This is a genomic window from Streptomyces sp. NPDC043680, assembly GCF_056436685.1.
Genome location: NZ_JBWKCE010000007.1, coordinates 1 through 57,671, shown reverse-complemented (window position 1 = coordinate 57,671; position 57,671 = coordinate 1). Strand labels below are relative to the sequence as shown.

Here is a 57,671-nt window from a genome sequence, read left to right as displayed (position 1 = left end):
GGACGAGTGCGGGGCGCAGCCGCTGCGCAACACCATCACCCGGCCCGGGCCGCAACCGGCCCCCGAGGTGCCCGCGCCGGTGACCTCGTACGCCGAACTGGTGGATCGGCTCAGCGATTCGGAGCGGCGCGTCGCCGCGCTCGCGGTGCGCGGGGACACCAACCGGGAGATCGCCGAGAAGCTGTGCGTCACGGTCAGCACCGTGGAGCAGCACCTCACCCGCGCATACCGCAAACTCGGCATCACGCGGCGGCTGGAGCTGCCGGTCGAGCTCCAGCTCATCGGCGCCGAGATGTAGCGGCCCGGGGGACGCCCCCCGCCGCCGGGCCGCCAGGGCTGGCGGGGGCCGCCGCGCACGTATGGCAGGCCCATGGCAAGGGCGGCCGGGTGCGCCGTACCGGACGGCAGGGGTCAGCCGTCCCACGGGTGTCACGGCGCCCCGGTCCCGGGCGGGACGGCCCCCGTCGCCCGCAATCCGGGGTCCGGTCCCGCAGGCTCGGTCAGAGGCGCAACCCACCGAGGGGGCACACCATGACGAACGACCGGCCCGCGCGGCCCACCGCGACCCCCGCGGCGCTGCGCGAACGCGTACTGGAGCGGGCCGAGGCCCGGATCGGCGGCCTGCTGGCCGAGGAACACGGCCACTGGGCCGTCGAGGACCGCCATGCGGCGGCCCTGGTCAGCGATATCGCGGCCGTGGTCCGCACGGCCGCGGACCGGGTCCGCCCGACCCTCTTCCTGACCGGCTACCTGGCGGCGGGCGGCGACCCGGGGTCGGGCCACGCCGTGGATGCGGCCGCGGCACTCGAATTCCTGGACGCGGGCCTGTCGATCCGCACCGACACCAGGGAAGGCACGGCGCTGCGGCGCGGCCTGCCCACCCTGCACGTCAGCCACGCCGCCGAGCACGAACGCAGCGGCTGGCGCGGAGAGTCCCGCCGCTTCGGCGAGGGCACCGCGGTGCTCGCAGGGGACCTCGCGATCTCCTACGCCGACCGGCTCGCCGCCGGGCTGCCCGAAGCCGCCCGGCGGGTTTGGGACCGGCTGCGCGTCGAACGGGTGCTCGGCACCCACGCGGCCGCCGCCGCCGGAGCGGCCTATCAGGACGACCCGTGGCCGGGCCCCTGCCTGGCCGGAGGCTGCCGGCGGGGCTGCGCGGCCGGCTGGTACGCCGTACGGCATCCGCTGCTGCTCGGCGCAGCACTCGCAGGGGCTCCGGAACTGGACGTCTGCTACGGGGAGTTCGCCAACCGGCTGCACGCGGCCTGGAGGCTGCGGGGCTTCCTGGCGGGCGGCCCGGAGTTCGGCGACGAGGCGGCCCTGCTGCGCGACGTGCTCTTCGACGCGCGCAGCCGCACCGGCGCCGAACGCCGGATCGGCGAACTGGCCGCCGACGCCGCCCGCGCCCTGGCCGGCGCGCCGCTCGCGGACCACTGGCGCGCGGAACTCGTCGGCTGCGCGCGCCTGTTGACCGACTGCCCCGCCTGACTCAGGCCCGCCGTGCCATGCGCCTATGGCCCGGCGGAGCCCTCGCGGGGCGGGCCGAGGCGGGGGGTGCCCGGGCGGAGGCGTTCCAGCCAGCCGCGCAGCCCGTCCCGCAGCAGTGCTCCGCGGTCGTCCGTCGGAAGGGAGCCCACCAGCTCCAGCCGGATGGGCAGGAAGCCCTCGCCAATGCCCCGGGCCGTGAGGTGCTCGCGCAGTTCCAGCAGGCCCGGCGGGGCGTCCTCGGCCTCCGGCACCACCACCGCGCAGGGACGTTCGCCGAGTTCCGGATCCGTGTGGCCCAGGACCACCGCCTCCCGGACGCCCGGGTGCGCGCGCAGCTCACGCTCGATCCGGTCCACCGGGACCAGGAACAGGCCTCCGGTACGCGCCGTGGCCCGGGCCGTCACCTGGATCCCGCCGAGGCCGTCGGGCCGGCCCCGGTCGCCGGTGTCCAGCCAGCCCTCGGCGTGCTCCCAGGTGGCGACGGGGGCGGGGGCCCCGTGCGCCCAGGTCGCCAGGCAGACCGAGGGGCCCCGGACGCGCAGCGGGACGGGTGCGGCCGGATCGGCGCCGTGCTCGCGGAGCAGCGGGGACACCTCCAGGCCGGCCAGCGGCACCCCGTCGCTGGCGCCGTCGCGTTCGGCCGGGGTGTCGCCCCGGGTGAGGGTGCCCATCCCCAGTTCGGGCGCACCCCACACCAGGCGCACCGCCGCCCCGCCCAGCGTGTCCGCCAGCGCCGTCGGCAGCGGGGCCGCCGTGCCGGTGCGGCCCCCGGACAGCACCAGGCGGAGGGAGTCCAGTGTGCGCGGGCGCCGGCGCTGGGCCGCCAGCACCTCGGCCCAGTGGGCCGGGGCGGCGTACGCCTGGTGGACCCCCGCCGTCGCCAGCAGGTCCAGGCAGCCGTCGGGGGTCCACAGCTCCTGGTACACCCCGCTTCCGCCGACCGCGAGGGGCCAGCAGACGGCGTACAGGATCGAGGCGAGCGAGGTCAGCGGCAGCGCCGAGTAGAAGGCCTCGCCCGGCCGGCGTCCCGGTCCGGTGCGGTCGTCCTGGCCGCTGATGTTGGCGTACAGCGTGTTCGGCGTGTGCAGGGTCGTGGTGTACCCGTCCTCGCGTACGCCCATCACGGTCACCATCAGGCAGATGCGGTCCGCCGCCCCCGGGGAGGGCGGCGGGCGCCGGCCGTACGGGCCGCGTTCGTGGGCGGTGCGCAGGAAGTGGGCGCGGAAGTCGACGGTGCCGTCGCAGCCGTCGGCCCCGTACGCGTCCGCCGCCCCGCCCGTCCGCTCCTTTCCGGCGGTGGCGGCCACGACCCGGTGGCGCAGCCACGGCAGTTCCGCCGCGAGCTGCGCCAGCGCCTCGGCGTGCGGGTACCCCTCCCAGACGTCCGGGACGATGCACACCCGGGCCTGCGAGGCCGCCAGGATCCGGGCCAGGCCGCGGGACCGTACGGTCGGCAGCACCGGCACCGCGACCGCGCCCAGCCGCATGCAGGCGAGGGCGAGCGCAGCCGTCTCCCAGCGGTCGGGGAGCTGGTAGGCGACGGGATCGCCCTCCCGGACGCCCAGGGCGGCCAGCGCGGCCGCGAACCGCTCGACGTACGCGGCCAGTTGGGCGTAGTCCAGCACGACGTCCCGGTGCCCGGCCGGGCGGTGCAGGCGGCGGGAGACCAGGGCGGTCCGGCGGGGGTGGCGGGCCGCCGTCCGGCGCAGGTCGTCGACGAAGGTGTCCGTGCGCCACCAGCCCTGCGCGCGGAAGGCGGCGGCCACCTCGGGGGGCGGGCTGATCGCGGCCAGCGCCCCGGCCACGTCGGGCGCCTCGACCGGACGGGCGGCCGCCCCCTCCTCCCGGGTCACGACCACTGCCCGATCGCCCAGGCGACCTGGATGCGGGAAGAGCAGCCGAGCCGCCGCATGATCTGCCGCACGTGGTTGACCACGGTCCACTCGGACAGACCGAGCCGCTCGGCGATCTGCCGGTTCGTCAGGCCCTCGGCGACCAGCATCGCGACCTGCACCTGGCGCGGGGTCAGCGGGCGCGGCGCCTCACCGGACGTCCGCGCCGCGCTGCTGTCCGCACGGGCGGCCGGCGCGGGGGAGGACAGCGCCTCCCGTACGGCTTCGGCCGGACCGAGCGCCCGCCCCTCCGCCCACGCCGTGGAGTACGCGGTCCAGCCGAGCCGGGCGAGCATGCCCTCCCGTGCCTGCGTCACCGCGGCCTCGTGCTCCTGCGGGGCCCGGGAGCCGAGGACCTCGCGGAATGCGGCCGATGCCGCCAGCAGCCGTACGACCCGCGGCTGCTGGGCCGGGGTCACCCGCAGGACGTGCAGCGCGAACTCCGCCAGCACCAGCGGGAGTACGGTGCGCTCGCCGGCCTCCCGGCACCGCCGCAGGCTCTCCCGCAGCAGCGCATCGGCCCCGTCCGGGTCGTCCCCGCCGGTGAGCGCGGCGGACAGCCGCAGCGCCTCGGCCAGGCCCCGGTCGTCACCGATCCGGCGCAGCGCACCCACGGCGCCCTCCAGTGCCTGCGCCGCCCGGCGGTCGCGGCCGAGGGCGTGCAGGGCCGCGGCCAGCGCCGTGCCGGCCCGGGCCGCAGAGCCGGCGGCGCCGACGGCCTCCAGCGCGGCCACGGCCGGCTCCAGGGCGGCCAGCGCGCCCTGCGGATCCCCGGCCGCGAGCAGGGCCGCTCCGAGGTGGGCGGTGACCTGCGCGGTGTGCCGGCGGTCGCCGAGGGGTTTGCAGACGGCGAGGGCCGAACGGTGGCGGCGTACCGCGTCGGAGGCATCGCCGAGGGCTGCCGCCAGCACTCCGGACAGGTCGGCCAGACGGGCCGCCACCGGATCGGGCAGGCCGCCGGCGGCCAGCAGCCGGTCGCACCAGCCCAGCCCGGAGCGCAGCCTGCCCTGGGCCAGCCACGGCTCACCGCAGGCCACCGCCATCGCAGCGGCGCCCGCCCGGTCGCCCCGGGACCACAGCCGGTCCAGGGCGGCCTGCACGTTCGGCGCCTCGGCGGAGAGGACCGCCAGCCAGCGGGCCTGGTCCGTGCCGGTGAGCCGGCTCGCGGCCGAGGCCGCCAGGCGGGCGTACCGGTCCGCGTGGTCGTCCGCCGCGGCGCCGGCGCGGCCCGCGTCCTCCTGGACGCCGCGCAGGTGCGAGCGGACCGGTTCCGGTACGGCGTACCGGGCGTCGGCGTGGTCCTCGCCGACCAGCCGCAGCAGGCCGCGGTCGAGCAGTGTGTCGAGGGCCGGGCCGTCGGAGCGGCCGAGTGCCACGGCGCCGAAGCCGGGCTCGTACCCGGCCAGCCGCTCCAGCAGCGCACGCGCCTGCGTGTCCAGGGAGCGACAGCTCCATTCGGCGAGCGCGTCCAGGGAACGGTGCCGGGCGGGCGCGGAGGCCGGGCCGCCGGACAGCGTGCACGGCCGGCCGGCGAGCCGGGCCAGCAGCACGCCGGGCGGATAGAGCCGCATCCGTCCGGCGGCCAGCTCCAAGGCCAGCGGCAGCCCTTCGAGGAGGGTGCACAGGGCGGCGGTGTCCCGGGCGTTGTCGGCCGTGAGGGCGAAGCCGGGGCAGGCCTCGGCGGCCCGCCGGACGAACAGCTCCACCGAGGGGATCCGGGCGAGCGCATGCAGATCCTCGGCGTCGGCGGCCCGCGGCAGCGCCAGCGGCGCGAGCGGTACCAGCTGCTCGCCGTACACCCCGACCGGCTGCACGCCGGTGGCCAGCACGGTGAGCCCGGGGTTGCGGGCCAGCAGCGCGGCCACCTCGTCGGCGCACGGCTGGGTGCCGTCCAGCACGAGCAGCGTGCGCCGCCCGGCGCCGGCCGCGCCGTCGAGTCGCTGCGGGCCGGTCCGAACCTCGTCGAAGACGCCCGCCACGCGCTCGGCCGCGACCGCGGCCAGCCGGCTCTTCCCGACCCCGGCAGGCCCCGTCACGGTGACCAGCCGTGCGCGGGGGTCGGTCAACCGCGCCTCCAGTGCGGCCAGTTCGAGCTCCCGTCCGACCAGCGCGCCCGCCTCGGCGGACGCCGGCGCGAACCCGCGGCCGACCGCCGCCCCGGAGGCCGGCTCGGGCAGGGGCGCGGCCGGCCCGGACACCGGCCAGGCCGTGGGCTCCGGCACAGGCCCGGACGCGGGCCCCGCCAGGGGCCCGGCCACGGGCCCGGGCGCCGGCCCCGACGTGGTGCCGGGAGCCGCGCCCGGGGTCGGTCCGGTTGTCGGGTCGGGCAGGGCCGTCGCCGACCGCTGCGCGTGTGGCGTGGACATCATGTTTCCCCCTCGGTCAGCGCGGTGTCCCGCACCGCAGGCGCCAGATTCCGGGCCGCACTTCGACCGCCCGGCCGGACGCGGCACCGGCCGCCGCCGCGTTCGTGCGGAGGGCGCGGCGGGCATAGGCCTCGCGGCGGCGGTCGCCGAGTGCCCGGGCGAGCGCCACGCAGTCGGCCAGGGCCCCGGCGGCCTCCGCGCCCGCTCCGGTCTCCAGGGCGAGCAGGGCCTCCACCCGCCGCACCTCGAACCGTCCCGCGGCGGGGCGCCCGGAGCCGGAGCCGGTGGCGAGGGCGCGCCGCGCCGAGGTGAGCAGGGCGTCCGCCTCGGCGACGAGCCCGCTGTCCAGGCGGAGTTCCGCGAGCCCGGCCAGGGCCCGGGCCACCTCGGCGGGTGCACCGGCCGCGGTCGCCGCCCGGGCCGCCTGCGCATAGCGCTCGGCGGCCCGTTCGGCCATCCGCTGCTGCCAGGCGAGATCGCCCAGCGAGCGGAGCATCCGGGCCTCGGCGTGCCCGTCGCCGGCCCGCCGGGCGGCGTCCAGGGCGAGCGTGTGGGTGCCCTCCCAGTCGTCCCAGGCGGCCGCACGCTCCAGGGCTCCGGTCACGGCGTCGGCGAGCAGCACGGTCTGCGCCCACAGGCCGGCGCCGTGCGCCGTACGGACCAGCTCCGCGTACAGCCCCGGGCCGTCGCCGCCCGCCGGGCCGCCGCCCGGCTCCCCGGCGGCGGCCGCGTACGCCGCGCACATCCGGGAGGTGGCCGCCCGGACCGTGTCGGCCGGCTCCCGCGCGGCGAGCCGCTCCGCGGCCAGGACCCGCAGCAGCTCCGGCAGGACATAGGTGTCCGGGCCCAGGGCCAGCAGCAGGTGCCGGTCCACCAGGGACTCCACGAGCGGCGCGGCCTCGGCTCCCGCCAGGTCCAGCACGGCGGCGGCGGCGGCCAGCGGGAAGCCGGCCGCGGGCAGCAGGCCGAGCAGCCGGAACGCCCGCCGCTCGGCCGCGGGGAGCTCCTCGTAGGCGGCCGTCAGCCGGGCCCGTACGTCGAACTCGCCGACCCCCAGCGCGTCCAGACGGGACCTCTCGTCGCGCAGCCGCGCGGCGAGGACCTCCCCGGTCCAGTGCGGGCGCGCTTCGAGCTGTACGGCCGCGGCGCGCAGCGCGAGCGGCAGCCGGCCGCAGAGCGCCGCGATCTCCTCCGCGGCGGCCGGGCCCGCCGCGGCGAGCACGGCGGCGGCAGCCTTCCGGCCGAGATGGCCGAGCCGGAGCACGTGCATGCCGGCGGCCCCGGCGGGCAGCAGGCGGCCGGTGACGAGCGCGCTGCTGCCGGGGGTGGTCGGCAGCAGCGGCCGCACCTGCTCCACCGACCGGGCGTCGTCGAGGACGAAGAGCAGCCGCCGCCCCGCGGTGAAGGTGCGCAGGGCCTCCAGCGGGTCCCCCTCCGGCTCCGGAGAGCAGCACGGCTCCCCGGCCACCGCCCGCGCCCGGCGCAGCAGCCGTACGGCGGCCTCCGCCGGAGTGAGGGCGGGGCCGCCGTCCGGGGCGAGGTCCAGGAACAGGACGCCGTCGGGGAAGGCGGTGGCCGCCTCGCGGGCCGCGGCGACGGCGAGGGCGGTCTTGCCGGAGCCGGGCAGTCCCGTGACCGCGGTCCAGGCGCCGGGGCGGGCACCGCGCAAGCGGGCGCCCAGCTCGGCCCGCTCCGCGTCGCGACCGGCCGGCGGGCCCTCGTCCGGCGGCAGCCAGTCCGTGTTGCCGGCCGCCGCCACCGGGGCGGCCGTGAGGGCCACCGGTGCGGCCGGGACGGCGGGGAGCGGGTCGCCGTCCGCACGCAGCAGGTCCTCGTGCAGCCGGCGCAGCCGGGCGCCGGGCTCGACGCCCAGCTCCTCGATCAGGGTGCGGCGCACCGCCGCGTACGCCTGGAGGGCCTCCGCCAGGCGCCCGCTGTGGAAGAGCGCCGTCATCAGGTGGGCGTGCAGCTCCTCGCGCAGCGGGTACGTGGTCACCAAGGCGCGCAGCTCCGCGACGAGTTCACCGGCGCGGCCGAGCCGCAGGTCCGCGTGGATCCGCTGCTCCAGAGCCTCCAGCCGTGCCTCCGCCAGCCGTGCGGCCGCGCTCTCCAGCAGCGGCCCGTACGGCACTCCGGACAGCAGGGGCCCGCGCCACAGGTCCTGTGCCTGCCGCAGCAGCACCGCGGCCCTCTCGTGGTCGTGTTCGGCGAACGCCTTGCGCCCCCGTTCCCGCAGGTCCTCGAAGACGGCGAGGTCCAGCTCGTCAGAGGCGGCCCGCAGGAGATAACCGGGCCGCCGGGTGAGCAGGATCCCCTCGCCGTGCCGGGCGCTCGCCGAGCGCAGCGCCTTGCGGATCTGGGACACGTACACGTGCAGGGTGGTCATGGCGGTGCGCGGCGGGGCGTCGCGCCACAGCTCGTCGACGAGACCGTCCACGGACACCACTTCGTTGGCCCGCACGAGCAGGGTGCCCAGCACCACCCGGAGCTTGGCGGGGCCGGGGGTGTGCAGACCGGCGGAGGCCGGGTCCGGGTCTCCCGCGACCTCCAGCGGACCCAGGATCCGGAACCTCATCTGGGACGACCTCTCAAGAATCAGAAATCCTGGACCACGACGGCACGGGCCTCGGCCACGGGCCTGCGGCACTGGGTGAGCGTCAGCGTCACGGGGACCGACGGGCGCCCCTGCGCGTCCCGCTCCAGTCGGCCGGGCACCGCCGTGCACCGCATCGGCAGCCCGGCTTCGGCGTGCCCGCGGAAGTGCACCCGGGAAGCGGCCAGCGTGCTGCGCGAGGCCGTCAGTCCGTGGCTGCGCCCGGCGGCGAGCAGCGCGGTCTGGCGCAGCGACTCCAGGACGTGCGCCCCCGTCAGCCGGCCGTCCTCGTCGGCGAACAGCGGCCCGGTCCCGTCGGTCAGCACCCAGGCCGACCAGCGGCCGGAGGACAGCGGCTCCGGCTCGCCCACCACGACGTCGGAGGGGTCCTCCCGCCCGACCGCGCCCGCGTCCGCGGGCACCACCGGGCGGTCGGGGGCGTCCTCGGCACCGGCGGAGCCACCGCCGGCACCGGGCGCACCGCCGGCACCGGGCGCACCGGCGGCACCGGGCGCACCGGGCGCACCGGCGGCACCGGGCGCACCGGGCGCACCGGCGGCGCTTGGGCCGCCGACGCCGCCGGCCCCGCGCCGGGTCCGCGCGAGATGGCTGCCGTACACGCCGGGCATCAGGAAGACCAGGCCGGCCGAACCGGCGGCGCAGGGTGTGCTGTCGATGCTCACCTCGACCTCGAAGTCCAGCCCGCGCGGCACCCCGTTGACCACGTGGGCGGGTAGGGCCCGGAGCCGGGTGGTGAGCCGGGAGCCGCCCTGCGGACCGGTGCGCCAGGCCGACAGGTCGGTGAGCCGCAGGTCGAACCGGAAGAACAGGCCGGGCCGCTCCTCGGGCACCCCGAAGTACCGGTGGCCGACGAACTCGCCCACCTCCCGCACCGCTTCGGTGACCGCGCCGGTGTCGTGGAAGTGCGCGCCCGCGCCGTGGAAGAGGGGAGGGGCGCCCGGCAGCCGGTCCGCGATGACGAAGTGCTCCTCGCCCAGGCTCGGTCCGTCCAGGCAGTGGTCCCAGGACACCGGGCAGTGGATCAGGTGGCGGGCCGGGCCGAACCGCCGGGCGTGCTCGCCGCCCGCAGCCGGTGCAGCCGCGCGTGGCCCGTCCACGGTGGTCGCATTCGTCATCCCGTCCCCCTTGTCCCGCATCGCATACGCCCCTGACGGCCAAGCTTGCGAAAGCCCGCGGTCCGCACGCCACTTCGGGCCGGTGGCAGCTAGTTGCACGTCCGTTACTGCGTCCGATCCACCCGGTTTAGCGAAATACAGGGTGCGCGCGCGAGCGTGGGTGCGCGGGCCGGCCCCGGTGCGTCCGTCCCCCGGCCGCCGGGGCCCGGCCCGCAGTCGGCTGAACGGCCCGAAAGGCGGCGACCCACCATGACGACCACTGTTCCCGTGCCGGACACCGGTACCGCGGAGACCGCCGCGGCCGGCCCCGCACGCCCACCGGCCGGCCTCGCACGCCCACCGGCCGGCCTCGCACGCCCACCGGCGGGCCCCGCACCGCGACCGGCCGGCCTCTCCGCGCGGGTCCGCGCGGGCTACGCCTCGGGTGCGCTCGTGTCCGGTACCTTCACGACCCTCCCCGGGCTCCTGTTGCTGCCCTACCTCACCGACACGCTGGGTATCGGCGCCGCCCTCGCGGGAGTCGCCGTCCTGGTCCCCAAGGCCTGGGTGGCGTTCATCAACCCGGTGGTGGGCCGCCTCACCGACCGCACCCGGTCCCGCTGGGGAGCCCGCGGACCCTGGGTGCTGGGCGGCGGACTGGCCATGGCCCTGGCCTTCGCCCTGATGTTCGCGGGCCTCGCCCACGGCACCGCCGGAGCCTGGCTCACGGAGGCCGGATTCCTGCTCACCGCCACCGCCTTCGCCTGCTTCCAGATCCCCTACGCCGCGCTCCCCGCCGAGCTGGCACCGCCCGGACGCGACCAGGTCCGGCTCGTCGGCGGCCGGGTCGTCGCGCTCGGACTGGCGGCCCTGACCGCCGGAGCGGTGGCGCCCGCACTGATCGGCGCGGGCGGCGGGGGAGTGCCGGGCCACCGCTGGGCCGGGCTGTTCGGCGGCGCCGTGATCGCGGTGGGCACGCTCGGGGTGTTCCTCGGCACCCGGTCGGCGCCGGTCGGCCCGACCCTGCCCAGCGAGCCGAGCGTGCGCCTGCAACTGGCCGTGGCCCGCGGGAACCGCCCGTTCATGGCGCTGCTGCGCACGGCCACCGTCCAGACCGTCGCCACGGGCGTGCTGCTGGCCGGGACCCCGTACGCGGCGGCGCAGGTGCTGCCCGGTCCCGGCTGGGCCGGCGCCCTGGTCGCCGTGTTCGTCGCGCCCAACCTGTTCTCCACCCCGCTGTGGTCCCGGCTCGGCGCCCGGCTCGGCCCGCACCGCACGTACACCGTGGCCTGCGCCCTGTTCGGGGCCGGCTGCCTGCTCTTCCTCGCCACACCGCTGCTGCCGCCCGCCGCGGTCCTCGCCACCATGGCCCTCGCCGGAGCCGGACACGCCGGCCAGCTGCTCTTCCTCTACGCGCTGCTGCCCGACTGCATCGTGCGGGAGACGGCTCGTACCGGGACCCGGCAAGGGGGCGTACTGGCCGGGCTGTTCTCCACCGGGGAGGCGGTCGGGCTGGCGCTCGGCCCCTTCCTCTACGCCGTGGTGCTCCAGGCCTTCGGCTACCTCTCCTCCGACAGCGGGCAGGCGGCCGAGCAGAGCTCCCTGGCGCGGCTGGGCGTGCTGACGGGCATGGCCGTGGTCCCCGTCCTGGCCACGGCGGCCGCCGTCGCACTGCTGCGCGCGTACCGGCCGGACCCCGCGGACGACCGGGGCCAGGGCTCTCGGGCTCTAGGGGTCCCCTAACCTGCCTCCGGTTCCTTGCGGGCAGCTCCACGCGGTCCCTACCGTCGCATTGTTGCTTTCGTCGTTGAGCGGCACTGCACTGCCGCGCGAGGAGTTGTGGTGGAAATCAAGGAGCACCCGCGCAGGTGGGCCATTTTGGCTGTGCTCGCCGTGGCAGTCTTCGTCGTCTCGATCGATTCGACCGTCCTCAATGTGGCCCTTCCCACGCTGGGCCGGGAATTGGGCGCCGGTACCGGCGAACTGCAATGGATGGTCGACGCCTATTCCGTGGTCCTCGCGGGTCTCCTGTTGATGGCGGGAAGTCTTTCGGACCGGTTCGGCCGGAAGAAGCTGCTGCTGATCGGCCTGGTGCTGTTCGGTGCGGCCTCCGTGGCCGCCGCCTTCTCCACCGAGTCCTGGCAGTTGATCGCCGCCCGCGCCGCCATGGGCGCGGGTGCCTCCGCCTTCATGCCGGGCACCCTCTCCATCCTCGTCCACGTCTTCTCCGACGAGGAGCGGCCGAAGGCCATCGGCATCTGGGGTGCGGTGACGGCGCTCGGCGCGGTCACCGGCCCGCTGATCGGCGGTGTGCTGCTGGAGCACTTCTGGTGGGGCTCGCTCTACCTGATCAACGTCGTCGTGGTCGGCGCCGCCGTCCTCGGCGCGGCGGTCCTGGTGCCCGAGTCCACCGACCCGGCGGCCCGTCCGCTCGACCTGCCCAGCACGGTGCTCTCGATCGTCGGTGTCACCGCGCTGGTCTACGGGGTGATCGAACAGCCCCGGTTCGGCTGGTCCTCCTCCAAGGTGCTGACCGGGCTGATCGGCGGCGCCGTGGTGATGGTGCTGTTCTTCGTCCGCCAGGCGACCGCACGCCACCCGATGATCGATCTCACGGTGGTGCGCAACCGCCGTTTCCTCGGCTCCAGCGGCACCATGGCGGTGCTGATGTTCGCCCTCACCGGCAGCCTGTTCGTGCTGACCCAGCAGTTCCAGCTGGTGCTCGGCTACTCGCCGCTCCTCTCCGGCGCCGCGATCCTGCCGGTCGCGGTCGCGCTGATGGTCTGCTCCCCGCTGTCGCCGGTGGTGGCCAAGGCGATCGGCGTGCGCAACACCGTGGTGCTGTCCCTGCTGGTGCTCGCCGCCGGGTACGCCGTGTACGCCGTCTTCACCGAGGAGTACGGTTACGGCGCGATGGTGGTCGCGATGGCGCTGGTCGGCACCGGCATGGGCCTGTCCCAGCCGCTGGTCAACGACGTGCTGATGACCGCCGGCCCGCCCGAGCAGTCCGGGCTGCTCTCCTCGATGAACGACACGGTGCAGGAGATGGGGGCCGCCTTCGGCGTGGCGGTGGTGGGCAGCGTGCTGGCCGCCAGGTACGCCGCGACGTACGACCCCGGAGACACGGCCGCACCCGCCACCCGCTCCCTCGACCAGGCGCTGGAAGCCGCCCGGAGCCTGCCGCAGACGGCCGGGAAGGCGACCGTGGAAGCGGCCAAGTCGGCGTTCGCGCAGTCCTTCTCCGCCTCGGCGGCGGTCTGCGCCGGGGTGGTGGTGCTGGGCGCCGTGGCCGCCGCGTTCCTGCTGCCCCAGACCGTACGGGCACCCGGCGCGGCCGAGGCGGACGGGGAGGCGGCCGTGGTGGCCGAGGCCCCCGCCCGCCCCGCCGGGAAGAACACCGTCTGACCTCCCGACCATTTCCCACCCCCCACAGAGCCGCCCGCGCGAACCCCGTCGCGCGGGCGGCTCTGCGCCGTTGCGGGGTGGGGGTGACCGGGCCCGGGACCGGGGTGCCGCAGGGGCCGGTAGGGGCGGGTTAGGGGTGCCCTCCTTTCGAGCCAACACATAGCTTTTTCGACGTAGGAGCCCATGCGAAAGGGAATCAGATGACCCAGGTCCAGGAAGAGCTGGAAAACGTCCTGCGCCGCTACATCGACGAGCTGCTCAACGGCCACGACGACAGCCTCGTCGAGGAATTCATCCACCCGGAATTCCGCCACTTCACCGACGAGAGTGCCCTCGCGCTCGAAAACGACGGGACCGACCTCGAAGGCATCAAGGCCGGCCTGATCGAGGTCCGCGAGAAGCTGGCCCCCCACTACAGCGCCGAAGTGGTCCGCTGGGAGGGCGACATCGCGCACCTGGCCTGGAAGACCACCGTCACGCACCAGGGCTACATCTTCGACCGCGAGCCCACGGGCAAGACCTTCACCCTCACCTACACCGGCAAGACCCGGTTCAAGGACGGGAAGATCTACCAGGCGCAGAACTACTGGGACCCGCAGCAGGCCCTCTCCGTGATCGACGGCGACTGAGGGGCCAGGGGGGCGCACCAGTGACGACATCGACTTGGGCCGCGGGCCGCGCGACGGCGGCGGCCGATCCGGCCGGCGGCCACCACCGGGGCCGCACCGCCTTCGTCTTCTCCGGACAGGGCAACCAGTGGCCGGGCATGGGCCGGGACCTGATGGCCCTGGAACCGTCCGTACGGCAGACGCTGCAGGAGGCCGACACCCTCCTGCGCGAGCCCGGCGGATGGTCGCTGCTCGGCGAACTGGCGGCGCCCCGCGGGGAGTCGCGGCTGTCGGACCCGGCGGTCCTCCAGCCGACCCTGGTCGCCCTGCAGATCGCCGTGGCCCGGCTGCTGGCCGAACGCGGCGTGGTCGCGGACGCGTTCACCGGGCACAGCCTCGGTGAGATCGCGGCCGCGGCCGCCTCCGGGGCCCTCGGCCTCGCGGACGCGCTCCGGCTGGCCCGGCTGCGCGGCGAGCTGATGCGCCGGGCGGTGGGCACCGGACGCACCGCGCTCCTGGGCGTGGACGCCGAGGAGGCGGCCGCGCGCATCGAGCGGCACGGCGGCGCGGCCGACGTGGCGGCGTGGAACGCCCCGGGCTCCACCCTGGTGGCCGGGGACGCCGCGACCGTCCAGGCCGTGGTGGACGAGCTCGCCGCACGCGAGGTCTTCGCCCGGGTGCTGCCCGGCGACATCGCGTTCCACAGCCGATTCCTGGAGCCGTTGCGCGCCGAGTTCGAGCAGGCGGCCCACGGTGTGCTGCCCGGCCCGACCACCGCCCCGCTGGTGTCCACCGTCACCGGCGCCGTGGTCGCCGGCACCGACCTCGGCCCCGCCTACTGGGCGGACAACCTGCGCCGCCCGGTCCGCTTCGTCCAGGCCGTCGACACCCTCGTGGGCCTCGGCTGCCGCACCTTCGTCGAGATCGGCGCGCACCCCACCCTCGCGCCCTCGCTGGCCGACTGCTGCGCGGCCCGGGGCGTCGAACCGGTCGTCCTGCCCACCCTGCGGCGCGGGGAGGACGCGCAGGAGAACATCCTGCGCACCGTGTGGGAGCTGCGCGCGGCCGGCGCCGTGCGGGCCGCGCCGGCCCCGGTCGGCGCCGTGCGCGAGGTGCGCTTCCTCACCGCCGTCACCCGTGACACCCCGCGGCCCGCGCTGCGCGGCCGAGCCGCCCAGTTCGCCGCCTCCGTCGCTGCCACCGCCCTGGAGGCGTTGGAGCGGACCACGGAGGGCACGAAGTCCCGTACGGCCCGCGTGGTCTGGGACGAGAACGCCGAACTCGCGCCCGGCGAGGCCACCGTGGTGGCGGCCCCGGTCGCCCCCGGCGCCTCGGCCGTCGCCGTCTACGGCCGCACCCCCGGGAGCGGCTGGACCCGGCTGGCCACCGCCCGCACGGATCCCGACCCGCTGGCGGCGCCGGCCGACGTGGACGTGCCGACCGCCCCCCGCACCCTGCCCCGTACCGTCGCGGACCCCTCGGTCGAAGCGGCCTGGGACGGCGCGGACGGCACCCTGGTACGGCTGCGCCCGGCCGCAGGCGGCGCCGTCGGCCCGCGCGAGCTGCTGGAGCTGGCCCTGCGCGTCACTGCGGCCGTACTCGGCGCGCACGCTCCCGAGGCCCTGCACGGAATCGAGCAGTCGGCCACGGGCGAGGCCCCGCGCTGGGTGCACGTCGCCCACACCGTGCAGGAGGCCGGAGGAGCCGGGGACGCCGGGGGAACCGCCGGGCCCGCGGTCGCAGTGCTCGCCGCGACCGGCCGGCCCCTGCTGCGGATCGCCGCCTCCGCGTGGCGGCAGGCCCCCGCCGCGGACCAGGCCCCGGCACCGGCGGCCGCCACCCCGGCGGCACCGCCCGCCCAGACCGAGGCGGACGGCGCGGCCGACCTGGCCGCGGTGCTGGCCGCCGACCCCGGCGACCGGGCCGCGCTGCTCACCGAGCGGATCCGCCGGGCCGCCGCGGTCATCCTGCGCACCGGCATCGACCGGGTCCCGGCCGACCGGCCGCTGAACGCCCTCGGCATGGACTCGGTCATGGGCCTGGAGCTGCGCCGCCGCCTGGAGGCGGACTTCGGCGTGGAGATCGGCCTGGTGACCGTCCTGCGCGGCGCCACCTCCGCCGACCTGGCGGCCGAGGTGGCCGCCGACCTGGCCGAGCAGCTCGCCGCGCAGCCGCAGGCGGCGACCCCTGCCCCGCACCTGGCTCCGGCCGCACACCCCGACCCCGCCCAGGCCGCAGCAGGCCTGCCCGATCTCGACGACCCCGCGGACCTTGAACGGCTCCTGGCCGACCTCGACGCGCTCTCCCCGGAGGAGGTGGACTCGCTGCTCGGCCGACTGGCCGGTGACGCGGCGGGCGAGCTATGACCACACACCCTGCCGCACCCCTGACGGGCCCCACCGCGGACAACACCGCGGACAACACCGCGGACTCCACCGCGGTGTCCGCCCCCGCCTCCGCCGCCACCGCCGACGAGCGGCGCGCCCTGCTCCGGGCCGAGCTGCTGCGCCGCGCCGCCGCCCGCCCGGCGGCCGCCGCCGCGCCCGCCGCTCCCGCAGCGCCCGCCGTCCACCCCGTCTCGGAAGGCCAGCGCGCCCTCTGGCTGTTCGAGCAGATGCACCCGGACAGCCCGGCGTACCGCCTGTGCTTCGCCGCCACGGTCACCGGCCCGCTGGACACCGACGCCCTGCGCACCGCCCTGCAGACCCTGCTCGACCACCACCCGGTGCTCCGCACCGCCGTGCTCCAGGAAGACGGCGCACTCGTCCAGCGGATCCGGCCGGATGCCCGGGTGGAGTTCTCCGAGCTCGACCTCACAGGCCGGCCCGACCCGTCCGCCGCCGCCGAAGCCGCCGCCACCGCCTTCGCCGAGCGCCCGTACGACCTGGCGGCCGGCGCCTTCCTGCGCGCGCAGGTGCTGCGCCTGGCCGCCGACCGCGCGGTCCTGCTGCTCGGCACCCACCACATCGCGGCCGACCTGTGGGCCTTCTCGCTGATGCTGCGCGACCTCCAGCTGGCCTACCCGGCCGCCCGGGCGGGCCGCCCCGCCGCACTGGCCGCTCCCGCCGCCGACTACCCGGCGTACGTCCGCCGGCAGCGCGAGCTGGTCGCCGGCGCCCGCGGGCAGGCGAGCGCCGCCTTCTGGCGGGAGCAGCTGTCCGGCGAGGTCCCGCGGCTGGAGCTGCCGTGCGACCGGCGCCGACCGCCCCGGCCCAGCCACCGCACGGCCGTGCACACCTTCAGCCTCGACCCCGAGGTCACCGAAGGGCTGCGCCGCATCGCCCGTGAGACGGGCGGAACCCTCTACACGGCCGCCCTGACCGTCTTCAACCTGCTGATGCACCGGTACACCGGCCAGGACGACATCTGGCTCGGGTCGGTCTCCACCGGCCGGAGCAAGGCCGCCTACGAGGACATCGTCGGCTACTTCGCCAACCTGATGGTGCTGCGCACCCGCATCACCCCCGGCCACACCTTCCGCACCCTGCTGGAGCAGGTCCGCGAGACCGCGCTCGACGCGATGGAGCACCAGGACTACCCCTATCCGCTGGTCGCCGAGCAGGTCACCCAGGGCGGCGCGGGCGGCGGCCTGTTCGACGTCGCGTTCTTCTACGAGTCCGCCTCCTACAGCTCGGAGCAGGGCCTCTCGCTCTTCGCCACCGGAGCCGCCGGCGCCCGCCTCGCCATCGGCGACCTCCACCTGGAGCCGTACCCGCTGTCCGTCCAGGGCAGCGAACAGGACCTGACCGTCTTCGCCGAGGAGGTCGACGGCCGCGTCAGCTGCTCCCTGCGCTACGCCACCGACCTCTTCGACCGCGAGACCGCCGAGGGCCTGGGCCGCCACTTCCGCGCGCTGGCCGCCGCCTGCGCGGCCCGCCCCGACGCCCCGCACGGACAGCTGTCGATGCTCTCGGACGCCGACCGCCGCCAGGTGCTGACCGAGTGGAGCCGGCCCGGCGACCCGGCGGCCCTCGCCCGCCGGGGCGTGCACGAGCTGGTACTGGAACAGGCCGCCCGTACCCCGGACGCGACCGCCGTCTCGGCCGGCGAGGAGAGCCTCAGCTACGCCGAACTCGCCGAGCAGGCCCGCGCGCTGGCGCTGGTGCTGCGCTCCCACGGTGTCGGCCCCGAGGTCAAGGTCGGCCTCAGCGGCGACGGCACCCCCCGGCTCTTCGTGGGGCTGCTCGCCGTCCTGATGGCGGGCGGGGCGTACATCCCGCTCGACCCCACCTACCCGGTCAAGCGGCTGGAGTACATGATCGAGGACTCCTCGGTCGCCCTGCTGCTCGCCCAGCGCAGCGTGGCCGGCCGGCTGCCCGTCCCCGACGGCACCCCGGTGCTGTACCTGGACGACATCCACGAACCGCCCTCGCCCGCACCGGAGCTGCCCGCCTCCGACGGCGGCCGGCTCGCCTACGTCATCTACACCTCCGGCTCCACCGGCCGCCCCAAGGGCGTGATGGTCGAGCACGCCGGCCTCGTCGACTTCGACCTCGCGCACCGCGAGTCCATGCCGGCCGGCCCGGGCCGCCGGGTCCTGCAGAACGCCTCCATCAGCTTCGACGTCAGCACCTGGGAATGGATGATGGCGCTCACCACCGGGGGCACCCTGGTGGTCGCGCCGCGCGAGGAACTGCGCCCCGGGCCGCCGCTCATCGACACCATCCGGCGCGAGCGCATCACCACCCTGAGTGCCACCCCGTCCGTCCTGGCCACCATGGACCCGGCCGACCTGCCCACCGTCACCGAGCTCACCTCGGTCGGCGAGGCCGTCTCCGCCGACCTGGTGCGCGCCTGGGCGCCGGGCCGGCGCATCGTGAACGCGTACGGACCCACCGAGATCACCGTCTTCTGCACCACCGAGGTCTGCGTACCGGACGGCAGCGTGCCGCCCATCGGGCGCGCCCTGCCGGGCACCGAGCTCTACGTCCTGGACGCCGGGCTGCGCCCGGTGCCGGCCGGCGTCGTGGGCGAGTTGTTCCTCGGCGGCACCGGCGTCACCCGCGGCTACCAGAACCGGCCCGACCTCACCGCCGACCGCTACGTGCCGCACCCCTTCACCGACGAGCCGGGCGCCCGGCTCTACCGCACCGGCGACCGCGTCCGCTTCGACCGGCAGGGGACCCTGCACTACCTCGGCCGAGCCGACCACCAGGTCAAGATCCGCGGCGTGCGCATCGAACCCGGCGAGGTGCAGGACGCCCTCGACTCGCACCCCGGTGTGCGCGAGGCCGTGGTCATGGCCCGCCCCGGCCGCGACGGCCGCCTCGTCCTCGCCGGATACGTCCTGCGGGAGCCCGAGGCGGAGGCGCCCACCGTCGCCGCCCTGCGCGCGCACCTGGCGGAGCGGCTCACCTCGGCGATGATCCCCTCGCACCTGTTCGTCATGGACGCCTTCCCGCTCAACCCCAACGGCAAGGTCGACCGCGCGCTGCTGCCCGCCCCCGAGGAACTGCCCGAGGACGGCGGTACGTCGGCCCCGCCCGCCACCCCCGCCGAGCGGGCCGTGGCCGAGGTGTGGAGCGAGCTGCTCGGCATCGAGCGGATCGGCGCCGACGCCCACTTCTTCGAACTGGGCGGCCACTCGCTGCTGGCCATCCAGGCGGCCGCCCGGCTGCGCGAGCACACCGGCGTGGACCTCCCCCTGCGCGACCTCTTCGACGCCCCCGTCCTGCGCGCCGTGGCCGCCCGGATCGACGAGCTGCGGGCCGCCGCGCCCCAGGACCCACAGGCCCGCGCGGAGGCGCCGCTGCCCAGGCTGCCCCGCGGACCGGAGGGCCTGCCGCTCTCCTCCGCCCAGCAGCGGCTCTGGTTCACGGAGCAGCTGCGGCCGGGCGGCCTCGCGTACCGCATCGCGGGCGAGCTGCACCTCGACGGCCCGCTCGACCCGGCCGCGCTGCGCGCGGCCATGGCCGAGGTGGTACGCCGCCACGAGGCGCTGCGCACCGTGTACACCGCCTTCGCGGGTGAGCCGCGGCAGATCGTCACCGAAGCCGCAGCCGACGGGATCCTGCCCGTGGCGGACCTCGGCGGCCTCGGTCCCGAGGAGCGCGAGGCGGCCCGTGCCGCCCGGACCCGGGCCTTCTTCGAGCGGCCCTTCGACCTCACCCGCTCGCCGCTGCACACCCAGCTGCTGAGGCTCGCCGAGGACCGGCACGTCGTGCAGCTCTCGGTGCACCACATCGCCGCCGACGGCTGGTCGGTACGGCTCGTGGTGCGTGAGCTGACCGCGCTGTACACGGCGTACGCGACGGGCGCCCCGGCGTCCCTGCCCGAACCGGCGGTGCAGTACCCGGACTTCGCCCACTGGCAGCGCGAACGCCAGGCCGGCGAGGCGGGCGAAGCCGAACTGGCCCACTGGGCGGCCACCCTGGCGGGCGCCCCCGCCTACCTGGAGCTGCCCACCGACCGGCCGCGCCGCGACGTGGGCGACCGCCCCGCGGCCCGCGAGCGGCGGACCCTCGGCGCGGACCTCGCCGACCGGCTGCGCACCCTCGCCGGCGGGCAGAACGCCTCGCTCTCGATGGCGCTGCTCACCGGCTACTCGGCGCTGCTGTCCCGCTGGTCGGGCCAGGAGGACATCGTCGTGGGCATGCCCGTGGCGGGCCGGAGCCGGCCGGACCTGGAGCAGAGCGTCGGCCTCTACGTGAACACCGTCGCCGTGCGCACCGACACCTCGGGCCGGCCCGGCTTCCGCGAGCTGCTGAGCCGGGTGCGGGAGGCGGCCCTCGACGCCGACGCCCACCAGGACGTGCCCTTCGAGCGGGTCGTGGACCGGCTCGCCCTGGACCGGGACATCACGCGCACCCCGGTCTTCCAGGTGCTGTTCAACATGCTCAACCTGGACGGCTCCCACCCGCCCGTGCCGGGGGTGCGGACGCGGCTGGCCGAGACCGAGGACCTCAGTGCCCGGTACGACCTGACCCTGTACGTCAAGCCGGAGGCGGACGGCTCGCTCGGACTCGACCTCGTCTACGACGCCTCGCTGTTCGACGCCGGGACGGTCGCGGTCTTCCTCGACCAGTTCGAGGCGCTGCTCGCCGAGGCGGCCGCCGAACCCGCCGCCCCCCTGGCCGAGCTGGCCCTTCCGCGGCCGGCCGCCCTGCCGGACCCCGCCCTGCCGCTGCCGGCCGCGCCGTGGACCGCGGCCGTGCACGAGCGGTTCGCGGAGACGGCCGCGGCCCGGCCCGACGCCGTCGCCCTCAGCCACGGCGGCCGGGACCTGACGTACGGCGAACTGGACCGCGCGAGCGCCGCCCTGGCGGCCGAACTGGCCTCTGCCGGCACCGGTCCCGGCGGCGTGGCCGCCGTCCACGCCGAGCGCAGTCCCGCCCTGGTGGTGGCCGTACTGGCCGCGCTGCGCGCCGGAGCAGCCTTCGCCCTGCTCGACCGGGCCCACCCGGCCGAACGGCGTGAGCAGACCGCCCGGGTGCTGGGCGCGGGAGCCTGGCTGGAGACCGGCAGTGCGCTGCCCGAAGTCCTCGGGCTCCCCGTCGCATTCGCGCGGAGCGTCACGGCGGCCGCCCCCGCCGGCGCTGAGCCGGTGTTCCCGCCGGCGGCCGCCGCGCGTCCCACCGACACCGCCTACATCGCGTTCACGTCCGGAACCACCGGCGCGCCCAAGGGAGTCGTCGGCAGCCACGCGCCCCTGGCGCACTTCGTGGACTGGTACACCCGGACCTTCGCGATCGGGGCCGAGGACCGCTTCGCCCTCACCTCGGGCCTGAGCCACGACCCCCTGCTGCGCGACCTGTTCGTACCGCTCGCGGTCGGCGCCCGGCTGCACGTCCCGGAACCCGGACAGCTCGCCGCCCCGGAGGCGTACGCCCGCTGGCTGGCCGCCGAAGGGATCACGGTGCTCCACCTGACCCCGCCGATGGCGCGGTTCATGAGCGGCCTCCCCGACGGCTGCCTGCCGTCCCTGCGCCTGGCCGTCTTCGGCGGTGACACGCTCACCGGCCGGGAGGCCGCCACCCTGCGCAGGCTGGCTCCCGGCGCACACCTGGTGAACTTCTACGGCGCCACCGAGACCCCGCAGGCCCCGGCCTGGCACCCGGTCGGCGAGCACGCGGCCGACGAGCAGGTGCCCCTGGGCACCGGCATCGACGGCGCGCAGCTGCTGGTCCTGCGTGGCGAGCGGCCCGCTTCGGTGGGCGAACTCGGCGAGATCGTCGTCCGCACCCCGCACCTGGCCGAGGGCTACCTCGGGCCGGACGACGCGGGCCGCTTCCGCCCCGACCCCGCGGGCGGCGCCCACGGGGAGCGGCTCTACCGCACGGGAGACCTCGGTCGGTACCGGCCCGACGGCACGGTGGTGTTCGCGGGCCGGGCCGACCGCCAGGTCAAGGTCCGCGGCCACCGGGTGGACCTCTCCGGCATCGAGCACGCCCTGCGCGGCCACCCGGCGGTCACGGCCGCGGTGGTCGCCCCGGTGGCCGACGCCGCCGGCGAGCTCGGTCTCGCCGCCTGGGCCACCACGGACGGCGGCGCCGACGCCGCCGCGCTCCGCGCCCACCTGCTGGCCCGGCTGCCCGCCGCGATGGTGCCCGCGACCCTCGACGTGGTCGAGGCCTTCCCGCTCACCGCGAACGGCAAGGTGGACACCGCCCGGCTCCGGGCCTGGCGCCGCAGCGCCGAGGCGGCCGGGGCCGGCGGGGCGGTCCGTACGCCCGCCACCCGGACCGAGGAGAAGGTGCGCGCCCTGTGGCAGGAGCTGCTCGGCGCCGAGGACATCGGACGGGACGACACGTTCTTCGGGCGCGGCGGCCACTCCCTCCAGCTGGTCCCGCTCCAGCTGCGGCTGCGGGAGGAACTGGGCGTGGACGTACCGGTGCTGGACCTGCTCCGGCACCCCACCGTGGCGGCGCTCGCCCGCCACGTGGACGCACTCGCCGGCGGGACCTCCGCCGGCTCGGGGGAGGGCACGGGCCGACCGGCCGCGGCCCGCGAAGAGGCCGCAGAACGCGCACGACGGGCCGCCGACCGGCGGCGCCGGATGAGAAGGGGACAGGGGGATGTCTGAGGCCGTGGCCGAACACAACCACCGGACGGACGGGCCGGACGGCATGGACGGGCTGGACGAGCCGGAGCGGATCGCCGTCGTCGGACTGGCCTGCCGGGTACCGGGCGCCGAGGGCCCGGACGGGTTCTGGCACAACCTGGTCGAGGGCGTCGAGTCCATCGAGCGCCTGGAGCCGCCCGCCGACGCGCCGGAGGGCTATGTGCCCGCCGTCGCGCGGATCACGGGCGTGGAGGACTTCGACGCGGAGTTCTTCGGCATGACGCCGCGCGAGGCGGAGCTCGCCGACCCGCAGCAGCGGCTGTTCCTGGAGCAGTGCTGGGCGGCGTTGGAGGACGCGGGTTGCGACCCCGAGCGGGCCCGCGGCCGGATCGGCGTCTGGGGCGGCACCTCGTTCAACGCGTACCTGATCCTCAACGTGCTGCCGGGCCGCTCCCGCGACGGGCTGCTCGGCGAGTACCCGGCGGCGCTGCTGCACGGCAACGACAAGGACTACCTGACCAGCCGGGTCGCCCACCGGCTGGGCCTGACGGGGCCCGCCGTCACCGTCCAGACGGCCTGCTCCACCTCACTGGTCGCGGTGGCCGAGGCCGCCCGGGCGCTGCTGGACTACCAGTGCGACATGGCGCTGGCCGGCGGGGCCTCGATCAAGCTCCCGCAGGACTGGGGCTACGTGTACGAGACCGGGGGCATCCAGTCGCCGGACGGCCACTGCCGTGCCTTCGACGCCGAAGCCGCCGGCACGGTCTTCGGCAGCGGCGCGGGCGTGGTCGCCCTCAAGCGGCTCTCCGACGCCCTCGCCGACGGCGACCGGATCCACGCCGTGATCCTCGGCTCGGCCGTCAACAACGACGGCGCCCGCAAGAGCGGTTACACGGCACCGAGCGTGGACGGACAGGCCGACGTCCTCACCGACGCCTACTTCGCGGCCGGCGTGAGCCCCGCCTCGGTCGGCTACGTCGAGGCGCACGGCACCGGCACGGCCGTCGGCGACCCCATCGAACTGGCCGCCCTGGACGAGGTGTTCGAGGCCGACGGCGCCGCCCCCGGCACCATCGCCATCGGCTCGGTCAAGACCAACATCGGCCACCTCAATGCCGCCTCCGGGGTCGTCGGCCTGATCAAGGCCGTGCTGGCGGTCCGCGAGGGCGAGCTGCCGCCGAGCCTCCACTACCGCAGCCGCAACCCGCGGACCAGCGAGAAGTCCCCGTTCGTCGTCAACGACCGGCGCCGGGCCTGGCCGGCCGGGCCGGGGCCGCGCCGGGCCGGGGTCAGCTCCTTCGGCGTGGGCGGCACCAACGTCCACGTGGTGCTGGAGCAGCCGCCCGCCGTCCCCGCCCGGGCCGCCGTGCCCGCCGCTCCCGCGCGGGAGCAGCTGATCACCCTCTCGGCACGCACCCCCGGCGCCCTCGCCGAGGCCGCCGAGCGACTGGCGGGCGTGCTCGACACCTCGCCCGCCGAGGCCCTGCCCGACATCGCGCACACCCTGGCCCAGGGACGCAGGCGCTTCCCCCACCGCACCGCGGTGGCGGCCGCCGACCCGGCGGCCGCAGCGGCCGCACTGCGGCGTGCGACCGGTGTACGGGCGGGCGGTGACGCCCCGGCCGTGTTCCTCTTCCCCGGCCAGGGCACCCAGTACCAGGGCATGACCGCCGGACTCCTGGCCACCGAGCCGGAGTTCGCGCGGCACCTCACCGAGTGCGCCGAACTGTTCGCCCCGCACACGGGGACCGACCTGTTGGCCCTGCTGAGCAGCCCGGCCCCGGCGGGCGCGGACGATGCGCTGACCGCCACCCGGCTGGCCCAGCCCGCGCTGTTCGCCGTCGAGTACGCGCTCGCCCGGTGGTGGACGGCGCGCGGGGTGCGCCCGGCCGCGCTGCTCGGCCACAGCCTGGGCGAGTGGACCGCGGCCGCCGTCGCCGGGGTCCTCACCCTGGAGGACGCCGTCCGCCTGGTCGCCGCCCGCGGCCGGATGATGGGGGAGTGCCCGCGCGGGGCGATGCTCGCGGTGGAGCTCCCCGAGGCCGAGGCCCGCCGGCTGGAGGGCTCCGGGCTGACCGTGGCCGCGCTGAACGCGCCCGCGCGCTGCGTGCTCTCCGGCACCGAGGCGGCCGTGGCCGCCGCCGAGGCCGGACTCGCCGCCCGCGGAGTGGCCGCCAAGCGGCTGGTCACCTCGCACGCCTTCCACTCGCCGCTGCTCGACCCTTTGGTGGAGCCGTTCGCCGAGCTCGTCGCCGGGGTACGGCTGCGCACCCCGCAGATCCCCTTCCTGTCCAACGTCACCGGCACCTGGATCACCGACGCCCAGGCCACCGACCCGCGCTACTGGGCGGGCCAGGCACGGGCCGCCGTACGCTTCGCCGACGGGGTCGCCGAGCTGCTGGCCGCCGAGCCCGACCCGGTGCTGCTGGAGCTGGGCCCCGGCCGGGCCCTGGGCCGGTTCGCCGCCCAGACCGGCGGCCCGCAGCTGCGTACGGTCAGCACCGTACGGGGCGCCCGTCAGGCCGGCCCGGACCGCCGGCTCCTGCTCCAGGCGGCCGGCGACGCCTGGGCGCACGGGGTGGCGATGGAGCTGCCGCCCGCCGGCGACGGCCCGGACCGCCCCCGGACCGTGGCGCTGCCCGGGCATCCGATGGACCGGCGGCGGCACTGGATCGAGGCCCCGGCCACCGCGGCCGCCCCGGTCCCGGCGGCCGGCCCGCCCCAGGCGGCCACCGCCGCTGCCACCGCCGCTGCCGACCCCGCCCCGGCCGGGCCGGTCACCGGCCCGGCGCCCCTGCCCGACGGCCCGCAGGAGCAGATCGCCGCTCTCTGGCGGGAGCTGCTCGGCATCGAGCACATCGGACCCGACGACGACCTCTTCATGCTCGGCGGCGACTCCCTCAACGCCTCCCAGCTCGTCTCCCGCGCGAACAGGCTCTTCCGGGCCGACCTCCCGCTGGAGGAGTTCCTGGACGAGCCGACCGTCCGGCGGATGGCCGAACTCGCCCTCCGCGCACAGACCGACAACCCTGCCGAGGCGGTGGAGCAGTGACCAGCCACATCACCACGACGAACAGCCCGACGGCGCACGCGCCGGGGACGGCGGGCCGGCCCACGGACCGCCCGCTGTCCTTCGCCCAGCAGCGCATGTGGTTCATGGAAGAACTCGTGCCGGGCACCGCCCTGCAGAACATCCCGCTCGCCGTGCGGCTCACCGGCCCGCTCGACATCGAAGCGGTCCGCGGCGCCTTCCGGGCCGTCGTACGCCGCCACGACACCCTGCGCACCGCCTTCGGCGTCCACCAGGGCGCCCCCGGCCACACCGTCCTGGCACCCGAGGACGCCGAACCGGACCTCGTCCTCGTCGACTTCGGCCGCGGCGAGGCCGACGGCGAGGGCCGCACCCTCGCCGGCTGGCTGCACGAGCAGGCCACCGAGCCCTTCGACCTGGGCCGCCCGCCGCTGCTGCGCATCGGCCTGGCGCGGCTGGGCCCCGAGGAGCACGTCCTCTCCCTCACCGTGCACCACCTGGTCTGCGACGGCTGGTCGCTGGACGTGCTGATCCGCGAGTTCAACTCCGCCTACACCGAACTGGCCGGGGGCGCAGCCGAGCCCTCCCTCGGCGAACCCGCCGTCCGGTACGCCGAGTTCGCGGCGCGCCAGCACCAGCGCTTCACCGACGGGTCGATGTCCGCCGACCTGGCGTACTGGCGCGAGAAGCTGGCCGGCGAGCTGACCGCGCTCGAACTGCCCACCGACCGGCCCCGCCCCGAGGAACCCGGCTACCGCGGCGCCCGGATCCGGCGCGAGATCCCGCAGCCGCTGCTCGACGCGGTCGCCGTCCTCGCCCGCGGCCGGGGCGTCACCCCGTACATGGTGCTCCTCGCCGCGTACAGCGCCCTCCTCCAGCGCTGCGCCGGGCAGAGCGAGGTGATCGTCGGCACGCCCATCGCGGGCCGCTCCGACGTCGACACCGAGGAGCTGATCGGCCTCTTCGTCAACACCCTGCCGCTGCGGGTCGACCTGTCCGGCGACCCGTCCTTCGGGGAGCTGGTGCGCCGGGTCCGGACCACCTCGGTCGGCGCCTACGCCCACCAGGGCCTGCCCTTCGAGAAGATCGTCGAGGATCTCCGCCCGGACCGCGGCAGCCACCTCACGCCGCTGTTCCGCACCCTGTTCATCCTCCAGAACGCCACCACCACCGGACTGGAGCTGCCGGGCCTGAGCGCCGAGGCCGTCGAAACCCACAACGGCACCTCGCGCTTCGACCTCCAGCTCATCGTCGGCAAGCGCACCGACGGCTGGGTGGCCACCCTGGAGTACGACACCGACCTGTTCGACCGCAGCACCGCCGAGCGGATGCTCGACCGCTACCTGACCCTGCTCGAAGGCGCCGTCGCCGCACCCGACACCCGGCTCTCCCGGCTCCCGCTGCTCAGCGGCACCGAGCGGCGCCGCGTCCTGGAGATCGGCCGCAAGGCGCAGGACTTCCCGGTCACCGAGTGCCTGCACGAGACCTTCTCCCGGCAAGCGCGCCGGCGCCCCGACGCCGTCGCCGTCAGCTGCGAGGGCCGGAGCCTGACGTACGCCGAACTCGACCGCCGGGCCGAGGCCCTGGCGCTGCGGCTGCGGGCCGCGGGCGTCGGCCGCGAGAGCCTGGTCGGCCTCTTCCTCGACCGCGGCCTGGACACGGCGGTGGCCATCCTCGGCGTGTTCAAGGCGGGCGGCGGCTACGTGCCGATGGACCCGCTGTACCCGGCCGCCCGGCTCGCCCGGATCCTCGGCGACGCCACCCCGCACGTCCTGATCACCCACGACGCGCTGCGCGGCGCCCTGCCGGACTACGACGGCCACCTGCTCGTCATCGACCGTCCCGAGGAGCCCTTCCCGAACCCGGCGCGGCCCGTGCCCGTACGCGACGGCGCAGCGCTCGCACCCGACAACACCGCCTACGTCATCTACACCTCCGGCTCCACCGGCACCCCCAAGGGCGTCCAGGTCAGCCACGCCACCGTGGCCCGGATGTTCGCCGCCATGACCACGACGAGCAGCTTCGCCTTCGGCGAGGACGACGCCTGGCCGATGCTGCACAGCTACGCCTTCGACGTGTCCGTGGTCGAGATGTGGGGCGCCTGGCTGCACGGCGGCCGCCTGGTCGTCGTGCCCGCGGAGACCGCCCGCGACCCCGAGGCGTACTACGGGCTGGTCCGCGAGGAGGGCATCACCGTCCTCAACCAGACTCCGTCCGCCTTCGTGCACTTCGCCGCCGTCGACGCCCGGCACGACCCGGCGCAGCTGCCCCTGCGCACCATCATCTTCGGCGGTGAGGCGCTGGAGTCCGGCACCCTCGCCTCCTGGTTCCAGCGCCACGGCGACCAGGGCCCGCGGCTGGTCAACATGTACGGCATCACCGAGACCATCCACGTCACCATCCGCGAGATGACGGCGGAGGACGTACGGCAGAACCGGCGCAGCCCCATCGGCCGGCCCATGCCGGACATGGAGCTGTACGCCCTCGACGACCTGCTGCAGCCCGTCCCGATCGGCGTCACCGGCGAGCTGTACGTCGGCGGCCCGGGCCTGGCCCGCTGCTACTTCCGCGACCCGCGCAAGACCGCCGACCGGTTCGTCCCGCACCCCTTCTCCCCGGTCCCGGGCGCCCGTCTCTACAAGAGCGGCGACCTGGCCCGGCTCACCGCCCGGGGGGAGTTCGAGTACGTCGGCCGCGCCGACCACCAGGTGAAGATCCGCGGCTACCGCATCGAGACCGGCGAGGTGGAGGCCGTACTCCTCGACCACCCGGACGTGCACGCCGCCGTGGTCGTGCCCCAGCGGGCGGCCGACGGCGAGATGCGGCTGTACGGGTACGCCACCCTGGAGCCCGGCGCCCGGGAGGGCGAGCGCCCCGAGGCCACCGCCGCCCTGCTGCGCGACCACCTCGCCGAGCGGCTGCCCGCCTACATGGTGCCCACCGCCGTGGTGGTCCTGGCCGCGCTGCCGCTCACCGTCAACGGCAAGGTCGACCGCAAGGCGCTGCCCGTCCCCGAGCCGGTCCGGGCCGAGAGCGCCACCGCGTACGTCGCCCCCCGCACCCGCACCGAGCAGCGTGTCGCCCAGGCCTGGCGCGAGCTCCTCGGCCTCGAGCAGGTCGGCGTGCACGACAGCTTCTTCGACCTCGGCGGATACTCGCTCCTGGCGACCCGGCTGGTCTTCCGGCTCCGTGAGGAGTTCGCCACCGACCTGCCGCTGCGCACCCTGTTCTCCGACCCGACCGTGGCCGGGATCGCCGCCGTCCTCGACGCGGCCGCTGGCGCGGACCAGGCCCCGGGAGGGGCGCTCGCGCCGGTCACCGCGATGCGGGCCGACAGCGTGCTCGGTGAGGGCATCGCCGGGTTCCCGGCCCCCGCCCGGCCGGGCGGTGAGCACGACATCCTGCTCACCGGCGCCACCGGCTTCCTCGGCGCCTTCCTCCTCGACGCCCTCCTGGACGACACGGAGGCCACCGTGCACTGCCTGGTGCGCGCCGAGGACGAGGCCGGTGCACAGCGCCGGCTGGAGAAGGCGCTCTCCGGCTTCGGCCTGTGGGACGCGACCCGGTCCCACCGGATCCGCGCGGTCGCCGGCGACCTCGCGGCGCCCCGCCTCGGCCTCGGCCCGGCCGCGTACGACGAGCTGGCCGCCCGCGTCGACGCGATCTACCACTCGGGCGCGGCCGTCAACCTCGTCCTGCCGTACGAGGAGCTCCGACCCGCCACCGTGGACGGCACGCGCGAGATCCTCCGGCTGGCCACCGCCACCGGCCGGGCGGCCGTCCACCACGTCTCCACCGTCGGCGTCTTCGCCGGACCGCCCGCCGACGGCGGGGCGCTCGCCGAGGACTCGGTCACCGGCCCGCCCGAACTGCTGCGCCAGGGCTACACCCAGAGCAAATGGGTGGCCGAGCAGGTCATCGCACTGGCCCGCGCCGAGGGCGTACCGGTCACCCTGCACCGCCCCGCCCGGATCTCCGGGCACACGGTCACCGGCGCCTGCCAGAACGACGACTTCCTGTGGCGCGTCATCAAGGGCTGCATCCAGGCGGGCGCCGTCCCGCGGGGCCTGACCGCCGAGGCGGACCTGGTGCCCGTCGACTACGTGGCCCGGGCCATCGTGGCCGTGGCCCGGCGGCCCGAGGCGCTCGGCGGCCTCCACCACCAGGTCAACACCCGCCCCGTACCGCTCTCCCAGGTCCTCGGCCACGTACGGGACTTCGGCTACCGGCTCGCCGAGCTGGAGCTCTCCGAGTGGGTCGACCTCGTCAAGACCGACCCCGCCAACGCGGCCTACCCGCTGCTCAGCCTCTTCGACCCGGCAGGCGGCGGCTTCACGGCCGTCCGCTTCTCGGACGAGGACACCCGGGCCCACCTGGCCGGCACGGGCATCGACTGCCCGCCGCTGGACGCCCGGCTCTTCCACACCTACCTCGGCTACTTCGTCGGCTCCGGGTACCTCCCGGCGCCGCAACGATGAGCCGTCCCGCACCCCTCCACCCCACCCACCACCAGCGACGGAGACACCGAACCGCCATGACGACCCTGACCCAGCCTGCCGCCGCCGACCTCGCGCAGACGCCGGGAGCCGACCTGTCCCGCCCGTCCTCCTACTACAAGCCTGGCGAGCACCACGCGCCGGAGAACGAGATCCACCGCCTGCGCCAGCAGGTCGCCGCCTCCTGGGGCAAGGAGGCCCGCATCCTGCGCGAGTTCGGCCTCACCGCCGACAGCGACGTCCTGGAGATCGGCTCCGGCCCCGGCTACATCACCGAGCGCCTGCTGGAGGAGGTCCCGGACGGATCCGTCACCTGCCTGGAGCTGAACGAGGACCTGATCGAGCACGCCCGCGGCCACCTCACGCCCGCCCGCCCGGAGCAGCTGAAGCTGGTCCAGGGCTCCGTCCTGGAGTCCGGACTGCCCAGCGACGCGTACGACCTGGCCCACGCCCGCCTGGTCCTCCAGCACGTGCCGCACACGGCCGACGCGCTCGCCGAGATCCACCGCACGCTGCGCCCCGGCGGCAGGCTCGCGGTCATCGACGTCGACGACGCCCTGTGGGGACTGCTGCACCCGCAGCCCGAACTGCCGGAGTTCGACGAGGTTGTACGGCTGCGCATCGAGCTCCAGGCCAGCCGCGGCGGCAACCGCCTGATCGGCCGCGAGATGGGCCGGCTGATGCGGGAGGCCGGCTTCACCGACATCAAGGTCGAGGCCGTCGCCATCTCCAGCGAGGAGGTCGGCATGGACGTCCTGGCACCCCAGCTCGACATCCGCTCCCGCACCGCGGCGATGGTCGCCGTCAACCCCGCCGCCGAAAGGCCCTGCGAGGTCACCGCCGATGCCATGGACGAGTTCCTGGCCCGCCCGGACGCCTCGATGATGCTGGTGTTCTTCATGTTCTCCGGCACCAAGCCCGCCACCGCCCCGGCCGCCGCCGACGCCACCGCGGGCGGCGCCCGATGACCGCGCCCGCCGCTGCGCCGGCCGCCTGGCACGTGGTGGTCAACCACGAGGAGCAGCGCTCCGTGTGGCCGGCCGACCAGGAACCGCCGGCCGGCTGGGACACCACCGGGTTCACCGGTACCCGCGAGGAGTGCCTGACCCGGATCGCCGCCGACTGGACGGACCTGCGTCCGCTCGGCCTGCGCCGCCGCATGGCCGACGCGGGCTGATGCCCGTACCGCCCCTTCCCCCACTGCACCCACGCCACTCAGGAGAAGAGACCGCCGTGTACCGCACCATGTTCAAGTCCAAGATCCACCGAGCCCGGGTCACCCAGGCGGACCTGCACTACGTCGGCTCCGTGACGATCAGCGCCGAACTCATGGAGGCCGCCGACCTGCTGCCGGGCGAGAAGGTCGACATCGTCGACATCAACAACGGCAACCGGCTGTCCACCTACGTCATCGAAGGCCCGCGCGACTCCGGGGTCATCGGCATCAACGGCGCCGCCGCCCGCCTGATCAGCCCCGGCGACCTCGTGATCATCATCGCGTACGCCACCGTCACCGACGCCGAAGCCCGGCGCATCGAGCCCCGCGTCGTCTTCGTCGACGAGCACAACACGGTGCGCCACACCGGCTCCGACCCGGCGGAGACCCCGGCCGGCTCGGGGCTGCTGCGCGGCGACCTCGTCGCATCGTGAACGTCGCGAGCGCGCCCGCCGCCGCCGGCGGCGGGCGCACCCTGCCCCTGGAACACCCCGGGCCGTGGCTGCGCCGCTATCACGGCAGCCCGGCCCGGGCCGAGGCCACCCTCGTGTGCCTCCCGCACGCGGGAGGGTCGGCGAGCTTCTACTTCCCCTGGTCGCAGGCCCTCTCGGGCCGGTACGACGTGATCGCCGTGCAATACCCCGGCCGCCAGGACCGGCACCGGGAGCCCTGCGCGGCGAGCGTCGCCGAACTCGCCGAGGCGACGGCGGCCGAACTGGCCGCCGCCGTCCCCACCGACCGGCCCCTGGTCCTGTTCGGCCACAGCATGGGAGCCGTCGTCGGCTTCGAGACCGTCCGGGCCCTGGAACGACTGGCGGCAGCCCGCCCCGGCGCCGTACGGGTGCCGGACCTGTTCCTCGCGTCGGGCCGGCGCGCCCCCGCCCTCAGCCGGGACGACGGCATCCACCGCCTTCCCGACCGGGCCCTGCTCGACGAGCTGAAGAAGCTCGGCGGCACCGACCTGCGCATGCTGGACGACCCCGAGCTGTTCCAGCTGGTCGTCCCCACCATCCGCGCCGACTTCGCGGCGGTGGAGACCTACCGCCCCGACCCGGGCGCGCGGGTGGGCTGCCCGGTGGTCGCCCTCATCGGCGACAGCGATCCGCGCGTTTCGGCCGAACAGGGCGCCGCCTGGCGCGACCACACCGCGGGCCGCTTCGCCCTGCGGGTCTTCCCCGGCGGGCACTTCTACCTCGCCGAGCAGCAGCACGACGTGCTCGCCACCGTCACCGCGCACGTCGACGCGCTCACCGCCGCCTGAGCCTGCGGGTCGCCCCCAGAAGGCTTAGGGGCCGGTAGGGGTGCAGCTTCAGGCCACCCCCCTCGTACCGTCGAACTCGAAGGGAACGCAAGGAACGTGCCGCTCTTCCTTCGAGCGATCATCTGGAGAAACCGTGGCAACAACCACCGCCTCGACGCGTGAGAACGTCAGCAGCAACCAGACACCCATCTACGTCCTCTTCGACGTGGAGACCGTGGAATCCGCCGAGAAACTCACCCGTGACCAGCTCGTCCGGCTGGCCGCCGGAACCATCGGCGCGATCCACATCAAGAACTTCGCCGACCCCGAGGAATGCCGCACCGTCCTGCGCGGACTCGACAGCGTCCCGATGAGCTCGTACGACGAGGAAATCGTCTACCCGCGCATTCCCAAGCTCGGGCCCGCCGCCTACGACCACTACGACGCCCACGGCCTCGGCGGTGCGTACTGGAAGGACGCAGAGGAGTCCGCCCTGCACCGCGCCACCCTGCTCGACGGCGCCGACCCGCTCGACCTCGCCGTGGACCGGATCCGCGCCGCCTGGAACGGCCCGATGGCCCCCGCCTCCTGCGACGGCCGCCCCATGTACGCGGGCATGATCCGCGAGACCACCGGCGGCATGAAGATGCACTGGGACGAGATCGCGCGGGAACTCCCGGGCGCCCTCGACGACCCGGTCATCGCGCAGATCGGCTTCAACTGGTACCTCTCCATGCCGGAGGGCGGCGGCGCCACCCAGATCTTCCGGCGCCGCTGGCTCCCCACCGACGAGCGGGCCCGCGACGGGTACGGATACGCCGAGGAGCTGGCCCAGGACGAGCCGAGCGTCGTGGTCCGCCCCGGCCCGGGCGACGCGGTGATCTTCGACCCCCGCAACTACCACGCCGTGCGCGCCAACGAGGGCCCCGGCCGGCGCGTCGCCCTGTCCTTCTTCATGGGCGTCAGCGCGGGCGGCACCCTCCAGTACTGGTCCTGACCGCCATGGACCGACCCACAGCGGTGGTGAGCGGCGGCACCCGCGGCATAGGGCTCGCCCTGAGCCTGCGCCTCGCCGCCCTCGGACACCACGTCTACGCCCTCTACCAGGGGGACGGGGCGGCCGCGGACGAGGCGGCGGCAGCGGGCCGCGGACTGGTCGAGCCGGTCCGTCTGGACGTCACGCGGCCCGAACAGGTCGCGGAGGGCTGCGAGCGGATCCTCGCCGCCTCCGGCGCCCCCGCCGTCCTCGTCAACAACGCGGGGGTCAACCGCGACCGCCCGTTCCTGGACCTCACCGACGAGGACTGGGACCGGGTGCTCGCGGTCAACCTCTCCGGGCCCTTCCGCCTCACCCGGGCACTGGCGCCGGCGATGCTCGAAGCGGGCACGGGCTCCATCGTCAACGTCGGCTCCACCACGGCCATCCGGCCCCGGGCGAACGGCGCCAACTACTGCGCGTCCAAGGCCGGACTGCTGCAGCTGACGAAATGCCTGGCCCTCGAATTCGCCCCCCGGGTACGGGTCAACGCCCTGATTCCCGGATTCACCGACACCCCGGAAGTCGTGGAACGGTACGGACTGGACGACCCCGGCCGACGCGCGGAGATCCTGCGCTCCATTCCCTCCCGGCGTATCGGAACGGCGCAGGACATCGCCGACGCGCTGGAATTCCTGGTGACCGCCAAGAGCAGCTATGTCACCGGACAGCAATTGATCGTCGACGGCGGGAACTTCATGGGATGACCCGTCGCGCCCGCGGGCGCGCGCCGGACCCCCTGCCCCACGAAACGCCTGGATGGAGAGACCCAGCATGCTTTTGACCCAAGAGCAGATCACCCGCTATCACGAGGACGGATTCCTGCTGCTGGAATCCGCCCTCGGGCCGGACGAGATCGACCGGCTGCGCGAGGCCTTCGCACGCGACTGCCTGGTCCCCGGCCCGCAGCGCGTGGCCGAGGAGGGCCGCGACGAGGTGCGCGCCGTGTACGCCTCCCACCAGCGCCAGGCGGAGTACGCCGGCCTGGTCCGCGACCCGCGCCTGCTCACCCCCGTACAGCAGCTGCTCACCGAAGACGTCTACATCTACCAGTTCAAGATCAACGCCAAGCCGGCCTTCGGCGGCGAGAAGTGGTCCTGGCACCAGGACTACGTCGCCTGGCGGATCGTCGACAACCTGCCGGCCCCGCTCCAGGTCAACGTGGCCGTCTTCCTCGACGACGTCGACGAGTTCAACGGGCCGGTCATCTTCCTGCCCGGCTCGCACCGCTCCGGCCTGATCAACGACAGTCGCAAGGCCACCGCCAAGTCGAGCCAGCACCTCGACCCCGACGACATCGCCCTCAGCGAGCACCAGCTCTCCGGACTCGTCGCCGAGCGCGGCATGGTCAGCCCCAAGGGCCGGGCCGGCTCCGTGGTCCTCTTCTCGCCCGAGATCGTGCACGGCTCCGCGCCGAACATGTCGCCGTTCCCGCGCCGCCTGCTGATCATGACGTACAACGACACCGCCAACCTGCCGAGCTACCCGGACGGGGAGCCCCGCCCCGACTACGTGGTGTGCCGCGACACCGAGCCGCTGCGCGCGCTCGACGCCCCGTTCCTCGAAGCCCTCCAGGGAGCCCAGGCATGAGCCGTACCGCCCGAGCCGTCGTCCTGGAGGAGTTCGGCGCGCCGCTGTCCCTGCGCCGCTTCGAGGTACCCGCCGCCCCCGCGGGCGGCATGGTCGTCGCCTGCCGCCACGGCGGTGTCTGCGGCACCGACCTGCACCTGGCACAGGGACACCTCCCCATCCCCGTACCGCTCGTCCTCGGCCACGAAGGGCTCGGCACCGTCGAGGAGTTCGGACCGGGCACCCCGGCCCGCGACGCGGCGGGCCGGGAACTGCGCGTCGGCGACACCGTCATGTGGGCCTCCTCCATCGCCTGCGGCACCTGCGTGCCCTGCCGGCTCCACCGCGAACCCACCCTGTGCGAGAACCGGCGCACGTACGGGGTCAACCGCCCGCTGGACGGCGGCTCCGAGCTCGCCGGCGCCTGGGCCGAGGCCATCGTGCTGCACGAGGGCACCACCGTGGTGCGGATCGACGACGCCGTCGACCCGCTCGCGGCCATGGCCTTCGCCTGCGCCGGCCCGACCGTCGTGCACGCCCTGTACGAGCGCCGCCCGGTCCGGGTCGGCGAGGTGGTGGTGGTGCAGGGCGCCGGACCGGTCGGGCTGGCCGCCGCCGCACTGGCCCAACTGGCCGGGGCCGCCAAGGTGATCGTGGTCGGCGGTCCGCAGGGCCGGCTCGACCTCGCGGCCAAGGCCGGCATCGGTGACGTGCACATCGACATCACCGGCCCGGGCGGCACCGCGGCGGCACTGGAGCGGGTCCGCGAGGAGACCGGCGGCCACGGCGCCGACCTGGTCATCGAGTGTGCGGGGGTGCCCGTGGCGGTGGCCCAGGGCCTCACCCTGGCCCGCCGAGGCGGTTCGTACCTGATCATCGGGCAGTACACGGACGCCGGTGACACCCTGCTCAACCCGCACCAGATCGTCTACCGCCAGCTCGACGTCGTGGGCTCCTGGGCCTTCACCGGGGCGCACCTGACCGAGTACGTGAAGCTGCTGCCCGCCCTGACGGCCCGGTTCGACCTGCGGAGCCTGGTCACCTCCTACCCGCTGGCCGAGCACGGCCCCGCCCTCGCGGACGTCGCCGGCGGCGCCACCCTCAAGGCCGTGCTCTCCAGCTGAGCGCACCCGCCTCCCGCCCCGGGGGCGCCCGAGCCGCCCGCCTCCCGCCCCCGGGGCCGCCCGAACCGTCGGCGTTCGGCCCCCGGGGTGCCCTGGCGGCCGCCGCCTTCCCCGCCCGGCCGCCCGCCCGCGGACGCACCGCCCACCGCCCAGCCCGCCGCGCCGCCGCGCCCGGCCACGCCCTGCCCACCACGAGGGGACACGAGTTCACATGCTGACCGACGAGGGGACCGCCACCCCGGACCGCGCCGCCGACGGTGAGACCATCGCCGTCGTCGGCATGTCCTGCCGGGTCGCGGGCGCCGATACGCCCGAGGCGTTCTGGCAGCTGCTCAGCAGCGGCACCTGCGCGGTGTCCCGGGACGAGCGGACCGGGCGGTGGGCCGGGTTCATCGAGGACAAGGACCGCTTCGACGCGGCCTTCTTCGGACTCTCGCCGCGCGAGGCCGCCGCCATGGACCCGCAGCAGCGGCTGGTGCTCGAACTGGCCTGGGCGGGCTTCGAGGACGCGCGCATGGTCCCGGACCGGCTGGCCGGCACCCGCACCGGCGTCTTCGTCGGCGTGATCAACGACGACTACGCCACGCTGGTACGCCGTACCGGACCGGACGCGATCTCCGGCATGACCGCCACGGGCCTGCACCGCGGCCTGATCGCCAACCGGCTGTCCTACCTGCTGCGGCTGCGCGGGCCGAGCCTGACCGTGGACTGCGCCCAGTCGTCCTCGCTGGTCGCGGTCCACCTGGCCTGCGAGAGCCTGCGGCGCGCCGAGACGGACGTGGCCGTCGCGGCAGGGGTCAACCTGATCCTCGCCGACGAGAGCACCCTGGGCATGGAGTGCATGGGCGCGCTCTCCCCGGACGGGCGCAGCCACACCTTCGACGCACGCGCCAACGGCTACGTCCGCGGGGAGGGCGGCGCCACCGTCGTCCTCAAGCGGCTGGCCGACGCGCTGGCCGACGGCGACCGGATCCACTGCGTGATCCGGGGCGGTGCGGTCAACAACGACGGCGGCGGCGCGACCCTGACCGCGCCCGACCAGGCTGCGCAGGAGGACGTCCTGCGGACCGCACTGCGGCGCGCGGGCGTCGCGGCGCGTGAGCTCGGCTACGTCGAACTTCACGGCACCGGCACGCCCGTCGGCGACCCGGTCGAGGCCGCCGCGCTGGGCGCCGTCCGCACCGCGGACACGGGCGCTGCGGACGAGGGCGCTGCGGACACCGGCGCCGAGCGCGCGGGCGCCGAGCGCACGGGCGCCGAGGGCACGGGAGCCGCCGGCACCGCCGCGGCCGTCCCGCTCGCGGTCGGTTCGGCCAAGACCAACGTGGGCCACCTGGAGGGCGCCGCGGGCATCGTCGGCCTGGTCAAGACGGCCCTGTGCCTCACGCACCGCCGCATCCCGGCGACCCTCCACCACGAGACCCCCCACCCGGCGATCCCGCTGGACCGGCTGGGCCTGCGGGTGCCGACCGCGCTCACGGACTGGCCCGCCACCCCCGCGGACCGCCCGCGCCTGGCGGGTGTCTCCTCCTTCGGCATGGGCGGGACGAACTGCCACCTGATCGTGGCCGAGGCCCCGGCCGTCCCCGCCCGCGCCGCCGCGCAGGCGCCGGCGCCGTTCGCCGGGGCCGTCACGCCCTGGCCCGTGTCCGGCCGTTCGGAGCAGGCGCTGCGCGCCCAGGCCGCGCGGCTGCTCGACTTCACCCGCGACCGGACCGCGCTCGACGAGGCCGACCTCGGCCACTCGCTGGCCGCGACCCGGACCGCCTTCACGCACCGCGCCGTCGTGCTCGGCGCCGACCGGTCCGGCCTGACGGCCGGGCTGGCCGCGCTCGGCGCGGGGGAGGAGTCCGCCGCGGTGGTCCGGGGCACCGCCACCGGCGCCGGGAGCGGCACCGTCTTCGTCTTCCCCGGGCAGGGCGCCCAGTGGGCCGGCATGGGACGCGAACTGCTCGACACCAACGAGGTGTTCCGCCGGGAGATCGAGGCCTGCGAGGCGGCGCTCGCCCCGTACACCGACTGGTCGCTGACCGGGGTGCTGCGCGGCGAGGCCGGCGCACCGGACCTCGACCGGGTCGACGTGGTCCAGCCCGCCCTGTTCGCCGTCATGGTCGCCCTGGCCGCACTCTGGCGCTCCTGGGGCGTCGAGCCGGCCGCCGTGGTGGGCCACTCGCAGGGCGAGATCGCCGCCGCGTGCGTGGCGGGCGCCCTGTCCCTGGACGACGCCGCCCGGGTGGTGGCCCTGCGCAGCGCCGTGATCGCCCGCCGCCTCGCCGGCCGCGGCGGCATGGCCTCCGTCGCCCTGCCCGCCGCCCAGGTGGCCGAGCGCCTGCACGGCCCGTACGCGGGGGTGGAGATCGCCGTGGTCAACGGCCCCGCCGCCACCGTGGTGTGCGCAGACCCGGCCGTCCTCGACGCCCTCGCCGCCGACCTGGAGCGCGAGGAGATCCGCGTCCGCCGCATCGCGGTCGACTACGCCTCGCACTCCGCCTACGTCGAGGAGATCGAGGACGAGGTCCTGGCCGTCCTCGCCCCGGTCGCCCCCCGGACCCCGCGGATCCCCTTCTACTCGACCCTCCTGGGCCGCCGGATCACCGACGAGCCGCTCGACGCCGGCTACTGGTACCGCAACCTGCGCGGCACCGTCCGCTTCCAGGACACCGTCGAGGCGCTGCTCGCCGACGGCCACACCGCCTTCGTCGAGGCGAGCGCCCACCCCCTGCTGACCCCCGCCGTCCAGGACACCGCCGAACGGGCCGGCGTCCCGGTCGCCGCCGTGGGTTCCCTGCGCCGGGAGGACGGCGGCCCCGCCCGCTTCCTCGCCTCCCTCGCCGAGGCCTGGACCCGGGGCCTCCCCGTCGACTTCACCGCCGCGTTCCCCGGCGCGCGCCCCGTCGACCTGCCGACGTACGCGTTCCAGCGCGCGCGGCACTGGCTCCCCGAACTGGACGCCGCCGCGCCGCACGCGCCCGTACGGCGGTCCGCCGACCAGGACCGCACGGCCGCAGCGGAGCCGGGTGACACGGCCGGGGCAGGCGACGCAGCCGCCGCGGAGGAGAATCCGCTGCGCCGCGAGCTCGCCGCCCTCGGGCCCGCCGAACGTGCGCGCCGCGTCCTGCACCTGGTCCGCGCCACCGCCGCCGCCGTACTCGGCCTGGACGGGCCCGCCCAGGTCGATCCCGCCGTCGCCTTCAAGAACCAGGGCCTGGGCTCCCTCACCGCCGTCGAGCTCCGCAACAAGCTCCAGGCGCGGACCGCTCTCACGCTCTCCACCACGCTCGCCTACGAACGGCCCACCCCGCAGGCGCTCGCGGACCACCTGCTGGAGCAGCTGAGTGATGGCGGTGATGTCGAGGAGAGCTCCCCCGACACGGCCGCCGAGCTGCCCGCGCCGCCCGCCCGCGGCTCCGACGCCACCGCGGCCGACGAGGACCCCGTGGTCATCGTCGGCATGGGCTGCCGCTTCCCCGGCGGCGTCGAGTCCCCCGAGGACCTGTGGCGGCTGGTCGCCGAAGGCTCCGACGCCATCGGTGCGTTCCCCGCCGACCGCGGCTGGGACCTGGAGGCGCTGTACGACCCCGAGCCCGGCACGGCAGGCCGGACGTACGTCCGCGAAGGCGGGTTCCTCTACGGCGCCGCCGAGTTCGACCCGGGCTTCTTCGGCATCTCGCCCCGCGAGGCCGTCGCCATGGACCCCCAGCAGCGACTGCTGCTGGAGACCGCCTGGGAGGCACTGGAGCGGGCCGGTATCGACCCGCACCGCCTGCGCGGCAGCGACACGGGCGTGTTCGTGGGTGCCATGGCGCAGGACTACGGCCCCCGCCTGCACGAGCCCGCGCAGGGATCCGAGGGGCACCTGCTCACCGGCAGCACCACCAGCGTCGCATCCGGCCGGATCGCCTACACCCTCGGCCTGGAGGGGCCGGCCCTCACGATCGACACCGCCTGCTCGTCCTCCCTGGTCGCCCTGCACACCGCCTGCCGGTCCCTGCGCAGCGGCGAGACCTCCCTCGCGCTGGCCGGCGGCGTGTGCGTGATGTCCACCCCGGGCATCTTCGTCGAGTTCGGGCAGCAGCGCGGCCTCGCCCCCGACAGCCGCAGCAAGGCGTTCTCGGCAGCGGCCGACGGCACCGGCTGGAGCGAGGGCGCCGGCCTGGTCGTCCTGGAACGCCTCTCCGACGCCGTACGCAACGGCCACCGCGTCCTGGCGGTCGTCCGCGGCTCCGCGGCCAACCAGGACGGCGCCAGCAACGGCCTCTCCGCCCCCAACGGGCTCGCGCAGGAACGGGTGATCCGGCAGGCCCTGGCGCAGGCCGGACTCACCACCGCGGACGTCGACGTCGTCGAGGCCCACGGCACCGGCACCCGGCTCGGCGACCCGATCGAGGCCCGCGCCCTGCTCGCCACCTACGGCCAGGGACGGCCGGCGGAGCGGCCCCTGCTGCTCGGCTCGCTGAAGTCGAACATCGGGCACACCCAGGCCGCCGCGGGCGTCGGCGGCGTCATCAAGATGGTGATGGCCCTGCGCGAGGGCGTCGCCCCGCGCACCCTGCACCTCGACGAGCCGACCCCGCACGTCGACTGGTCGGCCGGCGCGGTGGAACTGCTGGCCGAGGCCGCCGCCTGGCCCGAGACGGGCCGCCCGCGCCGGGCCGCCGTCTCCTCCTTCGGCATCAGCGGAACCAACGCCCACCTGATCCTGGAGCAGGCCCCCGCCGGATCCGACGGCCCCGCCGCTCCCGGCGGGCCGGGCCGGGCGCCCGCGCAGCAGCGCCCCGACGGCGTTCCGGCCGCGCTGGTGCTGTCCGGCCGTACCCAGGAGGCGCTGGCCGCGCAGGCCGAGCGGCTGGCCGAACGGCTCGCCGCGAACCCGGTCACCGATCCCGCCGCCCTCGGCCACGCGCTCGCCGTCACCCGTACCGCCTTCGAGCACCGCGCCGTGGTCGTGGGCGCGGACCCGGCGGAGTTGGAATCCGGCCTGACGGCACTCGCCGGGGACGGCGAGTCGGGCACCGTGGTCCGGGGAACCGCCACCGGCCCCGCCGCGGACGGCCCCGTGTTCGTCTTCCCCGGGCAGGGTGCCCAGTGGGCCGGTATGGGGCGTGAACTACTGGAGCAGTCACAGGAGTTCCGCCGGGAGATCCAAGCCTGCGAGGCGGCGCTCGCCCCGTACACCGACTGGTCGCTGACCGAGGTGCTGCGCGGCGCCGAGGGAGCGCCCTCCCTGGACCGGGTGGACGTGGTCCAGCCCGTCTCCTTCGCCGTGATGGTGGCGCTCGCCGCGCTGTGGCGCTCCTGGGGGGTCGAGCCGGCCGCCGTGGTGGGCCACTCGCAGGGCGAGATCGCCGCCGCGTGCGTGGCGGGCGCGCTGTCCCTGGAGGATGCCGCCCGGTTGGTGGCCCTGCGCAGCCAGGAGATCGCCGGGCGCCTCGCCGGCCGCGGCGGCATGGCCTCGGTGGCCCTGCCCGCAGCCGACGTGCGCGAGCGGATCGCCGCCTGGGGCGGACGGCTGGGCGTCGCCGCCTTCAACAGCCCGGCCTCCACCGTCCTGTCGGGCGAACCGGCCGCGCTCGCCGCGTTCGTCGACGCCTGCACCGCCGACGGCGTCCGGGCCCGGCTCATCCCCGTCGACTACGCCTCGCACTCGCAGTACGTCGAGGCCATCGAGGACGGCGTGCTCGCCGCCCTGGCCCCGATCGCGCCGCGGACCCCGCGGATCCCCTTCTACTCGACGCTGCTGGCCCGCCGCATCACCGACGAGCCGCTCGACGCCGGCTACTGGTACCGCAACCTGCGGGGCACCGTCCGCTTCCAGGAGACCGTCGCCCTGCTGGCGCAGGAAGGCCACGACTGCTTCGTCGAGGTCAGCGCCCACCCGGTGCTCACCGCCGGCATCCAGGAGACCGTGGAGGAGGCCACCGGCACCGAACCCCGGCTCGCGGTGGGCTCGTTGCGCCGCGACGACGGGGGCCTGCGCCGCTTCGCCGCCTCCGCCGCCGAGGCATGGGTACGCGGGCTCGCCGTCGACTGGACCCCGCTGCACGGCAGCCCGGACGGTCCCGCCGCCGAACTGCCCACGTACCCCTTCCAGCGCGCCCGGTACTGGCTCGACCAGCCGCGCACCGCGGCCACGCCCGCCGGACTGGGCCTGGACAGCGCCGGTCACCCCTTCCTCGGCGCCCGTCTCGACCTCCCCGACGGCGGCCCGGTGGTCCTCACCGGCTCCCTCGCACTGCGCGAGCACGGCTGGCTGCGCGACCACGCGGTCCTCGGCACGGTCCTGCTGCCGGGCACGGCCTTCGTCGACCTGGTGCTGCACGCCGCCGCCGCGGTGGACCAGGCCGGCCTGGACGAGCTGGTGCTCCAGGCACCCCTGGTGCTGAGCGAGGAGAGCGCCGTACAGGTACAGGTCCTCATCGGCGACCCCGACGCGTCGGGCCGTCGCCCCGTCGCCGTCCACTCCCGCCCCGAGGCGGGGCAGGACGAGCCCGGCGGTCCCGCCGAGCGCCCGTGGACCCGGCACGCGCAGGGCTGGCTCTCGGCGGCCGCAGCGGCCGCCCCGGCGGCCGAGTCCGCCTGGCCGCCCGCCGGCGCCGAGCCGGTCGACCTCGCCGGCCGCTACGGCGACCTGCTGGCGCAGGGCTACGCGTACGGACCCGCCTTCCAGGGGCTGCGCGCGGCCTGGCGGCGCGGCGCGGAGGTGTTCGCCGAGGTCGTCCTCGCCGGACAGGACGCGTCCGGCACCGGTTTCGGGGTCCACCCCGCCGCCCTGGACGCCGCGCTGCACGCCCTCGGCCTGCTCGGCCGCCCCGGCCCCGCCGCCGCGGACAGCGGCAAGCCGTTGCTCCCGTTCGCCTGGAGCGGCGTACGGCTGCACGCCCACGGGGCCACCGCGCTGCGGGTGCGGCTCGCCCCGGCGGCGGACGGGGGCGGCACGGACACCGGCGCCGTCACGGTCCTCGCCGCCGACATGGCCGGACAGCCGGTGGTCAGCGTCGACTCCCTGGTGATGCGCCCCGTCGAACCCGAGCGGCTGGCCGTCCTGGGCCGCCCCGCCGACCCGCTGTTCGCGGTCGACTGGACCCCCGTCCCGCTCGACCTGCGCACCGCCCCGGCGGGCACCCACGCCGTGCTCGGTGCCGGTGTCGGCACGTGGCTGCCGGGCCTCGGCCGGGCCCCCCTGTACGACGGGATACCCGCCCTGCTGACGGCCCTGGACGCCGGCGCCCCCGCGCCCGATCTGCTGTTCGTGCCGGTCACCGCGCCCGAGGGCGGGACCGGCCCCGGCAGCGCCGCCCGGCAGCTGACCCGCGACCTGCTCGCCACCGTGCAGCACTGGCTCGCCGAGGAGCGCCTCGCCGGGAGCCGCCTGGTCGTCGTGACCCGGGGGGCGGTGGCCGCCGACCCGCAGGCCGGCATCGCGGACCTCGCGGCCTCGGCCGCCTGGGGCCTGATCCGCTCGGTGCAGACCGAGTTCCCCGACCGCTGCCTGCTGCTCGACACCGACACCGACACCGGCAGCGGGACCGGTCCCGGCACCGGCACCGCCGCCGGGACCGCCGGCCTGGCCGCCCACGCGGCCGCCGCCTTCGCCCGCGGCGAGCACCAGCTCGTGCTCCGCGACGGCCGGGCCCACGTACCGCGCCTGGTCCGCCCCGAGCTCCACGGCGGGCCCGCCGCCCGGCCGCTGGATCCCGAGGGAACCGTGCTGGTCACGGGCGGCACCGGCACCCTGGGCGCCCTGGTGGCCCGCCACCTCGTCACCGGGCACGGCGTACGGCGCCTCCTGCTGACCAGCCGCCGCGGACCGGCCGCGCCGGGCGCGGACCGCCTCGTGGCCGAACTGGCCGCACTCGGCGCCCACGCCGAGGTGGTGTCCTGCGACGCCGCCGACCGTACGGCGCTGGCGGCGGTGCTCGCCGCGGTGGACCCGGCGCACCCGCTGACCGCGGTCGTGCACGCCGCCGGACTGCTCGACGACGCCACCGTCACGGCCCTCACCCCCGACCGGGTGGACCGGGTGATGCTGCCCAAGGCCGACGCCGCCTGGAACCTGCACGAGCTGACCCGCGACCTCGACCTGGCCGCCTTCGTCCTCTTCTCCTCGGTGGCCGGTGTGCTCGGCCTCGGCGGACAGGCCAACTACGCCGCCGCCAACGCCTTCCTGGACTCCCTCGCGTACCTGCGCCGGGCCCAGGGCCTGCCCGCCGTCTCCCTCGCCTGGGGCCTGTGGCAGGAGGCCAGCGGGATGACGGGGGAGCTGACCGCCGCCGACCTGGCCCGGATGGCCCGGGCGGGCATCGCCCCGCTCGGCTCCGCGGACGGCCTGCGGCTGCTGGACGCCGCCTGGACCGAGGACGGCAACCCGCTGCTCGTACCGGTGGCCCTGGAGGTCTCGGCGCTGCGCGCCCGCGCCGCGGCCGACGGCACCACCCCGCCCCCGATGCTGCGGGGCCTGGTCCGCACGACGCCCCGGCGCACCGAAGCGGCCCAGGCGGCGCCCGAGCAGTCCCGGGGCGGCGGAGCGGGGCTCGCAGAGCGGCTGGCGGGGGTGGACGCCGACGAGCGCCGGCACACCGTGCTGGACCTGGTCCGGCGCAGTGCGGCCGTGGTCCTCGGCCACGGCTCGGCCGAGCAGGTCGAACCCGAACGCGCCTTCTCCTCCCTCGGGTTCGACTCCCTCACCTCGGTAGACCTGCGCAACCGGCTCAACGCGGCGACCGGTCTGCGGCTGCCGACCACCCTGCTCTTCGACTGCCCCACCCCTGCGGCGGTCACCGAGCGGATCCTGGCCCGGCTCGCCCCCCAGGACCCGCCTCCCGCGCCCGCCGCGGCCGCTGCGGTGACGCCCCCGGCCCCGGTGCTGGCCGTGGACGAGCCCGTGCTCGCGGCCATCGCGTCCGCGAGCGACGACGAAATCTTCACGTTCATCGAAAGTGAACTCGGTATCTCATGAGGAGTGTTGGGTCGGATGGCTAACGAGGACAAGCTCCGCGACTATCTGAAGAAGGTCACCACCGACCTCCACGCCACCCGGCAGCGGCTGCGCGAGATCGACGAGCGCGCCCACGAGCCGATCGCCGTGGTGGGCATGGGGTGCCGGTTCCCGGGCGGCGTGGAGTCCCCGGAGGACCTGTGGCGGCTGGTCTCCACGGGCACGGACGCGATGGGCGGCTTCCCGCTCGACCGCGGCTGGGACGTGGAGGGACTGTACGACCCCGTGCCCGGCAAGTCCGGCAAGTCGTACGTCCGCGAAGGCGGGTTCCTGCACGGCGCCGCCGAGTTCGACGCGGCCTTCTTCGGCATCTCCTCGCGCGAGGCGGTGGCGATGGACCCGCAGCAGCGGCTGCTGCTGGAGACCTCCTGGGAGGCGCTGGAGCGGGCGGGCATCGACCCGACCGGGCTGCGCGGCACCGACGCGGGAGTCTTCGTCGGGCTCATGTACCACGACTACACCGCCCGGCTGGGCCAGCTCCCGGAGGAGTACGAGGGGTACGCCGTCACCGGCGGCTCCTCCAGCGTGGCCTCCGGCCGCATCGCCTACACCCTGGGCCTGGAGGGTCCCGCGGTCACCGTGGACACGGCCTGCTCCTCCTCCCTGGTGACCATGCACATGGCCGTCCAGGCGCTGCGCCGCGGCGAGTGCGGGCTCGCCCTGGTCGGCGGTGCGGCGATCATGCCCACTCCGACGATCTTCCTTGAGTTCTCGCGGCAGCGCGGGCTCGCCCCCGACGGCCGCAGCAAGGCCTTCGCAGCCGGTGCCGACGGCACCAGCTGGGGCGAGGGCGTCGGCCTGGTCGTCCTGGAGCGGCTCTCCGACGCGCTGCGCAGCGGCCGCGAGGTGCTGGCCGTGATCCGCGGCTCGGCCGTCAACCAGGACGGTGCCAGCAACGGCCTCACCGCCCCCAACGGCCCGGCCCAGGAGCGGGTCGTCCGGCAGGCGCTCGCCGACGCCGGGCTGACCCCGGCGGACGTGGACGTGGTGGAGGCGCACGGCACCGGGACCCGGCTCGGCGACCCCATCGAGGCGCAGGCCCTGCTGGAGACGTACGGCCAGGGCCGCCCGGCCGAACGGCCGCTGCTGCTCGGCTCCCTGAAGTCCAACCTCGGCCACACCCAGGCCGCCGCCGGTGTCGCCGGCGTCATCAAGACGGTGATGGCGCTGCGCGAGGGCGTGGCCCCCAAGACCCTGCACGTGGACGAGCCCACCCCGCACGTCGACTGGGAGTCGGGCGCCGTACGGCTCCTCACCGAGGCCGCGGACTGGCCGGACACCGGCCGCCCGCGCCGGGCCGCCGTCTCCTCCTTCGGCATCAGCGGCACCAACGCCCACCTGATCCTCGAACAGGCCCCCGCGGCGGACCCCGGTGGCCCCGCCGCACCCGCGGAGCCCGCCCAGGCCCCGGCCGGGGCCCCGGCCCCGGTGCTCGCCCCCGCGCCCCTGGCCTGGCCCCTGTCCGCACGCGGTGAGCACGCGCTGCGCGCCCAGGCCGAGCGCCTGCTGGACTTCACCACCGCACACCCGCAGGCCGATCCCGCCGCCGTCGCCCGCGCCCTGACCACCACCCGGGCCGCCCTCTCCCACCGGGCCGTCGCGATCGGCGCCGATCCGGTCGAGCTGGAGGTGGCGCTGCGCGCCCTCGCCGCCGGCCAGGACTCGCCGTACCTGGTCCGCGCCGAGGCGACCGGCGGCCGCCCCGTCTTCGTCTTCCCCGGCCAGGGCGCCCAGTGGGCCGGCATGGCACGTGAACTCATCGACGCGTCGCCGGTGTTCCGTGCCTCCATCGAGGCCTGCGGGGCCGCCCTCGCGCCGTACACCGACTGGTCGCTCACCGCCGTGCTGCGGGCTGCGGACGGTGCCCCGCCGCTGGACCGGGTGGACGTGGTCCAGCCCGCCCTGTTCGCGGTGATGGTCGCGCTCGCCGAGGTGTGGCAGGCCGCCGGCGTCCGCCCGGCCGCCGTCGTCGGACAGTCCCAGGGCGAGATCGCGGCAGCCTACGTCTGCGGCGCCCTCAGCCTCGACGACGCGGCCCGGATCGTCGCCCTGCGCAGCCTGATCTGCCGCGACCGGCTCTCCGGCACCGGCGCCATGGCCTCCGTGCTGCTCCCTGCCGAGCAGGTCGAAGCGCTGCTCGCCGCCACCGACGGGCAGATCCAGATCGCCTCCGTCAGCAGCCCCGCCTCGACGGTCGTCGCCGGCCCGGCCGACGCCCTGGACACCCTCCTCGCCGCCTGGGACGCCGACGGCGTACGGGCCCGGCGGATCCCCGTCGACTACGCCTCGCACGTCGCCCAGGTCGAGCCCGTCGAGGCCGAACTGCTCGACGCCCTCGCCCCGGTCGCGCCCTGTGCCTCCCGCATCCCCTTCTACTCCACCGTCACCGGTGCGGCCCTCGACACCGCCGGTCTGGACGCCGCCTACTGGTACCGCAACCTGCGCAGCACCGTCCGCTTCGCCGACGCCGCCCGCGCCCTGCTCGCCGACGGTTTCCGGACCTTCGTCGAGCCCACCCCGCACCCGCTGTTGACCTCCGCCGTCCAGGAGATCGCGGAAGCGGACGGCCGGAGCGCCGTCGTCCTGGAGACCCTGCGCCGCGACGACGGCGGCGCCACCCGCCTGACCACCTCGCTGGCCCGGGCCCACGCCCACGGCCAGCCCGTCGACTGGCGGGCGCTGCTCGGCACGCAGGAGGGGCCGGCCGCCCTGCCCGCGCCGCTGCCGACGTACGCCTTCCAGCGGACCTCCTATTGGCTCGACGCGCCGGCCCAGGCCGCCGACGCGGCCGGACTCGGCCTCGAACCGCTCGGCCACCCCCTGCTCGGCGCGGCCGTCGAGTCCGCCGAGGACGGCACCACGCTGCTCACCGGCCGGGTCTCCCTGCACACCCACCCCTGGCTGGCCGACCACGCCCTCTCCGGCACGGTCCTGCTGCCCGGCACCGCACTGCTCGAACTGCTCGTGGCGGCGGGCGACATGACCGGCTGCGACCTCGTCGAGGAACTCGACCTCGCCGTCCCCTTGGTCGTCCCCGAGGGCCACGGCGTCCGGATCCAGGTCAGCGTCGCCGCCGCCGACACCGAGGGCCGCCGGGCGGTCTCCGTCCACGCCCTGCGCGAGGACGCCCCCGAGGCGGGATGGACCTACCACGCGGGCGGCCGCCTCGCCACCGGCGCCGCCGCACCGGAGCCGGCCGCCCCCGCGCCCTGGCCGCCGCAGGGCGCCGAACCGCTGCCCGTCGAGGGCGCGTACGAGCGGCTGGCCGAGGCCGGATACGCCTACGGCCCGGCCTTCCAGGGGCTCACCGCCGCCTGGCACGTCGGCGACGACCTCTATGGCGAGGTCGTCCTCGGCGAGGACGGGCACGCCGACGCCCAGGCCTTCGCACTGCACCCGGCGCTGCTCGACGCCGCCCTGCACCCGCTGATCGTGCGCGGACCGGACGGCGGGGGAACCCGCCAGGTGGTGCTGCCTTTCGGCTGGTCCGGGGTGCGGCTGCACGCCACCGGGGCCACCGCACTGCGCGTACGCCTGACCCGCAACGCGTCCGACACCGTCGGCCTGACCGCCTGGGACCCCGCCGGGGCCGTGGTGCTCTCCGCCGAGGCGCTGACCGTGCGCCCCCTGCCCCCCGGCGCCCTCACCGGGGCCGCCGCAGCCGGGGCCGGCGCACGGCGCTCGCTGTACGCCGTCGACTGGAGCCCCCTCGACGAACTCCCCGCCCCCGCGAGCCCCGAGCGGCTCGCGGTCCTCGGCACCGGCCACGGCCTCACCGCCGACGGGGCCCACGAGAGCATCGCCGACCTGCTGGACAGTCTCGCCGGAGCCGCCACCCGCACCCCGGCGGCCGTCCTCGCGCCCGTCGCGCCCGCCACCGCGGAGGCCCTCCCCGGTGACCGGCCGGCCGACGGGGTACGCGCCGAACTCGACGCCGTCCTCGCCCTGCTGCGGGCCTGGCTCGCCGAGGACCGGCTCAGCGACGTCCCGCTGGTCCTGGTCACCGGCCGGGCCGTGGCCACCGGCCCGCACGAGCGGCCCGCCTCCCTGGCCGGCGCGGCCGTCTGGGGCCTGATCCGCTCCGCCCAGCGCGAGCACCCCGGCCGCTTCGCCCTGCTCGACCTCGACGGCACGGACCCCGGCACGGCCCTGGAGGACCTGCCGCCGCTGCTGCACACCGAGCCGGAACTCGCCCTCCGCGGCGGCCGGTTGCTCATTCCCCGGCTGCTCCCGGCCGACACCGGCGCGAGCCTGGAGGCGCCGGCCGGCCACGACGCCTGGCGGCTGGTCACCGAAGGCAAGGGCAGCCTGGAGAACCTGGCCCTCGCCCCGGCCCCCGAGGCGACGGCCGCGCTGCGGCCCGGGCAGGTCCGGATCGCCGTCCGCGCCGCCGGGCTCAACTTCCACGACGTCGTCCTCGCCCTCGGCATGATCGAGGAGGACGAGGACCGGTTCGGCTACGAGGCCGCCGGGCTGGTCGTCGAAACCGGCCCCGGCGTGACCGGCCTCGCCCCGGGCGACCGGGTCCTGGGCCTGGTCCGCGACGGCTTCGGGCCCTTCGCGGTCGCCGACAGCCGGCTCGTCGCGCCCGTCCCGGAGGGCTGGACCTTCGCCGAGGCCGCGGCCGTGCCCGTCGCGTTCCTCACCGCCTACTACGGCCTCGTCGACCTCGCGGGCATCCGCCCCGGCGACACCGTCCTGATCCACGCGGCGGCCGGCGGCGTCGGCATGGCGGCCGTCCAGCTCGCCCGCCACCTCGGCGCCGAGGTCTACGCGACCGCCGGCCAGGGCAAGTGGGACGCCCTGCGCGCCAACGGCCTGGACGACGCCCACATCTGCGACTCGCGCACCCTCGCCTTCGAGGACCGCATCCGCGAGGCCACCGGCGGCCGCGGCGTGGACATCGTCCTCGGCTCCCTCGCCGGAGACTTCGTCGACGCCTCGCTGCGCCTGCTCGCCCCCGCCGGACGGCTCATCGAGATGGGCAAGACCGACATCAGGGACCCGCAGCGGGTGGCCGCGGACCACCCCGGGGTCACCTACCGCGCGTACGACCTCAACCTCGTCGCCCCCGAACGGGTGGGGGAGATGCTCGCCGAGGTCCTGGCCCGCTTCGCCGACGGCACCCTGCGGGCCCTGCCCGCCACCTCGTGGGACCTGCGCCAGGCCCCCGCCGTCTTCCGGCACATGAGCCAGGCCCGGCACACCGGCAAGCTGGTGCTCACCGTCCCCCGGCCCCTGGACGCGGACGGCACGGCGCTGGTCACCGGCGGCACCGGAACCCTCGGCGCGCTCGTCGCCCGGCACCTGGTCGAAGCGCACGGCATCCGCCACCTGCTGCTGACCAGCCGGCAGGGCGCCCAGGCCCCCGGCGCGCAGGACCTGGCCGCCGAACTCACCGCACTGGGCGCCCGGGTGACGCTCGCGGCCTGCGACGCCGCCGACCGCGCGGCGCTGGAGGAGGCGCTCGCCTCGGTGGACCCGGCGCACCCGCTGACCGCGGTCGTGCACGCCGCCGGAACCCTCGACGACACCGCCGTCGAACAGCTGACCGCGGACCAGGTGGACCGCGTCCTGCGCCCCAAGGCGGACGCCGCCTGGAACCTGCACGAGCTGACCCGCGGTCTCGACCTCGCCGCCTTCGTGCTCTTCTCCTCCGCGGCCGGCACGCTCGGCACGGCCGGACAGGCCAACTACGCCGCCGCCAACGCCTTCCTGGACGCCCTCGCCCAGCAGCGGCGCGCCCAGGGCCTGCCCGCGGTGTCCCTCGCCTGGGGTCTGTGGCAGCAGACCAGCGCCCTGACCGGCACCCTGGACGACAAGGACCTGCGCCGGCTCTCCCGCACCGGTGTGGCCGCCCTGCCCACACCGGAGGCCCTGGCCCTGTTCGACGCGGGCCTGGCCGCCGACCGGCCCGCGCTCACCCCCGTACGGCTGGACACCGCCGGCCTGACCGGGGCCGGCGCCGAGATCCCGGCGCTGCTGCGGGGCCTGGTCCGTACGCCCGTACGCCGCCGCGCCCAGGCCGGCGGCGCGGCCGGGGGGCCCGCCGCACTGGCCGACAGGCTGGCGCCGCTGCCCGAGGCCGAGCGCCGCAGGATGCTGCTCGACCTCGTCCGCGAGCACGCGGCCGTGGTCCTCGGCGAGTCCTCGCCGGCCGCGGTCGGGCCGAACCGGGCCTTCAAGGAGCTCGGCTCGGACTCGCTGACCTCGGTGGAGCTGCGCAACCGGCTCAAGGCGGCGACCGGCCTGAGGCTCTCCGCCACGCTGGTCTTCGACTACCCCACGCCGGCCGCGCTCGCCGACTACTTGTACGGCGAACTGGCCCCGGCAGACGGTGGCGCGGCGGCCGGGACCACCGCCGACCCCGACGCCGCCGACCGCGAACTGCGGCAACTGGAAGCCCGGTTCGAGACCCTGCTCGCCGCCGCTCCGGACGCCGCGGCCCGACAGGGCATCGGCCGACGGCTGACCGAGCTGCTCCAGCGCTGGGAGCGGCAACCGGCGGCCGCCCAGCAGGCCCCGGCCACCGGCCGGGACGACCTGGAGGCGGCGACCGACGAGGAGCTGTTCGCGGCCCTCGAAGACGAACTCGATCTTTTCCGAGGCTGAGGAGGCCGGCATCCCCATGGGGAACGAGAACACGGGCGAGCACCGGACCGGCGCCGCCGGCGACACCAACGAGGAGAAGCTGCGCACCTACCTGCGCCGCGCCATGACCGAACTGCGGGAGGTCAAGGGACGGCTGCGGGAGCAGGAGGACCGCCGCACCGAACCGGTCGCCATCGTCGGCATGGCCTGCCGCTACCCGGGCGGCACCGCCTCTCCCGAGGCGCTGTGGGACCTGGTGGCGGAAGGCCGCGACGCCCTGACGGAACTGCCCGACAACCGGGGCTGGGACATCGAGAACCTCTACGACCCGGACCCCGACCGGCCCGGCAGGTCCTACGCCTACGAAGGCGGCTTCCTGCACGACGCCGACCGCTTCGACGCCGAGTTCTTCGGCATCTCGCCCCGCGAGGCGATCGCCATGGACCCGCAGCAGCGGGTCCTCCTCGAAACCTCCTGGGAGGCGCTGGAGCGGTCCGGCATCGACCCGCTCACCGTCCGCGGCAGCAACACCGGCGTCTACATCGGCGCCATCGCCCAGGAGTACGGCCCCCGCCTGCACCAGCCGTGGGAGGGCGCCGACGGCCACCTCCTCACCGGCACCACGGCCAGCGTCATCTCCGGCCGGATCTCCTACGCCCTGGGCCTGGAGGGCCCCGCCGTCACCCTCGACACCGCGTGCTCCTCCTCCCTGGTCGCCCTGCACACCGCCTGCCAGGCCCTGCGCTCCGGCGAAACCGACCTGGCCCTGGCCGGGGGAGTGACCGTGCTGGCCTCGCCCGGCGTGTTCGTCGAGTTCTCCCGCCAGCGCGGCATGGCACCCGACGGCCGCTGCAAGGCCTTCGCCGCCGCAGCGGACGGGACCGGCTGGGGCGAGGGGGCGGGCGTACTCGTCCTGCAGCGGCTCTCCGACGCGCTGCGCAGCGGACACCGGGTGCACGCGGTCATCCGGGCCTCCGCCGTCAACCAGGACGGTGCCAGCAACGGCCTCACCGCCCCCAGCGGGCTCGCCCAGCAGAAGGTCGTCCGCCAGGCCCTCGCGCAGGCCGGGCTGACCCCGGCGGACGTGGACGTGGTGGAGGCGCACGGCACCGGGACCCGGCTCGGCGACCCCATCGAGGCGCAGGCCCTGCTGGAGACGTACGGCCAGGGCCGCCCGGCCGAACGGCCGCTGCTGCTCGGCTCCCTGAAGTCCAACCTCGGCCACACCCAGGCCGCCGCCGGTGTCGGCGGCGTCATCAAGATGGTGATGGCCCTCCAGGCGGGCCTCGTCCCGAAGACCCTGCACGTGGACGAACCGACCCCGCACGTGGAGTGGGACGCGGGCGCCGTGGAACTGCTCACCGAGCAGGTGCCGTGGCCGCAGACCGGGCGTCCGCGCCGGGCCGCCGTCTCCTCCTTCGGCATCAGCGGCACCAACGCCCACGTCATCGTCGAGGAGGCGCCCGCCGCCCCGGCGCCGGAGGAGGCCCCCGCGCCCGCCGTGGCGCCCGTGCTCGGCTCGGCCCCCGTAGCCTGGCCGATCTCCGCCCGCGGCACCGAAGCCCTGCACGCCCAGGCGGCCCGGCTCCTCGACTTCACCGCCGCCCACCCCGACACCGACCCGGCCGCCCTCACCCACGCGCTGTCCACCACCCGGGCCGCGCTCTCCCACCGCGCCGTGGTCCTGGGCGCCGACCGGGCCGCCCTCGAAGCGGGCCTGCGCGCCCTCGCCGCCGGCCAGGACTCCCCGTACGTGGTGCGCGGCGAGGTCACCGACGAGCGCATCGGATACGTCCTGCCCGACCCCCAGGGCCCCTGGCGCGAGTCGGCGCGCCGGCTCGCCGCGCAGTCACCGGAGTTCCGCAGCCACCTGGAGGCGTGCGCGCACGCCCTGCGCCCGTACACGGCCGCCCCGGTCCTGGACCGCCTCCTGTCCGCGGTGCCGCAGCCGGAGGACGAAACCGCGGACCGCTGCGCCCTGTTCGCCTTCACCGTCGCCCTCGTCCGCACGTGGCGCGCCCTCGGCGTACGCCTCGACGCCTTCGTCGGCGACCCGGCGCACGAGGCCGCGGCCGTCCACGCCGCCGGCGCCCTCGGCCTGGACGCCGCCGCCCGCTGCGCGGCCCTGGGCGAGGCGCCCGACCCGGCCCAGCCGTCCTGGTCACTGTTCCGGCCCGCCTCCGACCCGCAGGCCTGCGAGGACTACGTCGCCCTGGTGGAACTGCTCCCGCCCGGCGGGGACGTGGCGGCCGGACTGGCCCGGGCGTACGTGCACGGCGCGCACGTCGACTGGCACGCCCTGCGCGAGACGCCGGACACCTCCCGGCAGCGGCCGCTCGACCTCCCCACGTACGCCTTCCAACGGCAGCCCTACTGGCTGGGCGCACCCGCACCCACGGTGTCGGAGCGCCGCAGCCTGGACTGGCGGCCCGCGGAGCAGCCGCCCGGGCCGGCCGGGGCGGCCTGGCTGGCGCTCGTACCGGCCGGGTTCACCGAGGACCCGTTCGTGACCGCCGCCCTGGAGGCACTCGCCGTACACGGTGTGGAGGTCGGCGTGCGCACCGTGGACCTCACGGACGCGGCCGAGGAGGAGGCGCTCGCACAGCGGCTGACGCAGGACATCACGGCCGCGGCGCCCGCGGGCGTGCTCTGCCTGCTGGAGGCCGACGCCACCTCCTGCTGCCCCGGACTCGGCCTGCCGCGCGGCACCCTGGCCACCCTGGTCCTGGCCCGGGTCCTGCACGGGCTGGCCGACGCCCCCGAACTGTGGTGCGTGACGGACACCACCCGGGCCAACCCGGGCCCGTCGGCCATGGCCTGGTCCGCATGATGCCCGCGGAGCAGGCCCACGTGCTCCGCTTCGTCCGCGGGGAGCCGGAGGAGCAGCAGATCGTCGCGGCGACCCTGGCGCTGCTCGCCGTCCTGCGCACCAGCGGCGAGCACGCCGCCCGGTGCGCACCGGCCCAGGCCCCCGCAGCGGCGGCGGCCTGGGACCTGGACCGCAGCTACCGGTCGCCCCGGTCCTGGGCGGCGCCCCGCCGGCCCGCCCCGGCCGGATCCCTTTAGCAGCTCGCAAGCACCCCGCTCGACGATCCTCCAGCCCGTCCCACAGCCCTCGTGGCGCGGTCCTCGAAGCCGCAGTCCTCACAGCCCCTCAGGAGCCCCATGTCCCGCCGCCTGTTCACCTCGGAGTCCGTGACCGAGGGCCACCCCGACAAGATCGCCGACCAGATCAGCGACACGATCCTCGACGCGCTCCTCACCGAGGACCCGACCTCGCGTGTGGCCGTGGAGACCCTCATCACCACCGGTCTCGTGCACATCGCGGGCGAGGTGACGACGAAGGCCTACGCCCCGATCGCGCAGCTCGTGCGCGACAAGATCCTTGAGATCGGCTACGACTCCTCCACGAAGGGCTTCGACGGCGCCTCCTGCGGCGTCTCGGTGTCCATCGGCGGGCAGTCCCCGGACATCGCGCAGGGCGTCGACACCGCGTACGAGAAGCGGGTCGAGGGCGACGAGGACGAGCTCGACAAGCAGGGCGCCGGTGACCAGGGCCTGATGTTCGGCTACGCCTGCGACGAGACGCCCGAGCTCATGCCGCTCCCGATCCACCTCGCGCACCGGCTCTCCCGCCGTCTCTCGGAGGTCCGCAGGAACGGGGCGATCCCGTACCTGCGCCCCGACGGCAAGACGCAGGTCACCATCGAGTACGACGGCGACAAGGCCGTCCGCCTCGACACGGTCGTCGTCTCCACCCAGCACGCGTCCGACATCGACCTGGACGCCCTCCTGACCCCGGACGTCCGGGAGCTCGTGGTGGAGCACGTGCTCGGTGAGCTCGTCGAGGACGGCATCAAGCTGGAGACCGACGGCTACCGGCTGCTGGTCAACCCGACCGGCCGCTTCGAGATCGGCGGCCCGATGGGCGACGCCGGCCTGACCGGTCGCAAGATCATCATCGACACGTACGGAGGCATGGCCCGCCACGGCGGCGGCGCCTTCTCCGGCAAGGACCCGTCCAAGGTGGACCGCTCCGCCGCCTACGCGATGCGCTGGGTCGCCAAGAACGTGGTCGCCGCCGGCCTCGCCTCGCGCTGCGAGGTCCAGGTCGCGTACGCCATCGGCAAGGCCGAGCCCGTCGGCCTGTTCGTCGAGACCTTCGGCACCCACACCGTGCCCACCGACCGGATCGAGCAGGCCATCGGCGAGGTCTTCGACCTCCGTCCGGCCGCGATCATCCGCGACCTCGACCTGCTGCGCCCGATCTACGCCCAGACCGCCGCCTACGGCCACTTCGGCCGCGAGCTGCCGGACTTCACCTGGGAGCGCACCGACCGCGCCGAAGCGCTGCGCCGCATCGCGGGCATCTGACCGGGGAAGGCCGACCACACCATGCGCATCGCCCTCTCCGGGTCCATCGCCACGGACCACTTGATGGTGTTCCCGGGCCGCTTCGCCGACCAGCTCGTGGCCGACCGGCTGGACCACGTCTCCCTCTCCTTCCTCGCGGACAGCCTCGACATCCGCCGAGGGGGAGTGGCGGCGAACATCGCGTACGGCCTGGGCCTGCTGGGCCTCGCCCCGGTACTGGTCGGTGCGGTCGGCCCCGACTTCGCCGAGTACGCGGTCCGGCTCAAGGAACACGGCGTCGACACCGACGCGGTGCACGTCTCGGCGGAACATCACACGGCCCGCTTCGTCTGCACCACCGACACCGACCACAACCAGATCGCCACCTTCTACGCCGGCGCGATGGCGGAGGCCAGGACCATCGGTCTCGAACCGATCGTCCAGCGAGTGGGAGGCCTGGACCTGGTCCTGGTCTCACCGAACGACCCGCAGGCGATGCTCCGCCACACCGAGGAGGCGCGGCACCTCGGCATCCCCTTCGCCGCGGACCCCTCCCAGCAGCTCGCCCGGCTGGACCGGGACCAGGTGCGCGCCCTCGTCGACGGCGCCCGCTGGCTCTTCACGAACGAGTACGAGTCCTCACTGCTCCAGGAGCGCACCGGCTGGACCGAACAACAGGTCCTCGACCGGACCGGCCTGTGGATCACGACACTCGGCGAAGCCGGCTCGCGCATCCAGCGCAGGGACGCGGCGCCGCTCCGGGTGCCCGCGGTGCCCAGCCCGTCCCCGGTGGACCCGACGGGTGTCGGGGACGCCTTCCGCTCGGGCTTCCTCGCGGCGACCGCCTGGGGGCTGGGCCCGGAAGCGGCCGCCCGCCTGGGCAGTGCCCTGGCCACCACGGCCCTGGAATGCGTGGGAACCCAGGAGTACGAGCTGGACCGTGCCGCGCTCCTGTCCCGGCTGGCCACGGCGTACGGTCCTGCGGCGGCGGCCGACATCGAGACCTCCCTGCCGAGGCCGAGATGAACGCGCAGGAGCGGGCCGACGCCCTGCGGAAGGCGCTCGCCACCCGTGTGGTGGTCGCTGACGGGGCGATGGGGACGATGCTCCAGGCGCAGGACCCGACGCTGGAGGATTTCCAGCAGTTGGAGGGCTGCAACGAGGTCCTGAACGTGACGCGTCCGGACATCGTGGCGAACGTGCACCGGGAGTACTTCGGGGCCGGGGTCGACTGCGTGGAGACCAATACGTTCGGTGCGAACTTCGCCGCGTTGGCCGAGTACGACATCTCCGACCGCAACTTCGAGCTGTCGCAGTCCGGTGCGCGGATCGCGCGTGAGGTGGCGGACGAGTTCACCGCCTCGACGGGGCAGCAGCGGTGGGTGCTGGGCTCGATGGGTCCGGGCACCAAGCTGCCGACGCTCGGGCACATCGACTACGCGACGATCCGGGATGCCTACCAGGTCAACGCGGAGGGGTTGCTGGCGGGTGGTGCGGATGCGCTGCTGGTGGAGACCACGCAGGACCTGCTGCAGACGAAGTCGTCGATCAT

Annotated in this window: 28 protein-coding genes (1 of these 28 running past the window's edge); 24 read left to right on the top strand and 4 right to left on the bottom strand. The window is 75.9% G+C overall.

The window, feature by feature from the left end; all coding sequences use genetic code 11:
- Nucleotides 1-298, top strand: partial view of a helix-turn-helix transcriptional regulator gene (locus AC0666_RS17005; protein ID WP_478707847.1) — the 3' portion only. Its footprint begins 2,570 nt before the window's first position; the window shows 298 of its 2,868 coding nt (coding positions 2,571-2,868); its start codon lies off the left edge, out of view; it ends in the stop codon at nucleotides 296-298.
- Nucleotides 299-531: 233 nt separating this feature from the next.
- On the top strand, nucleotides 532-1,488 hold the full coding sequence (locus AC0666_RS17000; protein ID WP_478707846.1) for a polyprenyl synthetase family protein: 957 nt from the start codon (nucleotides 532-534) through the stop codon (nucleotides 1,486-1,488).
- Between the two features lie 23 nt (nucleotides 1,489-1,511).
- Here AC0666_RS17000 and AC0666_RS16995 read toward each other — a convergent pair whose 3' ends face one another.
- From AC0666_RS16995 to AC0666_RS16980, 4 genes are all read right to left on the bottom strand, one after another.
- On the bottom strand, nucleotides 1,512-3,341 hold the full coding sequence (locus AC0666_RS16995; RefSeq protein WP_468971172.1) for an AMP-binding protein: 1,830 nt from the start codon (nucleotides 3,339-3,341) through the stop codon (nucleotides 1,512-1,514).
- A complete protein-coding gene (locus AC0666_RS16990) occupies nucleotides 3,338-5,602 on the bottom strand; it encodes an ATP-binding protein (protein ID WP_478707845.1) in 2,265 nt (754 codons plus the stop codon). Before AC0666_RS16990 ends, AC0666_RS16995 begins: the two co-directional genes overlap by 4 nt.
- 160 nt (nucleotides 5,603-5,762) lie before the next feature.
- Nucleotides 5,763-8,321 carry an AfsR/SARP family transcriptional regulator gene (locus tag AC0666_RS16985; RefSeq protein WP_478707844.1) on the bottom strand — a complete coding sequence of 853 codons (2,559 nt, stop codon included), beginning with the start codon at nucleotides 8,319-8,321 and terminating at the stop codon, nucleotides 5,763-5,765.
- Between the two features lie 20 nt (nucleotides 8,322-8,341).
- The gene (locus tag AC0666_RS16980) at nucleotides 8,342-9,475 is read right to left on the bottom strand and encodes an AfsA-related hotdog domain-containing protein (RefSeq protein WP_478707843.1); all 1,134 of its coding nucleotides are present in this window, start codon (nucleotides 9,473-9,475) and stop codon (nucleotides 8,342-8,344) included.
- A 249-nt stretch (nucleotides 9,476-9,724) separates the two neighbouring features.
- Here AC0666_RS16980 and AC0666_RS16975 point away from each other — a divergent pair, with 249 nt between their 5' ends.
- From AC0666_RS16975 to AC0666_RS16870, 22 genes are all read left to right on the top strand, one after another.
- A complete protein-coding gene (locus AC0666_RS16975) occupies nucleotides 9,725-11,197 on the top strand; it encodes an MFS transporter (protein ID WP_478707842.1) in 1,473 nt (490 codons plus the stop codon).
- Between the two features lie 99 nt (nucleotides 11,198-11,296).
- Nucleotides 11,297-12,859 (top strand): MFS transporter, encoded by a 1,563-nt coding sequence (locus tag AC0666_RS16970; protein WP_478707841.1) that lies wholly within the window; start codon nucleotides 11,297-11,299, stop codon nucleotides 12,857-12,859.
- Between the two features lie 200 nt (nucleotides 12,860-13,059).
- The gene (locus tag AC0666_RS16965; protein ID WP_356848545.1) at nucleotides 13,060-13,488 is read left to right on the top strand and encodes an ester cyclase; all 429 of its coding nucleotides are present in this window, start codon (nucleotides 13,060-13,062) and stop codon (nucleotides 13,486-13,488) included.
- A 20-nt stretch (nucleotides 13,489-13,508) separates the two neighbouring features.
- The gene (locus AC0666_RS16960) at nucleotides 13,509-15,833 is read left to right on the top strand and encodes an acyltransferase domain-containing protein (RefSeq protein WP_478707840.1); all 2,325 of its coding nucleotides are present in this window, start codon (nucleotides 13,509-13,511) and stop codon (nucleotides 15,831-15,833) included.
- On the top strand, nucleotides 15,830-22,489 hold the full coding sequence (locus AC0666_RS16955; protein ID WP_478707839.1) for an amino acid adenylation domain-containing protein: 6,660 nt from the start codon (nucleotides 15,830-15,832) through the stop codon (nucleotides 22,487-22,489). Before AC0666_RS16960 ends, AC0666_RS16955 begins: the two co-directional genes overlap by 4 nt.
- Complete coding sequence (locus tag AC0666_RS16950; protein WP_478707838.1) at nucleotides 22,482-25,520, top strand: type I polyketide synthase; 3,039 nt, start codon at nucleotides 22,482-22,484, stop codon at nucleotides 25,518-25,520. Before AC0666_RS16955 ends, AC0666_RS16950 begins: the two co-directional genes overlap by 8 nt.
- Entirely contained in the window at nucleotides 25,517-29,977 is a 4,461-nt protein-coding gene (locus AC0666_RS16945; RefSeq protein WP_478707837.1) for a non-ribosomal peptide synthetase, read from the top strand. The genes AC0666_RS16950 and AC0666_RS16945 overlap by 4 nt, the downstream gene beginning before the upstream one ends.
- 56 nt (nucleotides 29,978-30,033) lie before the next feature.
- On the top strand, nucleotides 30,034-30,963 hold the full coding sequence (locus tag AC0666_RS16940; RefSeq protein ID WP_468971154.1) for a class I SAM-dependent methyltransferase: 930 nt from the start codon (nucleotides 30,034-30,036) through the stop codon (nucleotides 30,961-30,963).
- Nucleotides 30,960-31,172: an MbtH family protein gene (locus AC0666_RS16935; protein WP_468971152.1), complete on the top strand. Its 213-nt coding sequence runs from the start codon at nucleotides 30,960-30,962 to the stop codon at nucleotides 31,170-31,172. Before AC0666_RS16940 ends, AC0666_RS16935 begins: the two co-directional genes overlap by 4 nt.
- A 56-nt stretch (nucleotides 31,173-31,228) precedes the next feature.
- The gene (panD, locus tag AC0666_RS16930) at nucleotides 31,229-31,645 is read left to right on the top strand and encodes an aspartate 1-decarboxylase (RefSeq protein ID WP_468971150.1); all 417 of its coding nucleotides are present in this window, start codon (nucleotides 31,229-31,231) and stop codon (nucleotides 31,643-31,645) included.
- Nucleotides 31,642-32,472, top strand: a complete 831-nt coding sequence (locus tag AC0666_RS16925; protein ID WP_468971148.1) for a thioesterase II family protein — start codon at nucleotides 31,642-31,644, stop codon at nucleotides 32,470-32,472. The genes panD and AC0666_RS16925 overlap by 4 nt, the downstream gene beginning before the upstream one ends.
- Before the next feature lie 133 nt (nucleotides 32,473-32,605).
- Nucleotides 32,606-33,448, top strand: coding sequence for a putative 2OG-Fe(II) oxygenase (locus AC0666_RS16920; protein WP_468586487.1), 843 nt, complete (start codon nucleotides 32,606-32,608; stop codon nucleotides 33,446-33,448).
- Between the two features lie 5 nt (nucleotides 33,449-33,453).
- Entirely contained in the window at nucleotides 33,454-34,194 is a 741-nt protein-coding gene (locus AC0666_RS16915) for an SDR family NAD(P)-dependent oxidoreductase (RefSeq protein ID WP_468971144.1), read from the top strand.
- A gap of 67 nt (nucleotides 34,195-34,261) precedes the next feature.
- Nucleotides 34,262-35,077 (top strand): phytanoyl-CoA dioxygenase family protein, encoded by an 816-nt coding sequence (locus AC0666_RS16910; RefSeq protein ID WP_478707836.1) that lies wholly within the window; start codon nucleotides 34,262-34,264, stop codon nucleotides 35,075-35,077.
- Entirely contained in the window at nucleotides 35,074-36,180 is a 1,107-nt protein-coding gene (locus AC0666_RS16905) for a zinc-binding dehydrogenase (protein ID WP_478707835.1), read from the top strand. Before AC0666_RS16910 ends, AC0666_RS16905 begins: the two co-directional genes overlap by 4 nt.
- Nucleotides 36,181-36,391: 211 nt before the next feature.
- On the top strand, nucleotides 36,392-45,136 hold the full coding sequence (locus tag AC0666_RS16900) for a type I polyketide synthase (protein ID WP_478707834.1): 8,745 nt from the start codon (nucleotides 36,392-36,394) through the stop codon (nucleotides 45,134-45,136).
- A gap of 15 nt (nucleotides 45,137-45,151) precedes the next feature.
- Nucleotides 45,152-51,787, top strand: a complete 6,636-nt coding sequence (locus AC0666_RS16895) for an SDR family NAD(P)-dependent oxidoreductase (RefSeq protein WP_478707833.1) — start codon at nucleotides 45,152-45,154, stop codon at nucleotides 51,785-51,787.
- A 16-nt stretch (nucleotides 51,788-51,803) separates the two neighbouring features.
- Nucleotides 51,804-54,596, top strand: coding sequence for a type I polyketide synthase (locus AC0666_RS16890; protein WP_478707832.1), 2,793 nt, complete (start codon nucleotides 51,804-51,806; stop codon nucleotides 54,594-54,596).
- Complete coding sequence (locus AC0666_RS16885; protein WP_478707831.1) at nucleotides 54,593-54,832, top strand: hypothetical protein; 240 nt, start codon at nucleotides 54,593-54,595, stop codon at nucleotides 54,830-54,832. The genes AC0666_RS16890 and AC0666_RS16885 overlap by 4 nt, the downstream gene beginning before the upstream one ends.
- 99 nt (nucleotides 54,833-54,931) lie before the next feature.
- Nucleotides 54,932-56,140 carry a methionine adenosyltransferase gene (gene metK / locus AC0666_RS16880; protein WP_478707830.1) on the top strand — a complete coding sequence of 403 codons (1,209 nt, stop codon included), beginning with the start codon at nucleotides 54,932-54,934 and terminating at the stop codon, nucleotides 56,138-56,140.
- Between the two features lie 21 nt (nucleotides 56,141-56,161).
- Entirely contained in the window at nucleotides 56,162-57,145 is a 984-nt protein-coding gene (locus tag AC0666_RS16875; RefSeq protein ID WP_468971131.1) for a carbohydrate kinase family protein, read from the top strand.
- The coding region (locus AC0666_RS16870; protein WP_478707829.1) for a homocysteine S-methyltransferase family protein at nucleotides 57,142-57,671 on the top strand (530 nt) is incomplete at its 3' end. The genes AC0666_RS16875 and AC0666_RS16870, both read left to right, overlap by 4 nt.

Excerpts from the sequence above, each read along its gene's own strand:
- AC0666_RS16890 (WP_478707832.1), top strand. The coding sequence starts at position 51,804 with ATGGGGAACGAGAACACGGGCGAGCACCGGACCGGCGCCGCCGGCGAC.
- AC0666_RS16900 (WP_478707834.1), top strand. The coding sequence starts at position 36,392 with ATGCTGACCGACGAGGGGACCGCCACCCCGGACCGCGCCGCCGACGGT.
- AC0666_RS16980 (WP_478707843.1), bottom strand. The coding sequence starts at position 9,475 with ATGACGAATGCGACCACCGTGGACGGGCCACGCGCGGCTGCACCGGCT.
- metK (WP_478707830.1), top strand. The coding sequence starts at position 54,932 with ATGTCCCGCCGCCTGTTCACCTCGGAGTCCGTGACCGAGGGCCACCCC.
- AC0666_RS16915 (WP_468971144.1), top strand. The coding sequence starts at position 33,454 with ATGGACCGACCCACAGCGGTGGTGAGCGGCGGCACCCGCGGCATAGGG.
- AC0666_RS17000 (WP_478707846.1), top strand. The coding sequence starts at position 532 with ATGACGAACGACCGGCCCGCGCGGCCCACCGCGACCCCCGCGGCGCTG.
- AC0666_RS16950 (WP_478707838.1), top strand. The coding sequence starts at position 22,482 with ATGTCTGAGGCCGTGGCCGAACACAACCACCGGACGGACGGGCCGGAC.
- AC0666_RS16955 (WP_478707839.1), top strand. The coding sequence starts at position 15,830 with ATGACCACACACCCTGCCGCACCCCTGACGGGCCCCACCGCGGACAAC.
- AC0666_RS16985 (WP_478707844.1), bottom strand. The coding sequence starts at position 8,321 with ATGAGGTTCCGGATCCTGGGTCCGCTGGAGGTCGCGGGAGACCCGGAC.
- AC0666_RS16905 (WP_478707835.1), top strand. The coding sequence starts at position 35,074 with ATGAGCCGTACCGCCCGAGCCGTCGTCCTGGAGGAGTTCGGCGCGCCG.
- AC0666_RS16940 (WP_468971154.1), top strand. The coding sequence starts at position 30,034 with ATGACGACCCTGACCCAGCCTGCCGCCGCCGACCTCGCGCAGACGCCG.
- AC0666_RS16965 (WP_356848545.1), top strand. The coding sequence starts at position 13,060 with ATGACCCAGGTCCAGGAAGAGCTGGAAAACGTCCTGCGCCGCTACATC.
- AC0666_RS16885 (WP_478707831.1), top strand. The coding sequence starts at position 54,593 with ATGATGCCCGCGGAGCAGGCCCACGTGCTCCGCTTCGTCCGCGGGGAG.
- AC0666_RS16875 (WP_468971131.1), top strand. The coding sequence starts at position 56,162 with ATGCGCATCGCCCTCTCCGGGTCCATCGCCACGGACCACTTGATGGTG.
- AC0666_RS16910 (WP_478707836.1), top strand. The coding sequence starts at position 34,262 with ATGCTTTTGACCCAAGAGCAGATCACCCGCTATCACGAGGACGGATTC.
- AC0666_RS16935 (WP_468971152.1), top strand. The coding sequence starts at position 30,960 with ATGACCGCGCCCGCCGCTGCGCCGGCCGCCTGGCACGTGGTGGTCAAC.
- AC0666_RS16895 (WP_478707833.1), top strand. The coding sequence starts at position 45,152 with ATGGCTAACGAGGACAAGCTCCGCGACTATCTGAAGAAGGTCACCACC.
- AC0666_RS16975 (WP_478707842.1), top strand. The coding sequence starts at position 9,725 with ATGACGACCACTGTTCCCGTGCCGGACACCGGTACCGCGGAGACCGCC.